Origin of the sequence: Bacillus sp. ok061, assembly GCF_900108285.1 — a bacterium.
GTDB lineage: Bacteria > Bacillota > Bacilli > Bacillales > Bacillaceae_G > Bacillus_A > Bacillus_A thuringiensis_S.
Map to the genome: position 1 here is coordinate 56374 of NZ_FNUW01000021.1, position 45661 is coordinate 102034.

Consider the following 45661-nt stretch of genomic DNA (forward strand, 5'->3'; position numbering starts at 1 on the left):
CCTTATGATGAATTATCATCCTTCACTTCCTGGTTAGACAAACAAGGCTGGAATCATTCACTTCAAGGTAGGAAGCTATACTTTGTACCAAAACCAATTAACAAATGGGATGCCGTGCAATATATAAAAGAAATTTTGCAAATAGATACGATTATTACAGCTGGGGATTCTTTACTTGATTTATGCATGCTTGAAAAGGCGAACCATGCCTTCGCACCACTTCATGGTGAATTAGGAGCAATGCATGATAACTTACAATCCCATATTTTAAAAACAGACGCGATCGGCATATATGCCGCAGAAGAAATCGTAAATAAATCACTTCAAATTATTCACAGTTCATTACCTACCTCATGATTAAAATATGCACAATTGCATACGCACCACAATTAAACAAATGGTACAATTTATTTGAATCGCTGTTGCTACACTTCTTGATTAAAGAAAAGGCGCTAACACGGAAATTAGTGTCTTATCAACCTCAAGCAATTGGCACATTTTGTCATCTTAAAAGACACTCGAAAGAGTGTCTTTTTTTCTATATCCCACAAGGACTTACTCATTTCAAAGTATAAATACATAAAATAATGTAAATCATTACACGCATGAATCACTTTCTAAAAGTTATAAAGTAGATTCAAAATAAAAAAGCACTCTTAACTAGAGTGCTTTTTACTTTCAAACAAGGAGGCTACATATATGGATAGTACTCTCGTATTTAACTTCGGCATTGGTATTGTCATTATTTTATTTGTCTTTTTTGTACTTTGTATGAGCGGGGTATAAAAAGGCGATTTTCGGGCGTCTTTTTATACATATGTATTACTTGATTTCTATAAAATCAGTAACCATAATAGTTACAGATATACAAATAACTATTCACATATCCACAAATAGGAGGAAGAAAAATGAAACATGTAATCGTTTATGCACACCCAAATACAGAAAGCTTCAACCATGCGATTTTAGAAACGGTAAAAAGTGAGTTAGAAGGAAACGGTCATGAAGTACGCGTTCGCGATCTATACGAATTAAACTTCAATCCAGTATTAGGCGCTTCCGATTTCATCTCGTTTTCTCAAGGAAACACACCAGAAGATATTAAAGAAGAGCAAGAGCATATCTCTTGGGCTGATAGCATTACATTCATTTATCCAGTTTGGTGGGCGGGACTTCCAGCTATTTTAAAAGGATACGTTGACCGTGTATTTAGCCACGGCTTCGCTTATGCTTACGGTGAAAACGGTATTGAAAAGTTATTAAGCGGTAAAAAGGGCTTATTATTATCTACAATGGGAAATTCGAAAGAAGCATACACAGCAGGCGGTATGTTTGACGCAATGAAGAAAACAGTGGATGTTGGTATTTTTGAATTTACAGGCATTGAAACAATTGAGCATACATTCTATACGAGTGTTCCGTCTGTGGATGACAGTGTGCGTAAACAATATCTTGAAGAAGTTAAAGATGTTGTGAATCGTGCATTCTAATAAAATTATATCAGCGATTTTTTTAATATATCAGCGCAACTCAGATTATATCGGCGATTTTTCAAATATATCGACTTACCTACAAAAATCGACACTAGTCACAACTGAATGTTAGCCCACACCAATCGGGCTCCCCGCAAATATCAGAAAAAAAGCTGTTCCAAAGTTTGGAACAGCTTTCTTCATTACATCTTCTCAATCCACTCCGTCAAGTTATGCACAACTTGCGTCGGTTGTACTTCATATTCTGTTAACTTCTCCACAGTTGTGACTCCAGTGTGGACAAGAAGAGTATGCATGCCAGCATTTACTCCCGCTAAAATGTCTGTATCATAGTTATCCCCAACCATTAATGCTTCATCTTTTCCTATACCAAGAACTTTTAACGCTTGTTCCATGATGATTGATTCTGGTTTTCCGATAAAGATTGGATCCACACCTGTTGATACTGCTACAACTGATGTTAATGAACCGTTACCTGGTAATAATCCGCGCTCAGTCGGAATGGCGATATCTCCATTTGTAGAAATAAACGTTGCGCCGTTACGCACAGCAAGACATGCTTTTGCTAATTTTTCATATGTGATGTCACGATCTAAACCGACAACAACGAAATCAGGATTTTCATCCACAAGTTCAAATCCTTTTTCCACAAGTGCATCGTGTAAGCCTTCTTCACCAATCATATATACAGTTGCATCTTGTTTACGTTCATAAATGAAGTTCGCAGTCGCCATACTCGTTGTGAATACTTGCTCCGCTTTCGCTGGAATATCGAAACGAACAAGCTTTTCTGCCACTTGTTCTGGTTTGCGAGTTGAGTTATTCGTAACGAATAAATATGGAATGCCGCGCTCTCCTAATGCTTTGACGAAGTCGCTTGCTTCTTCAATTTGTTCTTCCCCGCGATACATCGTACCGTCTAAGTCAATTAAGTAACCTTTATACATCGATTATGTCTCTCCTTCTATGCTAACGTTCTCACCTTATCATACCACTCTTATATTACCCGCTTTTCCAAAAGAAAAAAACGCTTTACCTTAAAGCGCCCCATAACGTTCATTTTTTCTCTTTTATTTGGTAAGAACAACTACAATCGCCCTCGCACATGTTTGCTAGCGTTTTCACATCTGCGTTCGTAAATAAACGCTTATACATCTCTTTTTCATCTTCACATACTTGCGGGAATCTCTCTGCAATTTCTTTTAACGGACAGTTTTGTTTTTCAATTACGAAAGATTTCTCTCCATCTCTCTTTATTTGAACCATATAACCATTTTTCTCTTGCATAGCTGCTATCTCTTGCACTTTATATGCTAAATTCTTTTGATTACTCACTCGCTTTTGCAACTGTTCTTCCATACGCTTCGTTCTTTCTTTTAAAACATATTGAAGTATTTTTTCATCGCCCATCCGAGCTAAATCTTCTAGCATATCAATCGCAAATTGCTTATACTCTTTCGGGAATGTATCTTCTCCCTTTTCACTTAATCCATACAAATAAGTTGGTCTTCCGACATGTTGCCTTACCATCTTAGAATAAATGAGTCCATCTTTCTCAAGATTACTTAAATGTCTTCTGATTGCCATTTCTGTAATCTCTAAAACGTCAGCTAGTTCCGCTACTGTGTGCTCTCCCTTTACTTTCAACAATTGTACAATCTCGTCTTTCGTAGTACGTGCTTCCCCCATACTTCACCCTTCTCCCTTTTCTTTCTCACATACAATATAAGATCCCCAAAAGGCATTCTCTGGGGATCTTATAAGCATAATTATTCTGGTACAAATGCAGATACAGGTCCTAATTCCTTTTCTAAATAACTGCGAATATTTGCTGGGTATTTTTCTACCACTGCAATATGTTTTTGAATCGTCTTATATAATTCATCATGATTCATTTGAATATAATCTTGCGTAAGCATTTTTCGAAGAAGGATAATTTCTTTCATCCCTTGTCCATCTTCTTCACTTATCACTCGCTCATCCATTAAAATATCAATAATATCTTCATAGCTTCCTGGATCGCGCATAATAAATCCATCAATCATCGCATTTCCTACATCTAATACAGTATCAATAATAAGATGGGCTATGCGCTCTAATGCGTAAAATTCAAACTCGGTTTCATATATCTTTTTCTCTTGAAATGTACTTGTTGCTCGTTCTAAACATACTAGCATTTGTTCTATTTTCTTTCTGTCTACAAAATACATGAATGTCACCTACCTGGAAATTAAAGCATTTACATTTTAATTGTAACGCTTTCTTCTGAAAAAATCGACAATTTTTCGAATTCACCTTTTCTCCGTTATTTGTTATAGTTATATTTGTATGATTTTTGAAATTGGAGGAATGGAATCTTGGAACGTGAACTCGCACTAGAAATTGTCCGTGTAACAGAAGCAGCAGCATTAGCATCCGCACAGTGGATGGGCCGCGGAAAGAAGAACGAAGCAGATGATGCAGCAACTACAGCAATGCGTGATATGTTTGATTCAGTAAACATGGCAGGTACAGTTGTAATCGGTGAAGGAGAACTTGATGAAGCACCGATGTTGTATATTGGTGAAGAACTAGGAACAGGTAACGGTCCAGAAGTAGACATCGCCGTTGACCCATTAGAAGGTACAAACATCGTTGCAAAAGGTCTTGCAAATGCAATGGCAGTTATTGCAATCGCAGACAAAGGGAACCTTCTTCATGCTCCTGATATGTACATGGAAAAAATCGCGGTTGGTCCAAAAGCAGCTGGTAAAATTAGCTTAGATGATCCAATTGAAAAAACAATTGAAATTGTAGCAGAAGCTAACAATAAAAAGATTCGCGATCTAACAGTTATCGTTCAAGAACGTGAGCGTCATCAAGATATTATTGACCGTGTTCGTGCAAAAGGTGCACGCGTAAAATTATTTGGTGACGGTGATGTTGGTGCGTCAATCGCAACAGCACTACCTGGAACGGGTATCGACTTATTCGTAGGTATTGGCGGAGCTCCAGAAGGTGTTATTTCTGCAGCAGCATTAAAGTGCCTTGAAGGTGAAATGCAAGCTCGCTTAGTTCCAATGAACGAAGAAGAAGAAGCTCGTTGTCGTGAAATGGGATTAGAAGACCCTCGTCAACTTCTTATGCTAGATGACTTAGTATCTGGGGATGATGCAATCTTCTCAGCAACTGGTGTATCTGCTGGTGAGTTATTAGACGGTGTTAAATTCCTTGGCGGAGATTTAGCTGAAACATACTCTATCGTAATGCGTTACAAAACAAGAACAGTACGATTCATTAAAACGCATCACCATTTAGATCATAAACCACACTTAAACTTAGATATTTAATAAAGGAGCCATGTGTATGGAAGAACGTTTCTTTCTGTACGACGACACTGTCGCTACAAAAACTCGTTTCGTTAGCTTTATGGGAGAAAATGAGCGTCATGATTTAGCGCTTTTATACTCCGATCGTCATTACGGTAAAACAATTGTCCTTGATATGCAAAGTAATAAATTTGCAATCATCGGTGCTGACGATTTAAACGAACCAGGCTACTTAGAGCACGCATTTTCTATGACTGAAGAAATCGCAGAAGAACTACGCTCATTTTTATTTGAACTTATATAATTCATCGTATGCACCAGCTATTTTAGCTGGTGTTTTTTCATTATAAGAGTTTAGAATTTTCAATCTTCTATGTTATAATTAAGAATAAATCTATTTGGATAGAAAGGACGTTTACTACGTATGCCAACAACTACTTTGTAATGGACCAGCAATTGGATAGCATTACTCTCAAAAAAGCACCATGCTTTTTTCAAGGGAGTAGTCTGCCCATTCCCATTACAAAGGAGCGTAACGCATCTGTAGTATGATGTTTACTGAGCTTCCTAAGGGAATCTCCTTTTATTTTTGTCTATTTCTCATGTCTTCATACTACAAGACATCCAAATAGCTGTATTACGTTCCTTTACCACTAAAATAAGAGGTGAAGGAAAATGCAGAAAGTACAAATTTCTTGGAGTTTATATGAAAACGAGCAAAACACAATCGAAAAATATTGTAAAAATTGCAGACGCACTACCCTATTTACTGATACAAATATTCGTAGGCATAACGCCAACGGAAAAAATATATACCGCTTTGCTATTTATAAATGTCCGAAAGATCACACGTGGAATCAAAAACTTCGTATTTATAAAGCATTTACTGAACATGTTGAAACAGTCGATATGACGCAGCAAGATCAAATAGAAACAACTACTACCATTTCCATTACGCAACATAGAGAAAGTGGCATAGCTGAAATCACGATCGTATTAGATATCGTTTTCGGTTCCCACCGAATGGATAAGGCCTTATCCACATATATCTCTGATTGGAGCCGTACACTCATTGTGGATAAAATTAAAAATGGGGATATTCAATTGAACGGAAAACAAATGAAACCAAATGCAATACTTTCTGAAGGTGATCATATCTCGATTTGTTTGTAAGCGAGCATATGCCAAAAATCCTCTTACAATTGTAAGAGGATTTTTTTATTTCTTCACTTTTCGTAGTACAAAATGTGCACAACCGAAGTTACAGTACTCGTATAAATACTCCGTTAACGTACTAATTTTCGTATCATATGTCGCACGTTGGTTACTATCATCAAAGAATCCGCGCAATCTAAGTTGCTCATATCCCCAGTCCCCAACGATGTAATCATATTTATTTAAAATTTCTGCATAGCGCTCTTTAAATGCTTCTTCACTAAAACCGTCACGAAAGTTTTTAATTACTTCGTACTGTACATTATTAATGCTCACCGTAGCATGAATCTCTTGCTCTTGCTTTTGCTCCATCATTAACTTCCTCTCTAAGCATTCTTCTTTTTATCGTATCACAAAGCATAACAACCAACAATTTCAAATACAAAAAATTGCAAATTAGTACATGCTATGGAGAAGGAGGTGATACATCGTGAAAAAACAAATTTTACTTTCCCTTCTCACTGTTTCCTTATTTGCAGGCTGCCAAACAAATAATAAAGCCGAAATGGAGCGCGAAGAAGGAAGCCGTGTTCTTGTTTCCAATAAAAACGACATGTATCATACAGAAAATACAAATACAAGGCTCACGAGAGTCGGTTATTCTTCTAAACAAAAACATGAAGTATCTAACAAACAAGTAGGGGCCATTAATCGGGAGAAGGTCGCTGAAATGATTACAAGCATGACAGTCAAACTTCCTGACGTTACAAACGCTGCTACACTCGTTACTGATGATGAAGTGTTCGTTGTATACCGTGCAAACACAACGGATCCGAAACTTGTAGCAGATCAAGTATATAAAGCTGCTTTGTCCATCGTCCCTCGCTATTATAAAGCATATGTATCAACAGACCAAAAGTTGATTTCCCAAATTCAAGGCCTTCAATCTGGCGCATTAAATGATACAGAATATACGCAAAGCCTCGATATGTTAAAACGTGAAATGAGTAAAAATCCTCATTTGAACAATACGGGGGATCAAACTTTAAATGATATGATTAAAAAGTAAAACAGGTGGAGAAAATCTCCACCTGTTTTACTTTTTATTACGATCCGCATAAACTTCCATCGCATCACACATAAACTGCGCTAACCCCTCACCAAACTTATCGATATTTTTCGTGAAGCGCTCATCAGCGACATACATTTGACCGAGTCCCTTAAAAGCGTCTAATGAATAGTAACTAAAGTTTTGCAAGTAATCGTACCATACTTTGATCGCTGCCTGCGCCTCTTTAGAATCTGGTGCACCGTGTCTCAGTACCGCTAAATTTCTATAAATAGTATTAAACTCTTCTTGGTTCTCTTTTGACATACCTTTTGCATATTCGTTCGCTTTATCTACAGCTGCGTCTCCCCATTTTTCACGTGCTTCTTCTTCATATGGGTTATGGCTGAAATCGAATCCTTCAAATTTCTCTTTGTTCGTCATTTCAATCTCTCCTTTTGTATGCTGAATTGTTTTATCAATCGTCGCAATCACCTTATCTAATCTGGCACGCTTTTCAATAAGCATTTTCTTATGAAGCTGTAGTGCCTCTTCCCGATCAAATGATGGACTCATGATAATTTCTTTAATTTTCTTCAAAGGGAAGCCAAGCTCTTTAAAAAACAAAATTTGCTGCAATATCTCTAAATTTTCATTGGAATACAGACGATATCCAGACTCTGTCGTCTCGTCTGGGGTTAACAACCCAATTTCATCGTAATGATGCAGTGTGCGCACACTAATTCCAACTAAATCAGCTACTTCTTTTACTCTCATTGTCATTTGTATCTCCCCCTTAGTACATACGATAAAGTATGACGCAACGTTAGAGTCAATAAGTAAATTCATTTTCTTTCTAAAAGTTTCATCTCTCCCGTATTTCATGCATAATAGATATGTACATATATTAGAAAGCGGTGAAAGTATGGTTTCAAATACTGTAATTGCCAGCATCATATTTCAACTCATTGTCTCGATTCTGGTCCCAATTATCGTACTCGTTTATTTCCGTAAAAAATATAATATTAATTGGAAAGTGGTCGGCATTGGTGTTCTTATCTTTATCGGATTTACCCAAATTCTTGAAACACCATTCCACCTATTTATGCGCGGTAATCCAACAATCGCTCCATTTTTAGAAAATCCGTTTGCCTTCGCAATTTATGGCGGATTGACTGCTGGTATTTTTGAAGAATTAGGACGCTTCGTTGCCTTCTTCTTCTTACTAAAAAAATATCTAGAATATAAAGATGGCTTCGCTTATGGAATTGGTCACGGCGGAATTGAATCTATTTTAATTGGCGGTTTTTCTGCATTACAAGCATTAATCTTTGCTAATTCTATTAACGATGGTAGCTTCGCTCGACTAATTGAACAAAAACCCGAACTCAGCATTTTACAAGACATGTTAATTCAGCAACCTGCCTACTTATACTTCCTTGGTAGCTTAGAAAGAATTATGGCACTCGTGCTTCAAATCGCCTTTACAATGCTTGTTTTATACGCAGTAAAACAGAAGAAATATATCTTCCTAGTATACGCTATACTATTCCACGCATTTGTAGACTTCTTTGCGGCACTTTACCAAACAAAGACAATCAATATCTTTGTTGCCGAAGGAATTACACTTCTCTGTACAATTGGTGCTGTCGTTCTTATTCGCAAAATGAAAGAGAAATTAATGAGTGTACCAGAGTAAAAAAATAACCCACCGGTTGGTGGGTTATTTTTTATAAGGACTATCACAATGATGATAACTTTTGCCCTCCTTTAGCTCCCTCTTTGTTTCTGCATCTATAACGATGTACTTATGAAACTCTTCTACTTCATTTTGAGTAAAAGAAGCGAAAAAATAAACTTGGCGATCAGGGTGAACAAAAAAATCTTGAAGCACCACTCTACTTCGACAACCGACAGCTGTTTTTTGCCTAAAAGAAAATTCTTCATCAGGCACTTCTTTAAATAAGATTTTTTTCCGAACACTATATGCTGCATTTTTATATTCTTTATAGATTTTCTTATCTAACTGTTTATAAAAAACATCCTCACTCACAAATGACTTATTTCGATTGATTGGATAATTTAGTTTTTGGTTGGATTCTGCATATGTTGTGGACAATTGCGCAAGAAAACAAATAATGAATACGATACATATCATTTTTTTCATCATTGCACCTCAATTTTTTATTATCCACATTACTTTTCCACATATTTAAATCCATATGCTGTTTCCAATAAAAAGGAATTATTTCCACATTTGTCGAAGTATATAGCGTCAACTTGAAAGATGGGGATGAATTATGAAGAAAATTATTGTAATACGACATTGTTCAGCAACTGGGCAAAAACGTGATGATGAATTAACGACCGATGGAAAAGACCAAGCAAACACCCTTGCTACATTCCTCTTAGAAAATCATCTACAAATCGATCATATTATTTCAAGCCCATTTGTCCGAGCTATCGATTCCATTCGGCCCTATGCGCTCCAAGCTAACTTATCTATCCAAGAAGATGAACGATTAACTGAACGCATATTGAGCAACGTTCCAATGGATGATTGGATGCAAAAACTAGAATCCACTTTTACGAACATAGATATTGCCTTTTCAGGCGGAGAGTCAACAAAACAAGCAACAGACCGTGCCATATCGCTTATTCAAGATGTTTTACAATTAAACCATACGACAACACTACTTGTTACACACGGCAATTTACTTACACTCATTTTAAAGCATTTTGATCATACGATTGGCTTTAATGAATGGAGAACTTTAACGAATCCTGATATTTACGAAATTACAATCGACGAACAATGTATCATAACACGCTTATGGAAAGCATCGTCCAAGTAATATCCCTTTCCAAAACATTCAGTTGACGCCACGAGAAGAGACTGTTCTAACAATAGAAAGGGGTATTATTTCATATGTACGAAGACGTACTTGCTCTACTACATAAAACAAATGTTTCTTATGAAAAGTTCGAACACGAACCGGTACTCGATTATGAGACAGATCGGATTGTACGTGAGAGACTTGGCTTACAAGGTACTCCAAGTAAAAGCTTATTTTTAAAATCAACATCTGGAAATTTTTACGTGTTTTTTACGTTAGAAGGAACTCGGCTTAACCGAGGAGAGATGAAAGAAATAACTGGAGAACGCTTATCGCTCTGTTCTCCTGATGAACTAAGAATGGAAACTGGCTGTACTCCAGGATGTGTAGCTCCTTTTGGTTATTCACAAGATGTAACAATTATTGTGGACAGTTCCGTTTATACGTACGATAAAATTTTAATTACACCTGGTGTTCCTGAATTTACAATTGAATTATCCACAGAAGAATTAAAAAAGATTTTATTAACATGTCCAAATACCGTTTTAGAGTACAAACAAAAAGAGAGCTAATCGTTAGCTCTCTTTTTTCATTATTTAGCTTCTGCTGTTTTTTCTTTTGCAGAACGTACTTGCTCGTCCGCATGGTAAGAAGAACGCACAAGTGGGCCAGCTTCACAGTGGCTAAATCCTTTGCTAAGTGCAATTTCTTTAAGCTCTGCAAATTCTGCTGGTGGATAATATTTAATAACTGGTAAATGCTTCTTAGATGGTTGTAGATATTGTCCAAGAGTTAAAATATCCACATTGTTTGCACGTAAATCATCCATTGCTTCAATTAAATCTTCTCTTGTTTCACCTAAGCCGACCATAATGCTCGATTTAGTTGGAATATCAGGCTGCATTTCTTTTGCTCGACGTAAAAACTCTAATGAACGATCATATTTTGCTCTAGCGCGAACTCGGTTAGATAATCGACGTACTGTTTCAATGTTATGGTTTAAAATATCTGGTTTTGCATCCATTAACATTTTTAAGTTTTCTTCTACCCCAGCCATATCAGATGGTAATACTTCGATAGACGTGAATGGGTTTTTACGACGTACTGCTCGTACTGTTTCAGCAAAAACAGCTGCTCCGCCGTCCTTTAAATCATCACGTGCAACCGCTGTTATAACAACGTGCTTTAAGCCCATTTGTACTACTGAATCTGCTACGCGTTCTGGTTCTTGTAAATCAAGCTCAGTTGGTAAGCCTGTTTTAACCGCACAAAAACGACAAGCACGTGTACAAACCGCACCTAAAATCATAAATGTTGCTGTTTTTCTTACAGCCCAGCATTCATGAATATTCGGACATTTTGCCTCTTCACAAACGGTATGAAGATTCTTAGAACGCATCATTTTCTTTAAGCCTGTATAGTTTTCATTCGTGTTTAACTTAATTTTCAACCATTCGGGCTTGCGCTTATATTCTGTTTGTTTTGTCATGGTTATCAACTCCGCACAATATGAAATAGTTTACCGTGTTCGCTTCTTTCAATGTAACATATCTATTCTAACGTATGAAAGCGATTTGCTCAAATGAAGATTCTAAGATTTTTTCCAATCGTTCCCTATAATGAAATACTCCGTATATCCCACACTAAAAAGAGTGATGTTGTGAAAGGAGTCTATTTCATGCTTCGAAAAATTTCTCTTTTGCTTTCTATTTGTTTTCTTCTCCACCAAAACATCGCTTACGGTGAAGATAATCAGCAAAGCATATACGAAAAGCGCATGGCACTATATAAAGAAACCGAGCAGTCTTCAGGCATTCCATGGTATTACTTAGCTGCAATGGATCAATATGAAAGAAATATACGGAGCGTAAGAAGAGATATTCCAAAAAAACCAGATGCCATCATTTCCCTTTATTTCAAACCAGAAATATGGGCTGGACCTGTTAATAGTAACGATACTCTCCCCCATACAATTTCTCTATTTGGCGGAATAGGTTTAGATGGTGACAAAGATGGATTTGCAAATGCAAATAGCGACCGTGATCTTCTGCATACCGCAGCGACTATTTTAAGGAAACAAGGAACGTCAGAAGACCGTATTAAAATTATGCTTTGGGAATATTATAGACGTGCAAAAACAGTTGATTTAATTAGCGAATACGCCCAAATTTATAAACATTATGGACGTATTAATTTAGAAGGAAATGCTTTTCCTCTTCCGATTCGTAGTGACCATAGTTACCGTAGTACTTTCGGTGCTGGAAGAAGTTTTGGGGGCAGACGAGTTCATGAAGGAACCGATATTTTTGCCGGATATGGCGTGCCAGTAAGATCGACTTGCTATGGCATTATTGAAACGAAAGGTTGGAACCGCCTTGGTGGATGGCGCATTGGTATTCGCGACCTTCATAACAATTACCATTATTACGCTCATTTAGGCGGGTTCTCAAAAGAAATACAGCTTGGACAAATTGTTGAGCCCGGAAAAGTAATCGGATTTGTTGGTAGCACTGGCTATGGACCCCCTGGTACAGCCGGAAAATTCCCACCCCACTTACATTTTGGCATATATAAAGACAATGGCTATACAGAATGGGCCTTCGATCCATATATGCATTTAAGCCTTTGGGAACGCAAAGAACGAGCAAATACAAAACGATAACCGTAGCGCATTGCTACGGTTATTTTTTATCCAGTAAAAGCCCGATTGATTCAAGTTTCACTTTATATGCAATTAACTATCTGTTTTCTTTTTATCAGGTACAGCAACGCTTCCGCTTCCATAATACGTAGGCACTTCCCCTTGAACGATACGCGTCGCAATCGGAACATTTTGTTTCACTGTTATCTCTTTCGTATGAAATGGAATGATTACTTGCAACGTTACTTCCATTTCCATAACAATTTGAATCGCTGTAGTGTTGATCCCATGCGGTTCAATTTTTTGTTTAATATCTGTATTCACATGCCCAATTGGCGTGAAATGAATCGGAATATCTGGTCCTATATTACCAAGAAGCGCATTATCAGTTACACGCCCAAAAGGAACTGCCATAGTCGCCCCGTTTTTTTCAGAAATACCTAGCTCCTTCAACTTCCCTTGTTCTACTTGCTGCAAATATTTTTCTATGTACGTGGTCGTTGACGTTACGATTTCATTTACTTGCTTTGTATTTAAATTAATTGTGGATACTTTCCCGTTTTTATCATTCTGTACTTTCATTAATGAATCCACATCGAATCCTTCATTAATTCGATCCTTTACCGCCTTCGTCATAATTGCCGTCGCCATTTTCTGTGTCTCTACTTCTCCATATTTAATTAAGGTCGGCTGAATACTATTATTCACAATCCACAGCCCTTGCGTAAGTAATATAACAAAAAGAATAAACGACATAAGCAGTATATACCGAAAGGCAATAGGTCCCTTTCGAAACCGCGAGTTTTTCGAGCGAAATATACTCATAAAAAAACCTCCTTCTTATATTATTTCTATGCAAGAAGGAGGGACGATATATGCTTATCTCATTTTTAATAATGCTTCTTTTCCAATCGTTCCTGCTGAAATGCTTAATGCTTCAGCTCCAGTCGTTACCGATTCTAGTGGCGCTTCAAGAAGTTGTTCAATCGTTCTTACACCAACCGCACGGCCAGCAATAATTCCTCGATCACCTAACTTCTCATTTAAAAGACCTACATCTAATGCACCACACATAATATATCCTTTATCGCTCATTACAGCTAGCAAATTCGTCTTTGGAAGTTTCACGCTAACTGCAATAAACGTATAATTATCAATTATAATTGGCTCCACATTAACCATAGTTCACACTCCTCTCTTTCTTATCTGTATGACAAGAGAAAAATGAGTGTTACAAGTTAACTAGCCTATAGTTTAACGGAAGATGTATAAGTTATTAACATATCTGTTAACACATCTCTAAGTAGTTCTGGCATATAATATTGTTTGCTAGAAAGTGTGGATAGCTCTGGGTATAAGTATCCAAACGTAAACATATCAATTGTTCCTACTGTATATATACGGTCTAACTCCAGCGATTCGCCGTTAATCAATACATCTTCTAATAAAATTTTATTCCCAGGAATCGTATCTGGAGTTACTTCTACACCAGCGTAAATCATTTTCCCCATCACTTTCCCCCGAAATCCGAATCCTTTCACCTCAAGATTCTCCATATTCGGTTTACGTGCTTTCAAAATAACTTCTCTTAATATCTTTCCTGGAACTTTCAAAGCACACGGATTAATTGGATGTGGACAAATTCTGTGAATATCTCCGCGCGTTACAACACCCTCTTCTAATCCTTCAAGAAGTACACCAGCATTCACCATTCCAATTTCTGCACCGCACCATGTTTTCAGCGCACTTGCTAACATATGAGAAAACGGCGTCTCATGAAACCAATCAACCGGTAATGACTCTTTTAAATGAACGACAGGCTCTGCCATTATATGCTTACTTTCTTCCTGCAGTATTTCAATTGTGGATAACGGCTCGCTATAAGCCCCTAACCGTTCCGTCTTAATTGCTCTACCGTCTTTTTTCAGTAATTTCTTCGTCTCTATATCCACAGTAAGCTGTACGTGACCAACGTAACGCCCCCACTTTTCACAACAACAAAGTAACGTATTATTCATAAGAACGCCACGCTCAAATAAATGATGCGTATGTGCCCCTAAAATAACATCTATATCATAATGCTCTGCCATATACTCATCCATGCTTTTTCCAAGATGAGAAAGGACAACTGTAATATGAGCCTCATCTCGCACTTCTTCTAAAATAGACTCTAAATGGATAAGCGGATCTTCAATATGCCAATCGAGCATATGATAAAACTCTGGATAAGCTACCGTTAACCCGATAAAGGCAATCGTAATCCCATCTGTCGTTGTATGTAATTTATAAGGCTTTGCCCACTCCGGACGTACACCTTCTTTTTCAAATAAATTCGCGACAAGCACCTCAAATCCAGCCTCATCATATAGACGATTCAAATGCTCCTTCGCTAACGTAATTCCTTCATTATTTCCGATCGTTACATAATCATATAACGCCTCATTTAAAAGCTTCGTATTGCCAAGTCCATTCGTCGCTTCCGAAATACTATGAAAACGATCCACATGATCGCCGATATCAACCGTCAAAACGGTCTCTCCCGCTTCCTGTCTTCGCTTTTTCTCTCCCTGTACAAACCGAGAAATTTGCGGCCAATTTTCAAAATGACTATGTATATCGTTTGTATGATAAAGGTGGATGATTGTTTCTTTATTTATATTCAGAGAAAAAACCTCCTCTCAGTTCCTTACTGCCATTTACGCTATGCGCACACAATAATCCTGTAAATATTTTTCGTCTTTTCTTGCTATTTTACATTGTACTCGCATTGTGAGAAAAAGCAAAAGATTGTCCTTTTCATATGAGAAAATTTATTTTTTTAGTTGTTGAATTCATTGCTAGAAGGGGGATTTTTCAAAAAGTTTAATATAAAATTCAGTGGTTGATTGTTCAAGTGGATTTGTCAGTATCTTTGTCTTAAACCTAGTCGTTCTCTGTTCTTATAAAATGTTTGGGGTATGTGAGGATTTTCTTTTGTCTTACTTTGTCAACAAATCGATATTCCTTGTCGAAACGTTGATATATTGAAATAATCGTTGATATATTCCTGTTTATGATCGATATACTTGAAAAATCGTTGATATATTTAGCTGAACACCCACCTGGGTATCCTCTACCAAACCAAGACAAATCCGCAAAACAAAAAAGCGCCCTGCACAGCAGGGCGCTTTCTTCATACATATATTAGCCGATAGAACCTTCCATCTCAAACTTGATTAGGCGGTTCATTTCAACTGCGTATTCCATTGGAAGTTCGCGAGTGAATGGCTCAATGAAGCCCATTACGATCATTTCTGTAGCTTCTTGCTCAGAAATACCGCGGCTCATTAGGTAGAATAATTGTTCTTCTGATACTTTCGATACTTTCGCTTCGTGCTCAAGTGAAACGTAATCGTTTTTGATTTCGTTGTAAGGAATTGTATCAGATGTAGATTGGTTATCCATGATTAACGTGTCACACTCGATGTTAGAGCGAGAGTTTTTCGCTTTTGGTCCGAAGTGTACGATACCACGGTAAGTTACTTTACCACCATGCTTCGCAATCGATTTAGAAACGATTGTTGAAGACGTGTTTGGTGCTAAGTGAATCATTTTCGCACCAGCATCTTGGTGTTGGCCTTTACCAGCAATCGCGATTGATAATGTTAAACCACGAGCGCCTTCGCCTTTTAAGATAACTGCTGGGTATTTCATCGTTAATTTAGATCCGATGTTACCATCAATCCATTCCATCGTCGCGTTTTCTTCACAAACCGCACGTTTTGTAACTAGGTTGTATACGTTGTTCGCCCAGTTTTGGATTGTTGTATAACGGCAATACGCATCTTTTTTAATGATGATTTCTACTACCGCACTGTGAAGTGAGTTAGTAGTGTAAACAGGTGCTGTACAACCTTCTACGTAGTGTACATGTGCGCCTTCGTCTACGATGATAAGCGTACGCTCGAATTGTCCCATATTTTCAGAGTTAATACGGAAATACGCTTGAAGTGGTGTATCAACTTTAATACCTTTTGGAACGTAGATGAATGATCCACCAGACCAAACTGCAGAGTTTAATGCAGAGAATTTGTTGTCTGTTGGTGGGATTACTTTTCCGAAATGCTCACGGAAAATATCTTCGTTCTCTTTTAATGCGCTATCTGTATCTTTGAAGACGATTCCTAGAGCTTCTAGGTCTTCTTTCATGTTGTGGTATACAACTTCAGATTCGTACTGTGCAGATACACCAGCTAAATATTTTTGCTCAGCTTCTGGAATACCTAATTTATCAAATGTTGCTTTAATTTCATCAGGTACTTCATCCCAAGACTTCTCAGATTTCTCAGATGGTTTTACGTAGTACGTAATTTCATCGAAATCTAAGTCGTTTAAGTCGCCGCCCCATTGTGGCATTGGCATTTCATAGAACTTATCCAGTGATTTTAAACGGAAGTCTAACATCCACTGTGGTTCTTCTTTCATACGTGAAATCTCTTCAACGATCTCTTTTGTTAAACCGCGTCCAGCACGGAAAATCGAAACGTCTTTGTCTTTGAAACCATATTTGTAATCGCCGATATCTGGCAGTTGCTTCGCCATGTTGGTGTGTCCCTCCTTAGATAACCTCATTTTTAGGAACCTTTAACATTACTTATCTTCGTTTAAGCCCTTTTCTAACGCTTTCCACGCTAATGTTGCACATTTAATACGTGCAGGGAACTTGCATACGCCTTGTAATGCTTCAATATCTCCTAAATCGATGCTGTCATCGTACTCTTTTCCTAGCATCATGTCAGAGAAAATTTTCGAAAGCTGAAGTGCTTCTTCAATTTTCTTACCTTTTACTGCTTGTGTCATCATTGAAGCTGAAGACATTGAGATTGAACATCCTTCGCCTTCAAACTTCGCCTCTTGCACAATACCTTCTTCTACTTTCATCGTAAGTTGAATACGATCGCCGCAAGTTGGATTGTTCAAGTTAACAGTAACACTATCTTCTAACACGCCATTGTTACGAGGATTCTTATAATGATCCATAATAACTTGACGATATAACGTATCTAAATTATTAAATGACATTTGTGAAATACTCCTTTGTCTTGATTAGCGATTCAACAAATGTATCAATTTCTTCTTTTGTATTATATAAATAGAAGCTCGCACGTGCTGTTGAAGAAGCTTTTAGCCACTTCATAAGCGGTTGTGCACAGTGATGTCCTGCGCGAACTGCAATGCCTTCTACATCTAATACAGTCGCTACATCGTGAGGATGTACGTCTTCAATATTAAATGTAACAAGACCAGCGCGATGCTTTGGACCATAAATTGTAACGCCATCTACTTCTGATAGTCTTTCTAAAGCGTATTGCGCTAATTCATGTTCATGCTTTTCAATATTATCAAGACCGATTTCTTCTAGGAAATCAATTGCCGCACCAAGTCCGATTGCATTACCGATAATCGGTGTACCTGCTTCAAACTTCCACGGAAGCTCTTTCCAAGTAGATTCTTGTAAATCTACGAAATCAATCATTTCACCGCCAAATTCAATTGGCTCCATATTGTTCAGCAATTCTTTTTTACCATATAATACGCCGATGCCTGTAGGTCCGCACATCTTATGAGCAGATAATGCGTAGAAATCACAGTTTAAATCTTGTACATCTACTTTCATGTGAGGTGTACTTTGTGCACCGTCAACGACCATAATTGCGCCATTTTCGTGTGCGATTGCTCCGATTTCTTTTACAGGGTTAATCGTTCCAAGCACGTTTGAAACTTGCATAATAGAAACGATTTTTGTATTCGGTGTAACTGTTTGACGAACATCTTCTAAAGAAATTGTACCGTCTGGTTGAAGCGGAAGGTATTTTAAAGTTGCACCAGTTTTCTTCGCAACTTGTTGCCACGGAATGATGTTACTATGGTGCTCCATGTAAGAAATAACGATTTCATCGCCTTCTTTTACATTTTCAAGACCATAGCTAGCCGCTACTGTATTTAATGCAGTTGTCGTTCCGCGCGTGAAAATAATCTCTTCCATTGATTTCGCGTTAATAAACTTGCGAACTTTCTCGCGTGCACCTTCATACGCGTCGGTAGCTTTCGTACCGAGCGTATGAACACCGCGATGCACGTTAGAATTATATTCTTTATAGTAACGTTCTAACGTTTCAATGACTTGAATTGGTTTTTGAGAAGTTGCTGCACTATCGAAATATACAAGTTGTTTGCCGTTCACTTTTTGATCAAGAATTGGAAACTGTTTGCGTATTTCATGAATATTCATTAGCGAACTTTCCTTTCAATTACCTCAACAAGCTGTGCTTTTACTCCTTCAATTGGAAGCTCATTTACTACAGGTGCTAAGAATCCATGGATGACTAAACGTTCTGCTTCGCGTTTTGGAATACCACGGCTCATCAAGTAGTATAATTGGTACGGATCTACGCGGCCTACTGAAGCTGCGTGACCTGCCATTACATCATCTTCGTCGATTAAAAGAATTGGGTTTGCATCCCCACGAGCTTTCTCATCTAACATAAGAACGCGAGAAGATTGTTGTGCATTTGATTTAGATGCACCGTGTTCAATCTTACCAATTCCGTTAAAGATAGATGTTGCACTATCTTTTTGTACACCGTGTTTTAAAATCCAACCTTCAGAGTGTTTACCGAAGTGAACAACTTTAGTTGTAAAGTTTTGTGTTTGGTTACCACGGCCAATTGTTACTGTTTTCGTATCAGCATATGAACCGTCGCCCATTAAGTTTGTAACGTTCTCTGAAATTGTATTTCCGTCATTCATAAGGCCTAGAGCCCAATCAATGCGGCCGTCGCGTCCAACAACACCGCGGCGGTTAACGTAAGTTGTTACGTCTTTTGCTAATAGATCAACTGCACCAAATTTAACTTGTGCGCCTTGTTCCACGATTACTTCTGCTACGATATTTGCAATACCTTTAGCATTTTCATTTGCAACATAGTTTTCTACATAAGTTGCAGTACTGTTCGCATCAGCTACGAATAATACGTGGTTATATACGTTAGCTTCTTCGCCGTCTACTAAGAATACAGCTTGAAGTGGAGTTTCAAGAACAACGTTTTTCGGAACATATACGAATGCACCGCCGTTGATTAATGCAGCATGAAGTGCAGTTAAACGATGCTCGTCTACCTTCACGCCGTCTTTCATTAAATACTTTTGTAATAGTTCAGCATGCTCTGTTGCAGCTGTTACGATGTCTGTAAAAATAACACCTTTTTCTTTTGCTTCGTCTGCTAAAGAAACGAACGCAGTTGTACCAGTACGTTGTACTAATACGCTGTTATTTTCATCGATTAAGTTTTTCACTGCTTCTGGAAGCTCTGTTAAAGAACTTACAGGCTCTTGCTTAGCAGCGTCGCCTTTTCCGATAAAGTCCCATTTTTCAATTTTCGTTTTATCAGGCGTTGGCATTGGAAGTTCTGTTGCTTGTGCAAGAGCTTGTAAGCGGAACTCAGTCAACCAAGCAGCTTCGTTTACTTCGCTTGCGCGCTGACGGATTGTTTCTTGATCGAAAGGTAATGTACCGATTGTCATGTTTATGCTCCTCTCTTACGCTTCTTGCTCTGCTGTTTCGTCTTCAATACCTAATTCTTTTTTAATCCAGTCGTAACCTTCAGCTTCTAGACGTTGTGCAAGCTCAGGGCCACCAGATTTAACGATACGACCGTTCATCATAACGTGAACGAAGTCTGGAGTGATGTAGTTTAATAAACGTTGGTAATGCGTAATCATTAGGCAACCGAACTCTTCGCCGCGCATTTGGTTAATACCTTTAGATACAACTTTTAATGCATCGATATCAAGACCTGAGTCGATTTCGTCTAAGATTGCGATTTTTGGCTCAATCATCATTAATTGAAGAATTTCGTTACGTTTTTTCTCTCCACCAGAGAAACCTTCGTTTAAGTAACGTTGTGCCATTTCTGGATCCATTTCTAGGAATTCCATGTTTTTATCTAATGTACGGATAAATTTCATAAGAGAAATTTCATCGCCTTCTTCACGACGTGCGTTAATTGCAGAACGTAAGAAGTCAGCGTTTGTTACTCCGCTAATTTCACTTGGATATTGCATTGCTAGGAATAGACCCGCTTGCGCGCGCTCGTCTACTTCCATTTCTAATACATCTTCACCGTCAATGATGATGCTACCTTCTGTTACTTCATACTTTGGGTGACCCATAATTGCAGAAGATAAAGTTGATTTACCTGTTCCGTTAGGTCCCATAATTGCGTGGATTTCTCCACCTTTTACTTCAAGGTTTACACCCTTTAAAATTTCTTTGCCGTCAATTGATACGTGTAAGTCTTTAACCGTTAATGTAGAACCAGCCATCTCAATACCTCCATTAATCCTATATATACATTTTAAAAATTCCTAAAACGTTCATATTCTCATTTTATTCTCATTCTAATTTTATATCAAATAAAATGATATCGCAAACGACGAAAAAAAGTAACCGTTTTTTCACAAATGTATATAAGTATTTCCTTCTCACCTTTATATGATACACCTTTCTTCTTATTTATATAAAGAAAAAAGGACCGGTAAATTCCCAGTCCTTTCCTTATAATTATTCACTTATCGGAAGTACAGCACCTTTATATTCTTTGTTAATAAAATCTTGAATTTCTTTTGAATGTAGCACTTCTACTAGCTCTTTAATTTCTTTTTTCTTCTCATCACCTTTACGAACTGCAATGATGTTTGCATACGGAGAGTCTGATCCTTCAATCGCAATTGCATCCTTCGTTGGATTTAATTTTGCATCAATTGCATAGTTCGAATTAATGAATAAAGCATCTCCCTCATTATTTTCATACAACTTCGGTGAAAGTCCAGGTTCAACATCTGTTTTAAATTTTAAGTTTTTCGGGTTTTCGACTACATCTTTTACTGTCGCCTTAACCACATCTACACCATCTTTAAGCTTAATCACGCCGCCTTTTTGTAACAATGCTAACATACGGCCTCGCTCCGCTACGTTATTACTCATAATAACTGTCCCGCCATCTGGTAAGTCTTTTAAGCTTTTATATTTCTTAGAATAAATACCCATTGGCTCTAAATGGATTTTTCCTGCGTTTACAATTTTATATCCTTTTTCTTGGATCTCCTTATCTAAATACGGAATATGCTGGAAGTAGTTCGCATCAATCTCTTTATCCGCTAACGCTTTATTTGGCAGTACATAATCTTGGAACTTTTTAATCTCTAACTTAATGCCTTTTTTCTCTAAGATTGGCTGTGCTTTCTCTAAAATAACAGCGTGCGGCACGTTAGAAGCTCCAACAACAAGCTTATTCTCTTCTTTTCCTCCGCAAGCAGCTAATGTAAATACAGACAGCGCTGTAACAACTGACAATAGAATCTTTTTCATATGATGTCCCCTTCTCCCCTATAGTTATGTAGTTATAAAAAAGCTGGCATACACCAGCCTTGTCAGCAATTATTCTTTTACAGGAACAACCGCTCCTTTATATTCTTTATTAATAAAGTCTTCGATTTCTTTAGAATGCAATACTTCTACAAGCTCTTTAATCTCTTTTTTATCTTTATCACCTTTACGAACCACTAATACGTTTGCGTATGGAGAATCATCACCTTCAATTGCAATTGCATCTTTTTCTGGGTTTAATTTCGCATCAATTGCATAGTTCGAGTTAATTAAAACAGCGTCGCCTTCTTTATTGTTATACACTTGTGGTAACAAACCTGGCTCAATGTCCGTTTTAAACTTTAAGTTTTTCGGGTTATCTGCAATATCTTTTGGAGTTGCACTAACTGGATCTACTCCGTCTTTAATTTTTAAAATGCCTTCTTTTTGTAAAATTGCTAAACCACGTCCATGGTCAGTAACAGAATTACTCATAATGATTGTCGCCCCGTCTGGAAGTTCTTTTAAGCTCTTATATTTTTGAGAGTATACACCAATTGGTTCTAAATGAATTTTTCCTGCTATTTCAAAGTCATATTTTTTATCTTTAATTTCTTTCTCTAAATACGGAATGTGCTGGAAGTAGTTTGCATCTAAATCCTTATCCGCTAATGATTTATTTGGTAATACGTAGTCTTGGAATTTTTTAATTTCTAACTCAATTCCTTTTTTCTCAAGTAACGGTTTTGCCTTTTCTAAAATTTCAGCGTGCGGTACGTTAGAAGCACCAACAACAAGTTTCTTTTCATCTTTATCTTTCCCGCCACAAGCCGCTAACCCAAAAATTGAAGTTGAAATAAGTGCCGTAAGTAATAATTTTTTCATTTGAAACATCCTCCCGTTTTTTATTATCGTTTATCTATTCGAGTCGTTAAACTATCACCAATCCACTGGATTAAAAATACAACTAGTAATACACAAATTGTCGCAACAATTGTTACATCGTTATTCCCTCTCTGGAATCCTTCTAAGTAAGCAAGTGTTCCAAGGCCACCAGCACCAACAACTCCCGCCATTGCTGTATAGCCTACTAAAGCAATTGTCGTAACCGTAATACCAGATACTAATGCTGGTAATGATTCTGGAATTAACACTTTCAAAATAATTGTGCTTGTTTTTGCTCCCATTGCTTTTGAAGCTTCAATTACACCTTTATCAATTTCGCGAAGTGCAATTTCAACCATTCTCGCGTAGAATGGTGCCGCTCCAATAATTAAAGCCGGCAGAGCTGCACTTGCTCCAAGAATTGTTCCAAGAAGAATCTTTGTGAATGGAATTAATAAAATAATTAAAATGATGAACGGTATCGAACGGAATATATTTACGAATGCTCCAATCACCGTATTAATTGATTTATTTTCCCATAAATTATCTTTTGCTGTCATGAAGAGTAACAATCCTAAAATTAGTCCTAAAACAAATGTCGCAAGAGCTGCGATTGCCGTCATATATAACGTTTCACCAGTTGCTTCTAACATTTGATTCCAATCAATATTTGCGAGTAACTTATCCATGTGCAATCACCTCCAGCTCTACTTGATCTTGATGAATTCCTTCTATTGCTTGCTGGATCGCTATTTCCTCACCATTTAAATGAACAATTAAACTACCGTAAGAACCATTATTCGTTTGTGCGATATTCCCTTGCAAAATGCTAACTTCTATATCACTGCGTTGCATTAATCGTTGAAGCACTGGCCTTTCTACAGCCTCACCGATAAACTGCAAACGAATTACTTTTCCATCTGGATATTTTTCAATTAAACTTTCAATCGTTTCATTTGTATCTTCAGAATCTGTTAACTGCTGTACAAATCGTTTCGTAATATCTTGCTTCGGATTACGGAATACATCAAGTACTGGACCCGTTTCTACAATCTTTCCTCTCTCCATTACCGCCACTCGGTTACAAATCTTTCGAATTACGTGCATCTCATGTGTAATGAGTACAATTGTTAAACCAAGGCGCTTATTAATATCTAATAGTAAATCCAAAATTTGATCTGTCGTTTCTGGATCAAGAGCTGACGTTGCTTCATCACATAAAAGCACTTGTGGATTGTTAGCTAATGCTCTTGCAATCCCGACGCGTTGCTTTTGTCCTCCGCTCAGCTGAGATGGGTATGCGTCTCCTCTTCCTTCTAATCCAACAAGATGAATTAATTCATCAACACGTTTTCTTCTCTTCGCTTTATCAACACCTGCAATTTCAAGTGGAAACTCTATATTTTCACGTACAGTTCGTGACCAAAGTAAGTTAAAGTGCTGAAAAATCATTCCGATTTCTTGCCTTGCCTTACGAAGTTCACTTCCTGTAATTGCTGATATAACACGATTGGCAATTGTAATTTGGCCAGAAGTCGGTTTCTCTAACTGATTAAACAATCTAATTAAAGAACTTTTTCCAGCGCCGCTATATCCGATAACACCAAATATTTCGCCTTTTTCTATTTTCAAATTGGCGTTATCTACAGCAGTGACATCACCGCTTTTCGCCTTATATATTTTCTTTACATTCTCTAATAGAATCATGATGTTCACCCCTTTTTTATTTTGATCGACTCCGCAATTTTTTATGTTTAATGCGTGTAGTCCACCGTTATTACTACTTTTATTATTTGAATGTCCTCCACATTCAAACAATAAAAAAACCTTTCTGCTTTAGAGAAGCAGAAAGGTTTATGTGCGTATATAACAACATTATCCCTCTCTCTCATCTCTCAAAGCATTTGCTTTGCAGGAATTGGCACCATTTCAACATAAGTTGACGGTTGCCGGGCTTCACAGGGCACAGTCCCTCCACCTCTCTTGATAAGAGAAATCAGATTCAATTTTCGTCTGATTTGTAATTTATGAAATTATCTATATTTTATGAATTGAATTGTATCAATATCCAAACATCATGTCAACAGAAATTTTCGCAAAAAATGAACCTTCAGAATTTTAAGCACCTACTGACATCGGTTTACATATATGAAACATCGATTCGACTAATAGCATCGTTCGATACGTTCCCGAATACTGTACACGTCCATCGTTCATTAACATTTGCAATCGTACATTTCCATTAACCAATTGTTCTATATCCTTTTCGTCTAAGCAAATGATTTGTTCCGTTCCTCTTTCCTCATGTACCAGCTCTATATAATCTCTTGAAATTTGTAACGAACAACTTTCATCTCCCAAACGGAAATTAACAGTTTTTTCCTCTCGTCTTAAAAGCGGTTCTAAATGATATTGACCATTAGCGTAATTTACAAATGATTGAAGCAAAGAATATAATCTCACCCTAAATCACATCCTTCATATCACTTTCTATTACATACCATTCCCTCTCACTAAAGAGCAATCCTGTTATTTTCGCTCGACAAATACTGTATCCATCCTGCATCTCGACATATTTCCCAAGAAATATGTCGAGGCGGCAAAAATTTTGCCGCCTACTTTAATTCCGTATATAAATATTCAACCGAATGAAATGCGTATATCTTCTTCATCAGTGTCCCATTTTCAAAAACAAGTAAACAAGGTACACTTTCAATCCCATACTCTTTCGCTAAATGCGGAGCATAATTTAAATCTAACATCCCAATTTTCAACTCTTCAATTGTCATCTCAACGACTGTTAACATCTTTTTTGCTAATTGGCATGTTCCACACATTGGAGTATATACATATAATACTGTTTTTTCTTCGTTCTCTATTAGGGCTGTAGCTTCGGCTCCTGTCCAATCAATCACTTCTATCATTCCTTACCGTAAATATTCTGTATAAACGTCAATGTCGGCTCCCCATAATACATTTGCTAAGTGTGTAGATGGCGCAGTTGCCACTTCTCGGTACGAGCGATCAATATAGATATGCTCGGCTTGCGGAAATTCTTTTCGAAATTGTTTCCTTAACTTTTCTCCAGCATCATCAGCATCCACTAGCACATACACTTCCTTATCAAAAAACTGATCAACGAGCTCATCCATTTTCGACAAACCAATTGTACCATTTGTACAAACAATTTCCACCGGTTCACGAATAATAGATTCAATCTTTCTTCTATCTGATGTACCTTCTACAATAATGACTTTTTCTACATAAATCATATGTCATCACCCGATCACCATATACTATATAACCTTGAACTTAGTATATAGTATATTCGTTATTTTCATGTTGTTTCCTGTTTATTTTTGCAAAAGAAAAGCGCAAGCGGCTCGTTCAGAACAGAAGGGCATTGGAACTCCTGAACTAGAGGCGCTTTTTGCCTCAAGTGAAGGAGTGAAATGACCGACTGTTCTAGCCGCTGGAGCTAGACAATGAAAAGCGGAAGCGGCTCGTTCAGAACAGGAGGGCACCCGAACCCCTGAACTAGAGGCGCTTTTTGCCTTGTAGGAAGAAGCGAAGCCACCGAACAATCTAGCCGCTGGAGCTGGATCATAAAGAAAAGCGGAACCGACTGTTTAGTCCTGTTGACTAAAGTTCTTTCGCACAGAAAACGCTTTTTTGTCTTCTCGTGCGGAAGGTTCTTAGACATGAAAAGCAAAAACGCCTACACCTGCATAAAGATTAAGCGAAAAAGTTTTTTCAAAAAACGTTCTCCTACACGATAATTAGTATATGATTCTACATTCATTATTTCACACAAAATAAAAAAGGACAGCACAAAGGCTGTCCTTTAGTCGACTATAATTAGTCTTGGTTTGTCATTTCTGCATATTTTTCTGCAGTTAATAACTTCTCAACTTGGCTTGCATCAGAAAGTTCAACTTTAACCATCCATGCACCCTCGTATGGAGATTCGTTAACAAGTTCTGGTTGGTCACTTAATTCTTCGTTTACTGCTACAACTTTACCGCTTACAGGTGCGTATAACTCAGAAACTGTTTTAACAGATTCTACGCTTCCGAATGGCTCGTTAGCTTCGATTGTTGCACCTACTTCAGGAAGTTCAACGAATACGATATCGCCTAGCTCACCTTGTGCAAAGTGAGTGATACCGATAACAACTTCATTACCTTCAGTTTTTACCCATTCGTGTTCTTCAGAGTAACGTAAATTATTTGGAATGCTCATGACTGTACCTCCAGTGAATGTATTAATTATGTAAAAATACCTTATTGGTACTTTTTCCACACACTTTCAAACTGCTCTTCGTTAAAACCAAGTGTTACATTCGTTCCATCTGTTACAATTGGACGTTTAATCAACATGCCATCAGATGCTAAAAGCTCATACATTTCGTCTTCGCTTGCATCTTTCAACTTATCTTTTAGACCAAGTTCACGGTAACGCATTCCACTTGTATTAAAGAATTTTTTTAATGGTAATTCACTTTTTTCATGTAAATTACGTAAATCTTCTTTTGATGGTGGATTTTCAACAATATGAATCATCTCATATGCTACATCGTTTGCCTCAAACCATTTCTTTGCCTTTTGACATGTGCCACACTTTGGATATGAATAAAATGTTACTGTCATAAATTCACCTACTTTTTTACTAACCTTTACCTTTATCATATAGAAAACGTTTTATTATTTCAAACCATTATTCGCTAAACTTTTACTTATTTCGTGATAATTTTTAATAATCCTGCGAATTTTTCTTATTTTTCCGCCATTTGTTAAGAAAAAAATAAATATATAAATTTTTTAGATTCTGCACCAAACATATATCTTAAACAAGCGTTTGATTAATTCTCCATTTTTCTTTCTTAACCTTTGAACTACAGGAGTTTCTTCCTACCGAACATACAGCTTAAACAAACGTTTGATTAAAAAAATAAGAAGCCTCTTTTACAGGCTCCTTCATCATCTATTCAAATAATCTGCAATGGTTTGAAATACGACGATATACATATTATGAATACTTTCTTCTGTATTTCCACCATTCGATAAACCAACTGCCCATTGTTGTCCTTCACCACTTCCGATATTCGCAAACCCTTGCGTATACATAGCATTTACATCTTTCCGTGCACTGTTATACTCTACCCCTTTTATAATAAAAATTGAATATGATTTATCTTGTAAACCGATAAAAAACACTGGTTTCTTTAGCGATGAAAATACATTTTTATACTGCTCTGTTGAGGCTTCTTGAAAGTGATCTTTCATTATTAGAAAACCATCCACTTCCTTTGATTTATGTTCCAGTTCCTCTAACTTCATTTCCTCAAACTTTATATTCCTAAACGTATCTTTCGGTTTTTCTCCCACAACTCCAATTACGAGTGCTCTTCCGTTATATTCTAATTTCTCTCCTTCTTTATCCTTTGCACACCCAGCAACGACTAGGCATATCAATATAAAAAATAAGAAATACGATAAACGCTTCATTTAGCACCCTCTCCTTCTTTTTAGTCAAGTGACAAAAACGTAAGGTTAATTCAAGAAAGTGTAAGTAAAATCGATAGCCCAATTCACGTTTCTATATTATAATCAATTGAATTTACTTACATTACTAAACATAGGAGATCAACATGAAGAAATTTAAACTTTCATCTTTTCTTCCGTTAAGTTATATACTTCTACTCGTGCTCGTAAGTCCCCTTTACGACGTATTAAATAAATCGACTGTTCACGCAGTAGACGTTACAACTGTAGTAGATGATTGGATTCCATTTGTAAAAGCATTTATTATTCCTTATTTACTTTGGTTTCCATACTTATACGGCGCACTTATTTATTACTGCTTTGCTGACCGAAAGCAATATTATGTCACTTTAAGTAGTGTTATTTTTGGAAAGCTTGCTTGTTTTTCTATTTATTATTTTTGGCAAACAACTGTACCGCGTCCGACTGTCGTTGGAACAGATGTATTTTCTGAACTAGTTCGCTATATTTATAGTATCGATCAACCGGTAAACTGTTTCCCTAGCATTCACGTTCTTACTACATTTATAATTATGTTAGCTGCCTTTAAGCGTAGAGAACAGCATGCTTTTGAATATTACATCCTTACTTTCTTCGGTACACTTATTATTTTATCAACGTTATTTACGAAGCAGCATGCCTTTGTAGATGCCGTTTCTGGAATGACGCTTGCAAGCATACTTTACTTCGGCGTTCAACTCTTATTGGCCAAAGAACCAATAAGAGTTCCAGTAAAACAAAATCATAGAATGTAACATGACAAAAAAGCAGACTGTGGCTTCTCAGTCTGCTTTTATCTATTATTAAGGAGATTTTCAATTTAAGATTGCGGTACAGTCATATCACCAGAATGAATACGACCTGCTTTTTTAAGAGCAATGTAAAGTATATAAGAAACAGCTACTGGAATGACGATATAAGTAATTACCATCGCCGGGAGAACTTCCCATCCTTCGCTGGAAATTAAATTAATTGGTGCGATAAGAGAACTTAATCCAAGACCTGCAATTTCCTTTCCTGCTTCCAGTTGGAAAATTAATGCTGATACTGGACCGACTATAGCACTGGCGACGACAGTTGGAACGAGAATCATCGGGTTTTTAGTGATATTTGGCAACTGTACTTTCGGAGTACAAAGTGCTTGAGCTAATATGCCACCTAAATTGTTTTCTTTCGCTGAGATGACAGAGAATCCGATAAACTGAGCGACGCATCCGGCAAGAGCAGCACCACCTGCAACACCGTCTAAGCTAAGTGCAATTGCTAACGCAGCTGATGAAGCTGGAGAGATAAGTAATAGCCCCCAAACGACTGCAATGACGATAGAAGCAATAAACGGACTACCAGCTGAGCTATCTTTAATAAACGCTCCAACTGTATTTAAAACAGGAGTAATATTATGAGATAACCAAATACCAACTAAACCAGAACCTAATATTGCTGCAAATGGAACGAGCATCATATCTAACGCAGTTTTTCCGCTTAAACGTTTACCAATATATACAGCTAAAGTTGCTGTTAATAATGCACCGATTGGCTCACCTGTTTTAATAATTAGACCAGCTTCAGTAATTGAAATGGATCCGGCACCAATTGCTCCGGCTACCATCGCCGAGAAGATTACAAGACCGTTTGCACCGAGCATAAAAGCAATTCCGGCACCAATTGCCGGTGCCATTAGTGATTTTGCAACAACTCCGATTGTAATAAGTAATGGTATATCAACAATTCTTCCTATATTTTCGATCAGTAAACCAATTCCGAGGGATACGAAAATACCTTGTGCGATTCCAGCAGATGCTTTAAATACACTAGACATTATATATTCCTTCATTTGTTTCACCTTCTTCTATAAGTTAGTAACCAATTGTTTTCATATAATCACGTAAAATATCGTTTGATTTTGCGAATCGAGATTCTTCATCCTCTGTTAAATTGAGTTCTACAACTTCTCTTATACCATCTCTAGTAATAATAGCTGGTACTCCTGTACAAATATCATATTCACCGTACTCACCATCTAAAATGGCTGATACAGCAATGACACGGTGATCATCATTAAAGATCGAACTCGCAATATATGCTAGAGAATTTCCAATCCCGTAATAAGTAGTTCCTTTACGTTTATAAATTTCCCAGCCAGCTTTTGCAGTCTTCTCAACAATTTCATCTAAATCTATTTCACCAAATCGTTCTTTTTGTTCTTCTAAAATTTGCAGAATTGGCTTTCCACCAACAGTTACATGAGACCAAGCAACCATTTGAGAATCACCATGTTCTCCTAATGAATACCCATGAATGCTACGAGGATCTACATGTAGCATTTCAGATAAAATTGTTCTTAAGCGAGAAGAATCTAGTGATGTACCAGTACCGATTACTCGATTTCTAGGTAATCCAGATAATTTCCACACTTCATATGTAATAATATCAACTGGGTTCGATGCAAGTAAGAAAATACCATCAAATCCACTTTCCATTACGCCGCCAACAACACTTTCCATAATCTTCGCACTCGCTCCTAAAGTATCTAAGCGACTTTGTCCAGGTTTTGGTGCTGGCCCTGCTGTAATAATAACAATGTCCATATCTTTGCAGTCTTCATAGCTTCCTGCATATACTTTTGTTCTTGTATTTGTAAAGTTAATGCAATGTGATAAATCCATCGCTTCCCCAACTGCACGTTCATGATTTATATCAATTAATAATAGCTCTTCGCAAATTCCTTGATTTACAATGGAATACGCACAACTTGATCCAACTAATCCAGTACCGATAATTGCAATTTTTCTTGTATGTCTTTTCATAGCAATCTCTCCTAATTGATCATATAATCTATTTCTTTTGCTCTTTACACTCCTAATTATAAAGGTTCTCACGATAGAAACCATGGATACTTTGTGAAATATTGAGCAAAGTGTTTGTCCTTTTTGTGAATTGTCATATTCCATTTTCGTCATATTTGTTACAACTGGAAAAATATTTATTTTATATTTATTGACATGCTCAAAACAAAAAACGAGCGACTTCATTCGCCCGTTTTTTGTCATCCCGTTATTCCGCACTTAATTGACTTTTTAATTGCTGCACAATCATTGGATTCGCAGGTGCTGCCGGTTTGTAATAACTTTTTTGCTTTGCGTACTCATACATATTACGTTGGCGCATCTCATCTTGATTACGAATTTGAATTAACGTTTGATGTAACTGCTCATTATCAGACTGAGCAATATAATTTGCATAGCTTGTTAAACTTGCATTTAATCCTGCTAAATAATCATTTACCATATCTTTTTCATTCATGTTCCGCTTCCTCCTATCCTAGGAAAGTCATTAATTGCTGTTTCGTATTTCGTGCATCTTGCGCATCCTTTTGTAACATTTGTTTCAATTGTGGATCTGTACACGTTTGTGCATACTGCTCCAACTTGTTAATAATTGTTGCGTGTCCACCGATCAAATGACGTAAATTTTCTACTTCAAGCTCTGTTAAATTTTGCATGGAATACTCCTACCTTTCTTCTTTCATTCTTCTTTAGTATTCTGTTTTTTTCAAATCGTATTCATTAAAAAGCTTTCTTACATTTCAAATCCATCACATCTATTTATAAATACAAATAAATGTTATAATTACAGAAAAATACAATTCCCCCCCTTATGTTACCTTGATAATTTACAAATATATTAAGAAGAGGTGCCTATGCAAAGAACATTTAAAGTTATCTTTTTCATCATTTACACTATCCTATATATAAAATTACTAATTGATGTATTAACTTTAAAACCACTATTCACCTCTATACCTTTACATATGTTATTTCTCATTTGTTTTCTATTTTTAGCACTTAAAGATTATAAAAATCGTAACACTACATTTTTCTTACTATTTATTAGTGCGACTCTATTAGTAAGTATTAGTTTAATTAAAAATACCCTTTTATAAACTTTACACACTAAACACAAAGGAGCAATGATTATGAAAATCCACGACTTTCTTACAAAAAGCCAAGAAACTTATGATTCTGATCCAAGCCAAGACCCTTTCGTATTTACGTTTTTCAATTTCGTATTAGCAATATATACATTTCTAAAACCTGCTAAATAATCATTTAAGTAAAAAGAGCCTCTAAACGATTAGAGGCTCTTTTTACTTAAATTCCTTTCCGCTTCTTCAATCGCCCGTTGCATTTGTATTAACGGATTTTCAATCATTTTCCCATGTCCTGTCGCCAATAAAGACGGCTTATACTCCAGCAATTTCTGCGCGCTTGCTAATGAAACTTCTGCATCCCACGTACCAAACATAGGAAACGGGAAAAGCCACTTCAACTGTCCTGCTACCGCTAATCCTCCTCTCGTTTGAAACGCATCTCCAACAATGAGTGCATCATTTCTTGTGTCTAAAAACGCCATTGATCCCGGTGTATGACCTGGAGCTCCAATCGCTACAAGAGAACCAACTTTATCTCCCTCTTGAAGAAGAATATCTGGAATCGTCTTTATCTTTTTTGACACACCCACTTTTACCTGCTTGCCTGGTTCTCCTAATTGCAATGACAAATCTCCTTCAAGTAAACTTGCATCTCTCTTAGAAATATAGACTGGAACATCGGGCATCTCTTGCTTTATCGCATCAAGTGCTCCTACATGGTCATCATGCGCATGTGTAATAACGATATTCGTAATCGGTTTTCCTATTTTCCGAGCTGATTGTAAAATCTTCTTTGCACAAATCGGTAAAGCCGCATCAATTAAAGTTAATCCTGTCTCTTCTTCAACGAAGTAACAGTTAATTGGAAATAGACGCGGTAAAAATGCGATTTGATGAACTGTTTCTACGCTTATTACCTTCATCTTCTTTACCTCCATAAAAAGAGCTGTTTACACATACATATGTAATACAGCTTTATTCAAGAATTCAGCAATAAAAAACCAGTAGCCAATCGGCTACTGGTTCTCTTTCATCTATTAAACTGTATAACGCTCATCTTCTAAAATTTTCGCAGCGATTTCACGTTTCTTTGGAATTACGTTAAGTGGTGTGTGGCGAGTTAATTTACGTAATGATGATAACATCATGCGCAGCATGTCGCCGTTTTCAACTGCGATAAGTGTTTCTTTCGCATCTGCTTCGATTTCGTTAAATGCTTCTTGGCAGAATACTTCAGTGTATAACACTTTTTGTTTATTCTTTTCAAGACCAGTTGTTTTAATTGCTTTTTCTGTACGAAGAACAGCTGATTCCATTGCGTATAGGTTACTTACGATGTCAGCGATATTCACAAGAATTTCTTGCTCTTTATCTAATGCTTTACCGTATTTTTGAGCCGCTAATCCAGCTACCATTAAACCAATTTTCTTCGCATTAGTTACTAAATACTTTTGAAGTGCTAATGGCTCATCGCCTACTTCTTCTGGCATCATCATCATTAACTCTTCTTGTAATTTTTGTGCTTTTTGAAGAAGTGGTAATTCACCTTTCATCGCTTTACGTAAGAACGTACCTGGTACGATTAGGCGGTTAATTTCGTTCGTTCCTTCGAAAATACGGTTAATACGAGAATCGCGGTACATTCTTTCAATCTCGTACTCTGCCATAAATCCGTAACCACCGTGAATTTGAACACCTTCATCTACTGTATAATCTAGTACTTCAGAACCGAATACTTTATTTAAAGAGCACTCGATTGCATATTCAGCGATAGAAGCCGCTACTGCTTTACCGTCTTTTACTTCTTCTTCAGATAATGTGCTCATGCGGCTTTCGAATAAACCTACTGTACGATATACAGAGCTTTCAGCTGCATATGTTTTTGCTGCCATATTCGCAAGTTTCTCTTGAATTAATGGGAAGCGAGCGATTGGTTGCTTGAACTGTTGACGTTGGTTTGCATATTGTGCTGAAATTTCTACTGCACGTTTCGCAGATCCAACTGTACCAACACCTAATTTATAACGGCCGATATTTAAAATGTTGAAAGCGATAATATGACCTTTACCGATTTCACCAAGTAAGTTTTCTTTCGGTACTAATGCATCTTCTAAAATTAACGTACGAGTTGAAGAACATTTAATACCCATTTTCTTTTCTTCTGGGCTTGTAGATACGCCAGCATATTCTTTCTCTACGATAAATGCTGAGAAGTGCTCTCCATCAATTTTTGCATACACGATAAATACGTCAGCGAATGCAGAGTTTGTAATCCATTGTTTTTCACCGTTTAATACGTAATGTGTACCTTCTGCATTTAAACGTGCAGTTGTTTTTGCGCCTAATGCGTCAGATCCTGAACCTGGCTCTGTTAATGCGTATGCAGCTAATTTTTCACCAGTTGCAAGTAATGGTAAATACTTTTTCTTTTGCTCTTCGTTACCGAATAATACGATTGGTAACGATCCGATACCTACGTGAGCACCGTGAGTAATTGCAAAACCGCCAGCGCGAGAGAATTTCTCTGCGATTAACGCTGAGCTTACTTTATCAAGACCAATCCCGCCGTACTCTTCTGGTACGTCAGCGCCTAATAAACCAAGCTCCCCAGCTTCTTTTAAAAGACGAACAGAACGATCAAACTCATGTTGTTCTAAATATTCAAGCTCTGGAAGAACTTCATTTACGATAAAGTCCTCTGTCGTTTTTGCAATCATTTTATGCTCAGATGAAAAATCTTCTGGCGTAAACACTTGATCAATCGTAATCTCATCTACTAAAAAGCTACCGCCTTTAACCGCATTTCCTACTGTTTTTTCCATGAAAATTTCCTCCTTCATATTTTCATGAGCCGCTTCTTCCGTTTTGAAAGAAGCTAGCTCTCAATTTTATTTTTTATGAACCTTGGTTGCTTCCATTCTTTGCATTGGCGTCTCCTCGTTCTGAGCGAGCCACTTGCACTTTTTTATAATCTAGTTCCAGCGGCTAGAATGTTCGGTGGCTTCGCTTCTTCCTGCGAGGCAAAGAGCGCCTCTACGTCTGAAGCTCCATCCCCCTCACATTCTGAGCGAGCCGCTTACACTTTTTTTCATAATCCAGTTCCAGTGGCTAGAACAGTCGGTCGTTTCACCCCTTCCTGTGAGGCAAAAAACGCCTCTTCGTCAGGGCTTCCAACGCCCTCCTGTTCTAAACGAACCACCTGCACTTTTTAAAGTAATTCAAATACTCCCGCTGCTCCCATTCCGCCGCCGATACACATTGTTACGATACCGAATTGTTCGTTGCGGCGTTTCATTTCGTGAATAAGAGATAGTGTTAGTTTTGCTCCTGTACAACCAAGTGGATGTCCAAGTGCGATTGCACCACCGTTTACGTTTACTTTTTCTTCATCTAAACCAAGTTCACGAATAACTTGAATTGATTGAGAAGCGAATGCTTCATTTAGTTCGAATAAGCCAATATCAGATAGCTCTAAGCCAGCTAGTTTTAATGCTTTTGGAATTGCAGCGATTGGGCCGATTCCCATTACTTCTGGTGGTACGCCAGCTACTGCAAATGAACGGAATTTCGCAAGCGGCTTCATGCCATCGCTCACTGCTTTTTCACGATCCATTAATAGTACAGATGCTGCACCGTCACTCATTTGTGAAGAGTTACCAGCTGTTACAGAACCGCGAACGTTAAATGCTGGACGTAATTTACCTAAAATGTCTAGCGACGTTTCTGCTCTTACACCTTCGTCTTGTGCGAAAATGATTGTTTCTTCTTGCAGTTTATTGTTTGATCCAACAGTACGTAACGTTACATCTACAGATACTGTTTCATCAGCGAAGTTACCTGCAGCTAATGCTTTCGCAGCACGTTGATGACTTCTTACTGCAAATGCATCTTGTTCTTCACGAGAAATTCCATATTTCACAGCAACTTGCTCTGCTGTATGTCCCATACCCATATAATATTCTGGAGCTGCTTCTACAAGGCGACTATTCGGACGAACAACGTGTCCCATCATTGGAACTAAACTCATTGATTCTGCCCCGCCTGATAATACAGCTTCAGAGTGACCAAGCATAATACGCTCTGCTCCGTAAGCGATACTTTGTAAACCTGAAGAACAGTAACGGTTAATCGTAATAGCTGGAACATCGTAAGAAAGTCCTGCTAATCCGCCGATATTACGAGCCATATTTAAACCTTGCTCTGCTTCTGGCATCGCACAACCGAAAATTAAATCATCGATTGGTCCTTCATAATTCGCACGCTTTAACGTTTCCTTTACTACTAATGCCCCTAGATCGTCAGGACGAACTGTTTTTAATGAACCCCTCTTTGCTTTTCCAATTGGTGTTCTTGCTCCCGCAACAATGACAGCTTCTCTCATGAACGATATCTCCCCTCGTTATTAGTTACGTAATGGCTTTCCTTTTACAAGCATGTGCTGCATTCTTGCTTGTGATTTCATCTCACTTACTAAGCTAATAAATGCTTCACGTTCTACATCTAATAAATACTGCTCATCAACTTCTGTTCCGTACGGTACTTTTCCGCCCGCAATGACATATGCAAGTTTCTTCGCAATGTGAAGATCATGTTCAGAAATGTAACCTGATAAATGCATTGCTTCTGCACCAAGTACAAGAGTTGCATATCCTGTTTCACCAACAACTGGTATCTTTTTACGGATTGGTGCTTTATAGCCAGCTTCATATAAAGCAAGTGCTTTTTGTTTCGCATCATATAGTAAGTGATCACCATTCACACTAATACCGTCTTTATCGCCTAAGAAGTTGTTCGATACAGCTTCTTGTGCCGATGTAGAAACTTTCGCCATCGCTACAGATTCGAATACTTTATTCGCAACTTTTTGCAGATCAAACTCTACACCGTTTGGCATTTTATTTAAGTGTTTAATGTATAGCTCTTTATTACCGCCTCCGCCAGGGATTAAGCCAACACCAACTTCTACTAAGCCCATATACGTTTCACTAGAAGCTTGAATGCTAGCTGCTGGTAAGCAAACTTCTGTACCTCCGCCAAGCGTCATACCATATGGTGCTGCTACAACTGGCTTAGAAGAGTACTTAATTTTCGTCATTGCATCTTGGAAGTTTTTCACAACCAACTCAATTTCAAAGTAGTTGTCATCTTGTGCTTCCATTAAGATCATTGCTAGGTTCGCACCAACGCAGAAGTTCTTCGATTGGTTACCGATAACAAGACCTTTATAATTCTTTTCTACTTCATCAACAGCGTAGTTAATCATTTGCGTAATATCCATACCGATTGCATTGCTCTTCGAATGGAATTCTAAGCAAAGGATGCCGTCACCTAAATCAATTAAGCTCGCTCCGCTATTTTTCTTTAATACGCCATTTTTCGCTTTTAATTGCTTAAGAGAAATTGCCTTTTTATTACGTTCGATTAGCTTATATTCGCCATTATCGTAATAGTAGCTATCTCCGTTATCATGTTTGTAGAAAGTAGTGAAACCTTTCTCTAACATTTCTTTCACCCAAGTCGGAACAACTACGCCGTTTTCTTCCATCTTTTGAACAGATTTTTCAACACCAATTGCATCCCACACTTCAAATGGCCCTTGCTCCCAGCCGAAGCCCCACTTCATCGCTTGGTCAATTGCAACGATATCGTCAGCAATCTCTTTATGAAGTTTTGCAGAGTATAAAAGAGTTGGTGTAATGATGTTCCATAACAACTCTCCTGCACGGTCTTTCGCGTATACAAGCGCTTTCAATTTATTCGCTAATCCTTTTTCTTGTTTACTTAACTCTACGGATGCAGCTTTTAATTTTTTACGCGCTTCGTATTCCATCGTTTCAGGATTTAATTCTAAAATTTCTTTTCCTTGTTTTAAGAAGAAGCCTTGACCCGTTTTACTTCCAAGCCATTTTTTCTCAAGCATGTCATGCATGAAAGCTGGTACTTTAAATACATCACGCTCTTCTTCTTGTACGTTTTCATATACGTTATTTGCAACGTGTACGAATGTATCTAAACCGACAACATCTAATGTACGGAACGTCGCGCTCTTCGGACGACCAATAAGTGGGCCTGTTACAGAATCAACTTCCCCAATGCTATAGCCGCGTTTTATCATCTCTTGAAGAGTTACTAATAAACCGTACGTACCGATGCGGTTTCCAATAAAGTTTGGTGTGTCTTTTGCGATAACAACGCCTTTTCCAAGAACGTCTTCGCCAAATAGTTTCATGAAGCTTAATACTTGTGGATCTGTTTCTTTCGTCGGTATTACCTCTAGAAGTTTTAAATATCGTGGTGGGTTAAAAAAGTGTGTGCCTAAGAAGTGTTTCTGGAAGTCGTCTGAACGACCTTCTGCCATTTTTTCAACTGAGATGCCTGACGTATTCGAGCTTACAATAGAACCCGGTTTACGAACAGCGTCTACTTTTTCAAATAATTTCTTTTTAATATCTAAGTTTTCAACTACTACTTCAATAATCCAATCTACATCAGCTAGACGCTCAAGATCATCTTCTAAGTTACCTGCTTCAATCAGTGCTAAATTTCCTTTCACTGTCAGAGGAGCTGGTTTTTGCTTTAATAATTTTTGCACAGCCGTATTACTAAAACGATTTCTCACACTTTTATGTTCTAATGTAAGTCCCTTCGCTTCCTCTTCTTTTGTTAGCGCAGGTGGTACAATATCAAGCAATAATGTCGGAATACCAATATTAGCTAAGTGTGCCGCAATCCCTGAACCCATTACGCCTGAACCTAGAACAGCAGCCTTTTTAATTTGGAACATCCAATTCTCCCCCTATTCTTGAATGAATGCTCATTCAATTTTTCGACATAAGTCGCAATCAATGAGTGAGCCTCTACTAATAAATATATGATACTGTTTAAATTTTCGCAATATATTTATTGATAAAATTTTCTGAAATAAGTATTTTTCTTTCATTTGGCTATGCTATACATGTGTATTTTCTTTGTTTAAATGCACTTTTCCTTTTTATAATCTGACGAAACTGGAGGAATATATATGGCAAAACTTAAGAAGAACCCTTCAAAGGCTGGAATTAGTGCAGCTAGTGTAACTGGAAATGCAGGTCCGCATAATCACGGTGTTGAAAAAGGACGCCAAAGTAATAATCAACAATATAAGAAGCATAATATGGGCGAAAAATAACGCTATATTTTTGGGCAGAGAACGTGGCATAATGATTAATGGCTGCTTTTTCTGCCCAATTTATTTGTACATATGGAAAACAAAAGAGGGAACGATGATGAAACGAACAATAGTTATGATTGTAATGATTGCCACACTATTTACAGGGATGATTTTCTTCTCTTATGCACAAAGGCAACAATCTGTAAGAGCTGATCAACCTAATATTACTGGGCAATACGGAGTTACAATCGATGCAGACACAGGTGAAATTTTGTATGGGAAACGTGAAGACGAACGCTCTTATCCGGCTAGTATAGCCAAAATGATGACAACCCTTCTTTTACTAGAGAATGTAAAAGAAGATGAAGAAATTACAGTTACAGAAAACGCAATTAAAACAGAAAGTCAAAGCAAGAAAATTAAACTTCGTGCTGGAGAAAAATTAAAGCGTGATGAGGCATTAAAACTTATGCTTATCATTAGTGCAGATCCAATAGCTGAATCAATTGCAGAACATATCGCAGGATCAAAAAATGAATTTGTGAAAATGATGAATGCTAGAGCGAAGGAACTCGGTACAAAGCATGCGACTTTCAAGAACGCAAGTGGTGCTGATGCACTTGGAAATAAAGTATCGCCATATGACATTGCTATTATTACGAAAGAAGCATTAAAGTATCCAGTTGTTTTAGAATATATGAATTCAACACGTACAACTCTACATACTTCAGAACGCTCTCCAAACATCGCAAACTACGGACGAGAAGAACTATATAACGATCCATATGCGATTGGAAGTAAAAGCGGTCTATCGGCACTTGGCAAATATACAGTCGTAACAGTGGATGAAAAAGACGGTAAACGCGTCATTAACGTCGTATTATCTTCTACTCGCGCGCAACTATATCCTGATACGAAGAAAATGGCACATTATGCATTTCAGCAATTAAAATAACCAAGGAGTATTTTCTCCTTGGTTATTTTTTAACCATACCTTTTAATACGAACGCAACGTTTGCTGGACGCTCTGCTAGACGGCGCATGAAATATCCATACCAGTCGTTTCCATAAGGTACGTAAACACGCATTTTGTAACCCTCTTTTACTAGCTCAAGTTGACGCTCATTACGAATACCATATAACATTTGGAATTCAAATTGATCCCTTGGAATATTATGTTCTTCAGCAAGTTTTTTTGTATATTCAATAATCGCTTCGTCATGTGAAGCAATTGCAGTATAATTTCCATTTAATAAGTGCATTTTAATAATCTTTTTATAATTGTCATCTACATCTTTCTTGTCCGGGAACGCCACTTCTTCAGGTTCTTTATAAGCTCCTTTTACAAGACGTAAATTAGGTTTATAAGCATTTAAGTCCTCAATATCTTTTTCTGTACGATATAGGTAAGCTTGAATAACAGTACCAATATTATCGTACTCAGATTTTAACTGTTTAAAGATATCAATTGTCTTTCCGCAGCGTGTATAATCTTCCATATCAATTGTAACGAACACACCATTTTCTTTTGCAGCTTCTAAAATACGGCGCATATTGTTCATTACGATTTCATCAGAGATATCTAATCCCATAGAAGTCATCTTTAAAGAAAGCTGCGAATCAAGACCTTCTCTTCCAATTGCACGGATCGCTTCAATCGATTGGTTAGCCATTTCATTTGCTTCCGCTTCATTATCAACGAATTCACCTAAATAATCGATTGTTACACAAAGACCTTGCTTATTTAATGCCTGAATGGCAGCTGTCGCTAATTCAATCGTCTCCCCTGCGACGAAGCGACCTGCACCAAAGCGTAAACCGTACTTTTTAGCCAGTTTTGTTAGCGCTTTATTTTTAGATAAGAAAAGAAACGAATTTCGCATTAATTGTTCCATGTAATTCACCCCTATGACTGTAATTTATCTGTTTTTTACCCCTCTTCAAAATTATATCATTGTTTAAAATTATTGGATACAAATAATTATTTAGATAATTTATAAAATACTATAAAAACATTTAAAAACCTATATTCTCGCATGTAAATATGAAGGGAATATTTTTCGACATTTAGAAAAAACGGGTTTACTAGGGCAAAAATAGGCATACCGAAAATATTCGACAGGCCTATAAAACCCCTTAATATTCCATGTAAATTATATAAGGATATTAATAAGAAAAACTTAAAGTAGCATCACCTAAGTTTATCCCGCTATTTGCCGGGCAGTAAGACCCCCACTGATTAAAGTTTCACTTTATTTACTTCTCATTTCGCTTCTCTTCATTCAGCCTTTTAATATCCGTAATTAACTGCACCATCTCTTCTTTCGCATCTGGATAAGTTTCATTCCAATGCTTCACTAAAGCTGGCATCGTCTTCGCTATGTAAGAATAAAGTGCCCACTTCTTTACCTGTTCTTTTCGCTCTTCATTACTCTCGCCAAGTAACAGCTCAGTGTATTTCTCTAGTAAACCGTCAAACTGCTCGTTAAACTTTTCACTCATTTTATTTACCTCCTATATGAAAAAAGCAGCGAAGATCGCTGCTTTTTCTTATAATTTTGATCGGACAGAGTTTAATTTTTTCTCCATTGTGCTTACTTTATCACGACGATCATCAATACGAATCGTTGTTGCAACACGCTGTGCACCTTTCGTATATGGAACTTCATGCATTTGTTGAATTACTTCTAGAATGACAGGAAGATCTCCTTCAATAATTGTATTCATCGGTGTTAATTGATACTTCACGCGATCCGCATTTTTCTCTAGCACCTTTTGTACTTCTGCTACATATTCACTAACACTTGGATTACCTGTTCCTACCGGAATAATCGATACGTCAACAATTGCCATAGTAGTCTTCCTCCTATAATCGCTTCTTATATATCCATTGTCTATTTTACCGAAATCCTCATCATTTTACTAATATGTTACTCTTCCACTTTAAACTGCTCAACTAATCTTTCTAAATCTTTCATATGCTCTGTCAAACTTTCCATCGTGTGGGCTACCTTTTCTAGATGATTCACCTGTGATTCCGTTGCAGCGTGTACCTCTTCAGAAACAGCTGCACTTTCTTGACTCGTACCAGCAATTGTATGCATTACCGCTGTAATTTCTCCTTGCTCGTAACCTATGTTATGTACCTCTTCTACAATTTTTTCAACTGAAGTACTAATCGTATTTACAACTGACATAATTGTGCGGAACTCCATTTCTGCCTCTGTCGTCACTTTATTTTGCACATCTGCAATGTCTTTCAATTTACTTACAACTTCTACAACCCTTTTTACTTCTACTTGCACATCACCAATCATCGTTGTGATTTCTCCGGTTGCCTCTTTTGATTGTTCCGCTAATTTCCGAACCTCTTCAGCAACAACAGCAAATCCCTTACCTTGCTCACCTGCACGTGCAGCTTCAATTGAAGCATTTAAAGCAAGCAAATTTGTTTGATCTGAAATACCTTTTATAAGCTCAACCACATTTTGAATCGATCCAACTCTTTGTTCTAACTTACCCGATGCTTCTTCTGTATGAACAACAATCGAAGATGATTGCCCCCTTGTACGGACTAAGTTCCTCATTGTATTTAACCCTTGCTTAGATGCCTCTTCCGCTTTGCCAGCCACTCCTTTTATTTCACCAACGGAGCTATTCATTTGTTCCACTGACTCCGCCATATTCTCGAGTTGAGCTGAAACTTCATCCACACTATTCGCAAGAGTAGAAGCTCCTCCGCTCACATCATCCATTGCTCCTGAAACTTCTCTACTAGCCGCTACTGTTTCGTTCGTTAAATAATGTAAACTATTCGTTGATTGTTGCACTGTTGATACGCTGTTTTTAATTTTACTTACCATTTCATTCATTTGTTCAACCATATCATTAAAGTGCTTCGTCAACTCTCCAACTTCATCTTTACTTGTCACTTTCATTCGCAGCGTTAAATCGCCTTCTGCTACTTTTTGAACGTGATTCTTTAATAATTGCAGTGGTCTTGCTAATCTTCTTGAGAACAAGTAGGAAGCTACGATTCCAACTAATAAACTAATACATGCCATTATAATAACTGTATTTCTCGTACTATTTAATAGCCCATCGATCGTTTCTTTCGGATAAAAGATTCCTATCGTCCATTTCATCGTATCAAATGATTGACTATAAACAACTACATCTTCACCTTTTATTGTAGTGACCGCATATTTTGTTACCTCTTTATTTAAGCTCTTTATAAGTGGCTCTTTAGAAACATCTTTCCCTATCTTTTCTGGATAAACAAGAGCCATATTTTTATCATTTATAATAAACATTTCTCCGTCATTATTGTATTGAATATTGTGAAGCAACTTCTGAATCGTCCCAAGCGATACATCCATCGCAACAACGCCTAATACAGACCCATCTTGAGCTGTAATTGCTTTAGAAACACCTACACTTAACTTTCCTGTTGCAATTTCATAAGAAGGTTGTCCCCAATGGACCTTTTTTACATCAGCCTCTGAATCTTTATACCATGGTCTTGTCGTTGGATCATATCCTTCTGGCACTTGCCCACCTTCAGCAAGATTGGCACTTAATGTTTTTTTATCTTTCGTACCAATATATAAATCTAAAATACCAGGATGATTCTTTTTATACTCCGCAAACTCTTTCGTTAAAAACGCTTCCTCTTCTGGAGTAACCCCACCTTGAAGTATATTACGAATCATCTCACTGTTCGCGTAATACCCCATATCTTCATCCGTTCTTTGAACAAATGTCGTAAGTTGCTCTGTCACAAGATCCATCGCATTTTGAGAATACTCGTCTAAGGAACGCACTTCCTTTTCTTTCTGTAATTGATACACAGCTGTACCCAATATTACGAACATCATAGAAATAAGAACTGAAAACACTACCGCAATTTTTAAACGTAAACTTCTTAACATCTTCCCCCCAGCATCCCCTTCGCATTAAATTAAAAACTCATTAATCATTATATTAAGTATAATAGATAAAATTAAAAAATTGAAATTAATTCTCACCTTAATACAATTAGAAAAAGGAATACCACTTGTGCAAAAACAAATAGTTCATTATCCTTAAAATATAATCTCATTCGTTCGGAGGGAACTATGTTACAAAAATTCGGTTTCTCACAATATGAAAGCCAAGCTTATGAAGTTGTCGTATCAAGCAATGAACCATTAGATGCTACAACAATTGTGAAGCATTCAGGTGTTCCAAAAGCAAAAATATATGAAGTACTAGCACGCCTAATCGATAAAGGAATGGTAATGGATTCTGTTTCAGAAAAGAAAAAATTGTATACAGCATTACCACTAAAGCTAGCAATTGAAAAATTAACGACAGAATTTCAATCAAATATTAAAGAACTGGAAACAAATATATCAAAAAAATCATTTACAGATGACCGTGTTTGGAGCTTAAAGATGCAATCTTCTATTCGAGTTCAAAGTAAAGAACTCATTGAAAGTGCAAAAGAATCAATCCGTATTTCAGCTTGGAATGATACTCTTTTAGAATATCTTCCTTTACTAGAACAAAAAGCAAAACAAGGTGTTCAAATTGAATCCCTTATTGTTGGAGAAGTAGAAACAGACTTAGAAAACATGCATTTTCTAATCCCAGCTGAAGAGCCTAATGCATTAGAGCGCTACTTGCTACTCATCGTTGACGATCGTGAAATTTTATTTGCTGGCGTAGAACAAGAGTCATGGCAAGCGATGAAAACAATGTCACAACCTTTCGTAAAGTTCTTTACAGAATTTTTCTATCACGACGTTGCACTTGCAAAGATTACTCAAAAACACCACGATCTCTTTATGGAAGATGAGGAAATTAAGAGTTTGTTGATGAAGTTGAGGTACTAATTAAATAATAAAAAGGAGTCTAGTTTTTCAACTAGACTCCTTTTTCAGAGTGTTGGGAAACCCTTTAGGGTTCCCCACACTCTGGAATCATTTTGATTTTAGCGAATAAAAACAACATAAAATAATAGAGTTTCAAAAAAATAGCCCTCCACCAGACCTTTTTTGGTCAGATGGAGGGCTATTTTTTTCATGTTTTGACAAGTTGCGGTAAGATAAGCCTGCATTTGGACAGACTTCAGCCCCCGAAATCGAGCATATCGATAGCCATGTAGTTCTTTGGCGTCCGCAAAGCTTCGCTCTATAGTTGAACAGCGTACTTTGTACAACTTTTTCCCTGTAACTGTTAGTTTGTTTTTTCTAGCGATATCCTTATATTTCTCCCATATAT

General features: G+C 37.2%; 52 protein-coding genes, 1 pseudogene and 1 riboswitch (1 of these 54 cut by a window edge). Of the genes and pseudogenes, 15 read left to right on the forward strand and 38 right to left on the reverse strand.

Annotated elements, in window-relative coordinates:
- Together C4S65_RS34055 and C4S65_RS23445 are read left to right on the forward strand one after the other, a co-directional pair.
- Positions 1–357: the end of an HAD hydrolase family protein gene (locus C4S65_RS34055; RefSeq protein ID WP_000575378.1), read on the forward strand. Its footprint begins 459 nt before the window's first position; the window shows 357 of its 816 coding nt (coding positions 460–816); the start codon falls outside the window, past its left edge; it ends in the stop codon at positions 355–357.
- Positions 358–908: 551 nt separating this feature from the next.
- The gene (locus tag C4S65_RS23445) at positions 909–1490 is read left to right on the forward strand and encodes an NAD(P)H-dependent oxidoreductase (protein ID WP_000683450.1); all 582 of its coding nucleotides are present in this window, start codon (positions 909–911) and stop codon (positions 1488–1490) included.
- A 185-nt stretch (positions 1491–1675) separates the two neighbouring features.
- On the opposite strand, the gene C4S65_RS23450 is transcribed toward C4S65_RS23445, so the two are convergent.
- From C4S65_RS23450 to C4S65_RS23460, 3 genes are all read right to left on the reverse strand, one after another.
- Positions 1676–2440, reverse strand: a complete 765-nt coding sequence (locus C4S65_RS23450) for a TIGR01457 family HAD-type hydrolase (RefSeq protein WP_000276470.1) — start codon at positions 2438–2440, stop codon at positions 1676–1678.
- A gap of 109 nt (positions 2441–2549) precedes the next feature.
- Entirely contained in the window at positions 2550–3182 is a 633-nt protein-coding gene (locus C4S65_RS23455) for a metalloregulator ArsR/SmtB family transcription factor (protein WP_061666019.1), read from the reverse strand.
- Between the two features lie 80 nt (positions 3183–3262).
- A complete protein-coding gene (locus C4S65_RS23460) occupies positions 3263–3703 on the reverse strand; it encodes a DUF86 domain-containing protein (RefSeq protein WP_000274010.1) in 441 nt (146 codons plus the stop codon).
- Between the two features lie 147 nt (positions 3704–3850).
- On the opposite strand from C4S65_RS23460, the gene glpX reads away from it, so the two are divergent.
- The 3 genes from glpX (at position 3851) to C4S65_RS23480 (ending at position 5974) form a co-directional block, all read left to right on the forward strand.
- Positions 3851–4822 carry a class II fructose-bisphosphatase gene (gene glpX / locus C4S65_RS23465; protein WP_000439090.1) on the forward strand — a complete coding sequence of 324 codons (972 nt, stop codon included), beginning with the start codon at positions 3851–3853 and terminating at the stop codon, positions 4820–4822.
- A gap of 16 nt (positions 4823–4838) precedes the next feature.
- Positions 4839–5105: a DUF3055 domain-containing protein gene (locus C4S65_RS23470; RefSeq protein WP_000392611.1), complete on the forward strand. Its 267-nt coding sequence runs from the start codon at positions 4839–4841 to the stop codon at positions 5103–5105.
- A gap of 371 nt (positions 5106–5476) precedes the next feature.
- Entirely contained in the window at positions 5477–5974 is a 498-nt protein-coding gene (locus C4S65_RS23480) for a hypothetical protein (RefSeq protein ID WP_001174555.1), read from the forward strand.
- 45 nt (positions 5975–6019) lie between these two features.
- On the opposite strand, the gene C4S65_RS23485 is transcribed toward C4S65_RS23480, so the two are convergent.
- Positions 6020–6328, reverse strand: a complete 309-nt coding sequence (locus C4S65_RS23485; RefSeq protein WP_000435946.1) for a YutD family protein — start codon at positions 6326–6328, stop codon at positions 6020–6022.
- A gap of 118 nt (positions 6329–6446) precedes the next feature.
- Between C4S65_RS23485 and C4S65_RS23490 the strand changes: the two genes are divergently transcribed.
- Positions 6447–7025: a YhcN/YlaJ family sporulation lipoprotein gene (locus tag C4S65_RS23490; protein WP_000744141.1), complete on the forward strand. Its 579-nt coding sequence runs from the start codon at positions 6447–6449 to the stop codon at positions 7023–7025.
- A gap of 27 nt (positions 7026–7052) precedes the next feature.
- Here the strand turns inward: C4S65_RS23490 and C4S65_RS23495 are convergent, their stop codons facing one another.
- A complete protein-coding gene (locus C4S65_RS23495; RefSeq protein ID WP_000178766.1) occupies positions 7053–7787 on the reverse strand; it encodes a MerR family transcriptional regulator in 735 nt (244 codons plus the stop codon).
- 100 nt (positions 7788–7887) lie between these two features.
- Between C4S65_RS23495 and C4S65_RS23500 the strand changes: the two genes are divergently transcribed.
- A complete protein-coding gene (locus tag C4S65_RS23500; RefSeq protein WP_140337783.1) occupies positions 7888–8703 on the forward strand; it encodes a YhfC family intramembrane metalloprotease in 816 nt (271 codons plus the stop codon).
- Between the two features lie 24 nt (positions 8704–8727).
- Here the strand turns inward: C4S65_RS23500 and C4S65_RS23505 are convergent, their stop codons facing one another.
- Positions 8728–9162 (reverse strand): hypothetical protein, encoded by a 435-nt coding sequence (locus C4S65_RS23505; RefSeq protein ID WP_308201944.1) that lies wholly within the window; start codon positions 9160–9162, stop codon positions 8728–8730.
- Between the two features lie 142 nt (positions 9163–9304).
- Here C4S65_RS23505 and C4S65_RS23510 point away from each other — a divergent pair, with 142 nt between their 5' ends.
- The gene (locus C4S65_RS23510) at positions 9305–9859 is read left to right on the forward strand and encodes a histidine phosphatase family protein (protein ID WP_000721053.1); all 555 of its coding nucleotides are present in this window, start codon (positions 9305–9307) and stop codon (positions 9857–9859) included.
- 74 nt (positions 9860–9933) lie between these two features.
- A complete protein-coding gene (locus C4S65_RS23515) occupies positions 9934–10413 on the forward strand; it encodes a YbaK/EbsC family protein (RefSeq protein WP_000272753.1) in 480 nt (159 codons plus the stop codon).
- Positions 10414–10433: 20 nt separating this feature from the next.
- On the opposite strand, the gene lipA is transcribed toward C4S65_RS23515, so the two are convergent.
- Positions 10434–11330 carry a lipoyl synthase gene (gene lipA, locus C4S65_RS23520; protein WP_000166367.1) on the reverse strand — a complete coding sequence of 299 codons (897 nt, stop codon included), beginning with the start codon at positions 11328–11330 and terminating at the stop codon, positions 10434–10436.
- Positions 11331–11519: 189 nt separating this feature from the next.
- Here lipA and C4S65_RS23525 point away from each other — a divergent pair, with 189 nt between their 5' ends.
- Positions 11520–12503: a M23 family metallopeptidase gene (locus C4S65_RS23525; protein ID WP_098472178.1), complete on the forward strand. Its 984-nt coding sequence runs from the start codon at positions 11520–11522 to the stop codon at positions 12501–12503.
- Positions 12504–12575: 72 nt separating this feature from the next.
- On the opposite strand, the gene yunB is transcribed toward C4S65_RS23525, so the two are convergent.
- The 18 genes from yunB to C4S65_RS23620 form a co-directional block, all read right to left on the reverse strand.
- Positions 12576–13307 carry a sporulation protein YunB gene (yunB, locus tag C4S65_RS23530; protein WP_000021797.1) on the reverse strand — a complete coding sequence of 244 codons (732 nt, stop codon included), beginning with the start codon at positions 13305–13307 and terminating at the stop codon, positions 12576–12578.
- Between the two features lie 54 nt (positions 13308–13361).
- On the reverse strand, positions 13362–13664 hold the full coding sequence (locus C4S65_RS23535) for a DUF1805 domain-containing protein (protein WP_086406374.1): 303 nt from the start codon (positions 13662–13664) through the stop codon (positions 13362–13364).
- 65 nt (positions 13665–13729) lie between these two features.
- Positions 13730–15145 carry a bifunctional UDP-sugar hydrolase/5'-nucleotidase gene (locus C4S65_RS23540; RefSeq protein ID WP_153577999.1) on the reverse strand — a complete coding sequence of 472 codons (1416 nt, stop codon included), beginning with the start codon at positions 15143–15145 and terminating at the stop codon, positions 13730–13732.
- A gap of 520 nt (positions 15146–15665) precedes the next feature.
- Complete coding sequence (sufB, locus tag C4S65_RS23550; protein WP_001118824.1) at positions 15666–17063, reverse strand: Fe-S cluster assembly protein SufB; 1398 nt, start codon at positions 17061–17063, stop codon at positions 15666–15668.
- Positions 17064–17111: 48 nt separating this feature from the next.
- Positions 17112–17543: a Fe-S cluster assembly sulfur transfer protein SufU gene (sufU, locus tag C4S65_RS23555; protein WP_000009525.1), complete on the reverse strand. Its 432-nt coding sequence runs from the start codon at positions 17541–17543 to the stop codon at positions 17112–17114.
- Positions 17533–18753 carry a cysteine desulfurase SufS gene (gene sufS, locus C4S65_RS23560; RefSeq protein WP_001020767.1) on the reverse strand — a complete coding sequence of 407 codons (1221 nt, stop codon included), beginning with the start codon at positions 18751–18753 and terminating at the stop codon, positions 17533–17535. The genes sufU and sufS overlap by 11 nt, the downstream gene beginning before the upstream one ends.
- Positions 18753–20045, reverse strand: a complete 1293-nt coding sequence (sufD, locus tag C4S65_RS23565) for a Fe-S cluster assembly protein SufD (RefSeq protein ID WP_000152177.1) — start codon at positions 20043–20045, stop codon at positions 18753–18755. The genes sufS and sufD overlap by 1 nt, the downstream gene beginning before the upstream one ends.
- Before the next feature lie 15 nt (positions 20046–20060).
- Positions 20061–20846 (reverse strand): Fe-S cluster assembly ATPase SufC, encoded by a 786-nt coding sequence (gene sufC, locus C4S65_RS23570; protein WP_000929162.1) that lies wholly within the window; start codon positions 20844–20846, stop codon positions 20061–20063.
- A 238-nt stretch (positions 20847–21084) separates the two neighbouring features.
- Positions 21085–21891: a methionine ABC transporter substrate-binding lipoprotein MetQ gene (gene metQ / locus C4S65_RS23575; protein ID WP_000722400.1), complete on the reverse strand. Its 807-nt coding sequence runs from the start codon at positions 21889–21891 to the stop codon at positions 21085–21087.
- A 69-nt stretch (positions 21892–21960) separates the two neighbouring features.
- Positions 21961–22773, reverse strand: coding sequence for a methionine ABC transporter substrate-binding lipoprotein MetQ (metQ, locus tag C4S65_RS23580; RefSeq protein WP_000735079.1), 813 nt, complete (start codon positions 22771–22773; stop codon positions 21961–21963).
- Positions 22774–22796: 23 nt separating this feature from the next.
- Entirely contained in the window at positions 22797–23462 is a 666-nt protein-coding gene (locus tag C4S65_RS23585; protein WP_000359399.1) for a methionine ABC transporter permease, read from the reverse strand.
- Complete coding sequence (locus C4S65_RS23590) at positions 23455–24480, reverse strand: methionine ABC transporter ATP-binding protein (RefSeq protein WP_000601779.1); 1026 nt, start codon at positions 24478–24480, stop codon at positions 23455–23457. The genes C4S65_RS23585 and C4S65_RS23590 overlap by 8 nt, the downstream gene beginning before the upstream one ends.
- A 178-nt stretch (positions 24481–24658) precedes the next feature.
- Positions 24659–24766: riboswitch (SAM riboswitch) on the reverse strand.
- Between the two features lie 125 nt (positions 24767–24891).
- Entirely contained in the window at positions 24892–25236 is a 345-nt protein-coding gene (locus C4S65_RS23595; protein WP_001242143.1) for a hypothetical protein, read from the reverse strand.
- A 152-nt stretch (positions 25237–25388) separates the two neighbouring features.
- Positions 25389–25697, reverse strand: coding sequence for a thioredoxin family protein (locus C4S65_RS23600; protein WP_002039867.1), 309 nt, complete (start codon positions 25695–25697; stop codon positions 25389–25391).
- Between the two features lie 3 nt (positions 25698–25700).
- Entirely contained in the window at positions 25701–26045 is a 345-nt protein-coding gene (locus C4S65_RS23605) for a toprim domain-containing protein (RefSeq protein WP_000640870.1), read from the reverse strand.
- Positions 26046–26631: 586 nt separating this feature from the next.
- Positions 26632–27015, reverse strand: coding sequence for a glycine cleavage system protein GcvH (gene gcvH, locus C4S65_RS23610; RefSeq protein ID WP_000026897.1), 384 nt, complete (start codon positions 27013–27015; stop codon positions 26632–26634).
- A 41-nt stretch (positions 27016–27056) separates the two neighbouring features.
- Positions 27057–27422, reverse strand: coding sequence for a Spx/MgsR family RNA polymerase-binding regulatory protein (locus tag C4S65_RS23615; protein WP_000218968.1), 366 nt, complete (start codon positions 27420–27422; stop codon positions 27057–27059).
- Between the two features lie 330 nt (positions 27423–27752).
- A complete protein-coding gene (locus tag C4S65_RS23620) occupies positions 27753–28280 on the reverse strand; it encodes a hypothetical protein (protein WP_103945503.1) in 528 nt (175 codons plus the stop codon).
- A 143-nt stretch (positions 28281–28423) separates the two neighbouring features.
- Here C4S65_RS23620 and C4S65_RS23625 point away from each other — a divergent pair, with 143 nt between their 5' ends.
- Positions 28424–29071 (forward strand): phosphatase PAP2 family protein, encoded by a 648-nt coding sequence (locus C4S65_RS23625; protein ID WP_086406371.1) that lies wholly within the window; start codon positions 28424–28426, stop codon positions 29069–29071.
- A gap of 65 nt (positions 29072–29136) precedes the next feature.
- On the opposite strand, the gene C4S65_RS23630 is transcribed toward C4S65_RS23625, so the two are convergent.
- The 4 genes from C4S65_RS23630 to C4S65_RS23645 form a co-directional block, all read right to left on the reverse strand.
- Positions 29137–30150, reverse strand: a complete 1014-nt coding sequence (locus C4S65_RS23630; protein ID WP_103945504.1) for a PTS sugar transporter subunit IIC — start codon at positions 30148–30150, stop codon at positions 29137–29139.
- A gap of 22 nt (positions 30151–30172) precedes the next feature.
- The gene (locus tag C4S65_RS23635) at positions 30173–31276 is read right to left on the reverse strand and encodes an L-lactate dehydrogenase (RefSeq protein ID WP_228595938.1); all 1104 of its coding nucleotides are present in this window, start codon (positions 31274–31276) and stop codon (positions 30173–30175) included.
- A gap of 94 nt (positions 31277–31370) precedes the next feature.
- The gene (locus C4S65_RS23640; protein ID WP_001002987.1) at positions 31371–31619 is read right to left on the reverse strand and encodes a spore coat protein; all 249 of its coding nucleotides are present in this window, start codon (positions 31617–31619) and stop codon (positions 31371–31373) included.
- 13 nt (positions 31620–31632) lie between these two features.
- Positions 31633–31818, reverse strand: a complete 186-nt coding sequence (locus C4S65_RS23645; RefSeq protein ID WP_001180555.1) for a hypothetical protein — start codon at positions 31816–31818, stop codon at positions 31633–31635.
- Positions 31819–32292: 474 nt separating this feature from the next.
- Here C4S65_RS23645 and C4S65_RS35355 point away from each other — a divergent pair, with 474 nt between their 5' ends.
- Positions 32293–32421 (forward strand): hypothetical protein, encoded by a 129-nt coding sequence (locus C4S65_RS35355; RefSeq protein WP_000690679.1) that lies wholly within the window; start codon positions 32293–32295, stop codon positions 32419–32421.
- Between the two features lie 29 nt (positions 32422–32450).
- Here the strand turns inward: C4S65_RS35355 and C4S65_RS23655 are convergent, their stop codons facing one another.
- From C4S65_RS23655 to C4S65_RS23675, 4 genes are all read right to left on the reverse strand, one after another.
- Positions 32451–33170 (reverse strand): MBL fold metallo-hydrolase, encoded by a 720-nt coding sequence (locus C4S65_RS23655; protein ID WP_000864823.1) that lies wholly within the window; start codon positions 33168–33170, stop codon positions 32451–32453.
- A 114-nt stretch (positions 33171–33284) separates the two neighbouring features.
- The gene (locus C4S65_RS23660; protein ID WP_002008874.1) at positions 33285–35087 is read right to left on the reverse strand and encodes an acyl-CoA dehydrogenase family protein; all 1803 of its coding nucleotides are present in this window, start codon (positions 35085–35087) and stop codon (positions 33285–33287) included.
- A gap of 368 nt (positions 35088–35455) precedes the next feature.
- Positions 35456–36628, reverse strand: a complete 1173-nt coding sequence (locus C4S65_RS23670; RefSeq protein ID WP_001206339.1) for an acetyl-CoA C-acetyltransferase — start codon at positions 36626–36628, stop codon at positions 35456–35458.
- A 21-nt stretch (positions 36629–36649) separates the two neighbouring features.
- Positions 36650–39031: a 3-hydroxyacyl-CoA dehydrogenase/enoyl-CoA hydratase family protein gene (locus C4S65_RS23675; protein WP_000486369.1), complete on the reverse strand. Its 2382-nt coding sequence runs from the start codon at positions 39029–39031 to the stop codon at positions 36650–36652.
- Between the two features lie 237 nt (positions 39032–39268).
- Between C4S65_RS23675 and C4S65_RS23680 the strand changes: the two genes are divergently transcribed.
- Both C4S65_RS23680 and C4S65_RS23685 read left to right on the forward strand, forming a co-directional pair.
- Positions 39269–39415 carry a YuzL family protein gene (locus tag C4S65_RS23680; RefSeq protein WP_002034611.1) on the forward strand — a complete coding sequence of 49 codons (147 nt, stop codon included), beginning with the start codon at positions 39269–39271 and terminating at the stop codon, positions 39413–39415.
- A 97-nt stretch (positions 39416–39512) separates the two neighbouring features.
- On the forward strand, positions 39513–40352 hold the full coding sequence (locus C4S65_RS23685; protein ID WP_000831484.1) for a serine hydrolase: 840 nt from the start codon (positions 39513–39515) through the stop codon (positions 40350–40352).
- A 22-nt stretch (positions 40353–40374) separates the two neighbouring features.
- Here the strand turns inward: C4S65_RS23685 and C4S65_RS23690 are convergent, their stop codons facing one another.
- The 4 genes from C4S65_RS23690 to C4S65_RS23705 all read right to left on the reverse strand — a co-directional run bounded on the left by C4S65_RS23690 (position 40375) and on the right by C4S65_RS23705 (position 44328).
- Entirely contained in the window at positions 40375–41292 is a 918-nt protein-coding gene (locus C4S65_RS23690) for a proline dehydrogenase (protein WP_061666025.1), read from the reverse strand.
- A gap of 361 nt (positions 41293–41653) precedes the next feature.
- On the reverse strand, positions 41654–41899 hold the full coding sequence (locus C4S65_RS23695) for a YusU family protein (protein WP_001290588.1): 246 nt from the start codon (positions 41897–41899) through the stop codon (positions 41654–41656).
- 48 nt (positions 41900–41947) lie between these two features.
- The gene (locus C4S65_RS23700; RefSeq protein WP_001018860.1) at positions 41948–42250 is read right to left on the reverse strand and encodes an MTH1187 family thiamine-binding protein; all 303 of its coding nucleotides are present in this window, start codon (positions 42248–42250) and stop codon (positions 41948–41950) included.
- Positions 42251–42327: 77 nt separating this feature from the next.
- The gene (locus C4S65_RS23705; RefSeq protein ID WP_000946357.1) at positions 42328–44328 is read right to left on the reverse strand and encodes a methyl-accepting chemotaxis protein; all 2001 of its coding nucleotides are present in this window, start codon (positions 44326–44328) and stop codon (positions 42328–42330) included.
- 186 nt (positions 44329–44514) lie between these two features.
- On the opposite strand from C4S65_RS23705, the gene C4S65_RS23710 reads away from it, so the two are divergent.
- Positions 44515–45273 (forward strand): TrmB family transcriptional regulator, encoded by a 759-nt coding sequence (locus C4S65_RS23710; protein WP_000939479.1) that lies wholly within the window; start codon positions 44515–44517, stop codon positions 45271–45273.
- Positions 45274–45360: 87 nt separating this feature from the next.
- On the opposite strand, the pseudogene C4S65_RS23715 reads toward C4S65_RS23710, so the two are convergent.
- A pseudogene (locus C4S65_RS23715) lies at positions 45361–45661 on the reverse strand (transposase); the annotation flags it as partial.

What these genes read in the sequence shown, in the direction of transcription:
- C4S65_RS23625 (WP_086406371.1), top strand. Translation starts at nt 28,424, where the DNA reads ATGAAGAAATTTAAACTTTCATCTTTTCTTCCGTTAAGTTATATACTT.
- C4S65_RS23515 (WP_000272753.1), top strand. Translation starts at nt 9,934, where the DNA reads ATGTACGAAGACGTACTTGCTCTACTACATAAAACAAATGTTTCTTAT.
- C4S65_RS23510 (WP_000721053.1), top strand. Translation starts at nt 9,305, where the DNA reads ATGAAGAAAATTATTGTAATACGACATTGTTCAGCAACTGGGCAAAAA.
- C4S65_RS23680 (WP_002034611.1), top strand. Translation starts at nt 39,269, where the DNA reads ATGGCAAAACTTAAGAAGAACCCTTCAAAGGCTGGAATTAGTGCAGCT.
- C4S65_RS23660 (WP_002008874.1), bottom strand. Translation starts at nt 35,087, where the DNA reads ATGAAGGAGGAAATTTTCATGGAAAAAACAGTAGGAAATGCGGTTAAA.
- C4S65_RS23695 (WP_001290588.1), bottom strand. Translation starts at nt 41,899, where the DNA reads ATGAGTGAAAAGTTTAACGAGCAGTTTGACGGTTTACTAGAGAAATAC.
- sufB (WP_001118824.1), bottom strand. Translation starts at nt 17,063, where the DNA reads ATGGCGAAGCAACTGCCAGATATCGGCGATTACAAATATGGTTTCAAA.
- C4S65_RS23485 (WP_000435946.1), bottom strand. Translation starts at nt 6,328, where the DNA reads ATGGAGCAAAAGCAAGAGCAAGAGATTCATGCTACGGTGAGCATTAAT.
- lipA (WP_000166367.1), bottom strand. Translation starts at nt 11,330, where the DNA reads ATGACAAAACAAACAGAATATAAGCGCAAGCCCGAATGGTTGAAAATT.
- sufC (WP_000929162.1), bottom strand. Translation starts at nt 20,846, where the DNA reads ATGGCTGGTTCTACATTAACGGTTAAAGACTTACACGTATCAATTGAC.
- C4S65_RS23590 (WP_000601779.1), bottom strand. Translation starts at nt 24,480, where the DNA reads ATGATTCTATTAGAGAATGTAAAGAAAATATATAAGGCGAAAAGCGGT.
- yunB (WP_000021797.1), bottom strand. Translation starts at nt 13,307, where the DNA reads ATGAGTATATTTCGCTCGAAAAACTCGCGGTTTCGAAAGGGACCTATT.
- gcvH (WP_000026897.1), bottom strand. Translation starts at nt 27,015, where the DNA reads ATGAGCATTCCAAATAATTTACGTTACTCTGAAGAACACGAATGGGTA.
- C4S65_RS23455 (WP_061666019.1), bottom strand. Translation starts at nt 3,182, where the DNA reads ATGGGGGAAGCACGTACTACGAAAGACGAGATTGTACAATTGTTGAAA.
- C4S65_RS23705 (WP_000946357.1), bottom strand. Translation starts at nt 44,328, where the DNA reads ATGTTAAGAAGTTTACGTTTAAAAATTGCGGTAGTGTTTTCAGTTCTT.
- C4S65_RS23635 (WP_228595938.1), bottom strand. Translation starts at nt 31,276, where the DNA reads ATGACGAAAATGGAATATGACAATTCACAAAAAGGACAAACACTTTGC.
- C4S65_RS23690 (WP_061666025.1), bottom strand. Translation starts at nt 41,292, where the DNA reads ATGGAACAATTAATGCGAAATTCGTTTCTTTTCTTATCTAAAAATAAA.
- C4S65_RS23710 (WP_000939479.1), top strand. Translation starts at nt 44,515, where the DNA reads ATGTTACAAAAATTCGGTTTCTCACAATATGAAAGCCAAGCTTATGAA.
- C4S65_RS23655 (WP_000864823.1), bottom strand. Translation starts at nt 33,170, where the DNA reads ATGAAGGTAATAAGCGTAGAAACAGTTCATCAAATCGCATTTTTACCG.
- C4S65_RS23460 (WP_000274010.1), bottom strand. Translation starts at nt 3,703, where the DNA reads ATGTATTTTGTAGACAGAAAGAAAATAGAACAAATGCTAGTATGTTTA.
- C4S65_RS23450 (WP_000276470.1), bottom strand. Translation starts at nt 2,440, where the DNA reads ATGTATAAAGGTTACTTAATTGACTTAGACGGTACGATGTATCGCGGG.
- metQ (WP_000722400.1), bottom strand. Translation starts at nt 21,891, where the DNA reads ATGAAAAAGATTCTATTGTCAGTTGTTACAGCGCTGTCTGTATTTACA.
- sufS (WP_001020767.1), bottom strand. Translation starts at nt 18,753, where the DNA reads ATGAATATTCATGAAATACGCAAACAGTTTCCAATTCTTGATCAAAAA.
- C4S65_RS23480 (WP_001174555.1), top strand. Translation starts at nt 5,477, where the DNA reads ATGCAGAAAGTACAAATTTCTTGGAGTTTATATGAAAACGAGCAAAAC.
- C4S65_RS35355 (WP_000690679.1), top strand. Translation starts at nt 32,293, where the DNA reads ATGAAAATCCACGACTTTCTTACAAAAAGCCAAGAAACTTATGATTCT.
- C4S65_RS23525 (WP_098472178.1), top strand. Translation starts at nt 11,520, where the DNA reads ATGCTTCGAAAAATTTCTCTTTTGCTTTCTATTTGTTTTCTTCTCCAC.
- C4S65_RS23605 (WP_000640870.1), bottom strand. Translation starts at nt 26,045, where the DNA reads ATGATTTATGTAGAAAAAGTCATTATTGTAGAAGGTACATCAGATAGA.
- C4S65_RS23670 (WP_001206339.1), bottom strand. Translation starts at nt 36,628, where the DNA reads ATGAGAGAAGCTGTCATTGTTGCGGGAGCAAGAACACCAATTGGAAAA.
- sufD (WP_000152177.1), bottom strand. Translation starts at nt 20,045, where the DNA reads ATGACAATCGGTACATTACCTTTCGATCAAGAAACAATCCGTCAGCGC.
- metQ (WP_000735079.1), bottom strand. Translation starts at nt 22,773, where the DNA reads ATGAAAAAATTATTACTTACGGCACTTATTTCAACTTCAATTTTTGGG.
- C4S65_RS23445 (WP_000683450.1), top strand. Translation starts at nt 909, where the DNA reads ATGAAACATGTAATCGTTTATGCACACCCAAATACAGAAAGCTTCAAC.
- C4S65_RS23645 (WP_001180555.1), bottom strand. Translation starts at nt 31,818, where the DNA reads ATGCAAAATTTAACAGAGCTTGAAGTAGAAAATTTACGTCATTTGATC.
- C4S65_RS23675 (WP_000486369.1), bottom strand. Translation starts at nt 39,031, where the DNA reads ATGTTCCAAATTAAAAAGGCTGCTGTTCTAGGTTCAGGCGTAATGGGT.
- C4S65_RS23700 (WP_001018860.1), bottom strand. Translation starts at nt 42,250, where the DNA reads ATGGCAATTGTTGACGTATCGATTATTCCGGTAGGAACAGGTAATCCA.
- C4S65_RS23685 (WP_000831484.1), top strand. Translation starts at nt 39,513, where the DNA reads ATGAAACGAACAATAGTTATGATTGTAATGATTGCCACACTATTTACA.
- C4S65_RS23535 (WP_086406374.1), bottom strand. Translation starts at nt 13,664, where the DNA reads ATGGTTAATGTGGAGCCAATTATAATTGATAATTATACGTTTATTGCA.
- C4S65_RS23630 (WP_103945504.1), bottom strand. Translation starts at nt 30,150, where the DNA reads ATGAAGGAATATATAATGTCTAGTGTATTTAAAGCATCTGCTGGAATC.
- C4S65_RS23500 (WP_140337783.1), top strand. Translation starts at nt 7,888, where the DNA reads ATGCATAATAGATATGTACATATATTAGAAAGCGGTGAAAGTATGGTT.
- C4S65_RS23640 (WP_001002987.1), bottom strand. Translation starts at nt 31,619, where the DNA reads ATGAATGAAAAAGATATGGTAAATGATTATTTAGCAGGATTAAATGCA.
- C4S65_RS23505 (WP_308201944.1), bottom strand. Translation starts at nt 9,162, where the DNA reads ATGATATGTATCGTATTCATTATTTGTTTTCTTGCGCAATTGTCCACA.
- C4S65_RS23470 (WP_000392611.1), top strand. Translation starts at nt 4,839, where the DNA reads ATGGAAGAACGTTTCTTTCTGTACGACGACACTGTCGCTACAAAAACT.
- sufU (WP_000009525.1), bottom strand. Translation starts at nt 17,543, where the DNA reads ATGTCATTTAATAATTTAGATACGTTATATCGTCAAGTTATTATGGAT.
- C4S65_RS23495 (WP_000178766.1), bottom strand. Translation starts at nt 7,787, where the DNA reads ATGACAATGAGAGTAAAAGAAGTAGCTGATTTAGTTGGAATTAGTGTG.
- C4S65_RS23600 (WP_002039867.1), bottom strand. Translation starts at nt 25,697, where the DNA reads ATGATAGAAGTGATTGATTGGACAGGAGCCGAAGCTACAGCCCTAATA.
- C4S65_RS23585 (WP_000359399.1), bottom strand. Translation starts at nt 23,462, where the DNA reads ATGGATAAGTTACTCGCAAATATTGATTGGAATCAAATGTTAGAAGCA.
- C4S65_RS23615 (WP_000218968.1), bottom strand. Translation starts at nt 27,422, where the DNA reads ATGACAGTAACATTTTATTCATATCCAAAGTGTGGCACATGTCAAAAG.
- C4S65_RS23620 (WP_103945503.1), bottom strand. Translation starts at nt 28,280, where the DNA reads ATGAAGCGTTTATCGTATTTCTTATTTTTTATATTGATATGCCTAGTC.